Source organism: Companilactobacillus hulinensis (genome assembly GCF_003946555.1).
Classification (GTDB): Bacteria; Bacillota; Bacilli; order Lactobacillales; family Lactobacillaceae; genus Companilactobacillus; species Companilactobacillus hulinensis.
This window is the reverse complement of sequence record NZ_RHOO01000002.1, coordinates 173,015-230,685: the sequence shown is the minus strand read 5'-3', so window position 1 is coordinate 230,685 and position 57,671 is coordinate 173,015. Positions and strand designations below refer to the sequence as shown.

The 57,671-nt window shown below is 37.5% G+C and carries 62 protein-coding genes, 1 tRNA gene and 1 other annotated feature (2 of these 64 running past the window's edge); of the genes, 23 read left to right on the top strand and 40 right to left on the bottom strand.

What is annotated here, in order from left to right:
- On the top strand, positions 1-658 hold the 3' portion of the coding sequence (locus EKM66_RS02340) for an MATE family efflux transporter (protein WP_125761291.1). The gene continues 677 nt to the left of window position 1, outside the view; the window shows 658 of its 1,335 coding nt (coding positions 678-1,335); its start codon lies off the left edge, out of view; the stop codon is at positions 656-658.
- An 81-nt stretch (positions 659-739) separates the two neighbouring features.
- On the top strand, positions 740-910 hold the full coding sequence (locus tag EKM66_RS12490; protein WP_164505015.1) for a hypothetical protein: 171 nt from the start codon (positions 740-742) through the stop codon (positions 908-910).
- Positions 911-1,013: 103 nt separating this feature from the next.
- Here EKM66_RS12490 and map read toward each other — a convergent pair whose 3' ends face one another.
- From map to EKM66_RS02310, 6 genes are all read right to left on the bottom strand, one after another.
- On the bottom strand, positions 1,014-1,808 hold the full coding sequence (gene map / locus EKM66_RS02335) for a type I methionyl aminopeptidase (protein WP_125761289.1): 795 nt from the start codon (positions 1,806-1,808) through the stop codon (positions 1,014-1,016).
- Positions 1,809-1,872: 64 nt separating this feature from the next.
- Entirely contained in the window at positions 1,873-2,373 is a 501-nt protein-coding gene (locus tag EKM66_RS02330) for an NUDIX hydrolase (RefSeq protein WP_125761287.1), read from the bottom strand.
- A 261-nt stretch (positions 2,374-2,634) separates the two neighbouring features.
- A tRNA-Ser gene (locus EKM66_RS02325) sits at positions 2,635-2,722 on the bottom strand.
- Between the two features lie 34 nt (positions 2,723-2,756).
- The gene (locus EKM66_RS02320) at positions 2,757-3,275 is read right to left on the bottom strand and encodes an adenine phosphoribosyltransferase (protein ID WP_125761285.1); all 519 of its coding nucleotides are present in this window, start codon (positions 3,273-3,275) and stop codon (positions 2,757-2,759) included.
- Between the two features lie 21 nt (positions 3,276-3,296).
- A complete protein-coding gene (gene recJ, locus EKM66_RS02315; protein WP_125761283.1) occupies positions 3,297-5,606 on the bottom strand; it encodes a single-stranded-DNA-specific exonuclease RecJ in 2,310 nt (769 codons plus the stop codon).
- A 70-nt stretch (positions 5,607-5,676) separates the two neighbouring features.
- Complete coding sequence (locus tag EKM66_RS02310) at positions 5,677-6,339, bottom strand: class A sortase (protein ID WP_125761281.1); 663 nt, start codon at positions 6,337-6,339, stop codon at positions 5,677-5,679.
- Between the two features lie 153 nt (positions 6,340-6,492).
- Between EKM66_RS02310 and galE the strand changes: the two genes are divergently transcribed.
- The 4 genes from galE (at position 6,493) to EKM66_RS02290 (ending at position 9,543) form a co-directional block, all read left to right on the top strand.
- On the top strand, positions 6,493-7,485 hold the full coding sequence (gene galE / locus EKM66_RS02305; RefSeq protein ID WP_125761279.1) for a UDP-glucose 4-epimerase GalE: 993 nt from the start codon (positions 6,493-6,495) through the stop codon (positions 7,483-7,485).
- A 192-nt stretch (positions 7,486-7,677) separates the two neighbouring features.
- Positions 7,678-8,820 (top strand): AI-2E family transporter, encoded by a 1,143-nt coding sequence (locus tag EKM66_RS02300; protein ID WP_125761277.1) that lies wholly within the window; start codon positions 7,678-7,680, stop codon positions 8,818-8,820.
- Positions 8,821-8,932: 112 nt separating this feature from the next.
- Positions 8,933-9,196 carry an AbrB/MazE/SpoVT family DNA-binding domain-containing protein gene (locus tag EKM66_RS02295; RefSeq protein WP_318530594.1) on the top strand — a complete coding sequence of 88 codons (264 nt, stop codon included), beginning with the start codon at positions 8,933-8,935 and terminating at the stop codon, positions 9,194-9,196.
- The gene (locus tag EKM66_RS02290; protein ID WP_125761275.1) at positions 9,196-9,543 is read left to right on the top strand and encodes a type II toxin-antitoxin system PemK/MazF family toxin; all 348 of its coding nucleotides are present in this window, start codon (positions 9,196-9,198) and stop codon (positions 9,541-9,543) included. Before EKM66_RS02295 ends, EKM66_RS02290 begins: the two co-directional genes overlap by 1 nt.
- 48 nt (positions 9,544-9,591) lie before the next feature.
- On the opposite strand, the gene EKM66_RS02285 is transcribed toward EKM66_RS02290, so the two are convergent.
- From EKM66_RS02285 to EKM66_RS02225, 13 genes are all read right to left on the bottom strand, one after another.
- The gene (locus EKM66_RS02285) at positions 9,592-10,452 is read right to left on the bottom strand and encodes an aldo/keto reductase (RefSeq protein WP_125761273.1); all 861 of its coding nucleotides are present in this window, start codon (positions 10,450-10,452) and stop codon (positions 9,592-9,594) included.
- Positions 10,453-10,553: 101 nt separating this feature from the next.
- On the bottom strand, positions 10,554-11,900 hold the full coding sequence (gene gdhA, locus EKM66_RS02280) for an NADP-specific glutamate dehydrogenase (RefSeq protein WP_125761271.1): 1,347 nt from the start codon (positions 11,898-11,900) through the stop codon (positions 10,554-10,556).
- 415 nt (positions 11,901-12,315) lie between these two features.
- Positions 12,316-12,633, bottom strand: a complete 318-nt coding sequence (locus EKM66_RS02275; RefSeq protein ID WP_125761269.1) for a metal-sulfur cluster assembly factor — start codon at positions 12,631-12,633, stop codon at positions 12,316-12,318.
- 18 nt (positions 12,634-12,651) lie between these two features.
- Positions 12,652-13,827, bottom strand: a complete 1,176-nt coding sequence (locus EKM66_RS02270) for a nitrate/nitrite transporter (protein ID WP_125761267.1) — start codon at positions 13,825-13,827, stop codon at positions 12,652-12,654.
- A 20-nt stretch (positions 13,828-13,847) separates the two neighbouring features.
- Positions 13,848-14,087, bottom strand: a complete 240-nt coding sequence (locus tag EKM66_RS02265) for a MoaD/ThiS family protein (RefSeq protein ID WP_164505014.1) — start codon at positions 14,085-14,087, stop codon at positions 13,848-13,850.
- On the bottom strand, positions 14,084-14,485 hold the full coding sequence (locus EKM66_RS02260; protein WP_404811449.1) for a molybdenum cofactor biosynthesis protein MoaE: 402 nt from the start codon (positions 14,483-14,485) through the stop codon (positions 14,084-14,086). Before EKM66_RS02260 ends, EKM66_RS02265 begins: the two co-directional genes overlap by 4 nt.
- Positions 14,486-14,487: 2 nt before the next feature.
- On the bottom strand, positions 14,488-15,522 hold the full coding sequence (locus EKM66_RS02255) for an ABC transporter substrate-binding protein (RefSeq protein WP_125761261.1): 1,035 nt from the start codon (positions 15,520-15,522) through the stop codon (positions 14,488-14,490).
- A 2-nt stretch (positions 15,523-15,524) separates the two neighbouring features.
- A complete protein-coding gene (locus tag EKM66_RS02250; protein ID WP_164505013.1) occupies positions 15,525-16,304 on the bottom strand; it encodes an ABC transporter ATP-binding protein in 780 nt (259 codons plus the stop codon).
- Complete coding sequence (locus tag EKM66_RS02245; protein ID WP_225426544.1) at positions 16,294-17,256, bottom strand: FecCD family ABC transporter permease; 963 nt, start codon at positions 17,254-17,256, stop codon at positions 16,294-16,296. The genes EKM66_RS02250 and EKM66_RS02245 overlap by 11 nt, the downstream gene beginning before the upstream one ends.
- A gap of 50 nt (positions 17,257-17,306) precedes the next feature.
- Positions 17,307-17,999 carry a respiratory nitrate reductase subunit gamma gene (gene narI, locus EKM66_RS02240; protein WP_125761255.1) on the bottom strand — a complete coding sequence of 231 codons (693 nt, stop codon included), beginning with the start codon at positions 17,997-17,999 and terminating at the stop codon, positions 17,307-17,309.
- Entirely contained in the window at positions 17,996-18,580 is a 585-nt protein-coding gene (gene narJ, locus EKM66_RS02235) for a nitrate reductase molybdenum cofactor assembly chaperone (protein WP_125761253.1), read from the bottom strand. Before narJ ends, narI begins: the two co-directional genes overlap by 4 nt.
- On the bottom strand, positions 18,573-20,132 hold the full coding sequence (gene narH, locus EKM66_RS02230; RefSeq protein WP_125761250.1) for a nitrate reductase subunit beta: 1,560 nt from the start codon (positions 20,130-20,132) through the stop codon (positions 18,573-18,575). Before narH ends, narJ begins: the two co-directional genes overlap by 8 nt.
- Positions 20,122-23,778 (bottom strand): nitrate reductase subunit alpha, encoded by a 3,657-nt coding sequence (locus EKM66_RS02225; protein ID WP_125761248.1) that lies wholly within the window; start codon positions 23,776-23,778, stop codon positions 20,122-20,124. Before EKM66_RS02225 ends, narH begins: the two co-directional genes overlap by 11 nt.
- 110 nt (positions 23,779-23,888) lie before the next feature.
- Here EKM66_RS02225 and EKM66_RS02220 point away from each other — a divergent pair, with 110 nt between their 5' ends.
- From EKM66_RS02220 to EKM66_RS02195, 6 genes are read left to right on the top strand one after another with little or no spacing between them, the layout of a single operon-like run.
- Positions 23,889-24,596, top strand: coding sequence for a HesA/MoeB/ThiF family protein (locus EKM66_RS02220; protein WP_125761246.1), 708 nt, complete (start codon positions 23,889-23,891; stop codon positions 24,594-24,596).
- Between the two features lie 25 nt (positions 24,597-24,621).
- Positions 24,622-25,089 carry a MogA/MoaB family molybdenum cofactor biosynthesis protein gene (locus EKM66_RS02215; protein ID WP_125761244.1) on the top strand — a complete coding sequence of 156 codons (468 nt, stop codon included), beginning with the start codon at positions 24,622-24,624 and terminating at the stop codon, positions 25,087-25,089.
- Positions 25,089-26,318 carry a molybdopterin molybdotransferase MoeA gene (locus tag EKM66_RS02210; RefSeq protein WP_125761242.1) on the top strand — a complete coding sequence of 410 codons (1,230 nt, stop codon included), beginning with the start codon at positions 25,089-25,091 and terminating at the stop codon, positions 26,316-26,318. The genes EKM66_RS02215 and EKM66_RS02210 overlap by 1 nt, the downstream gene beginning before the upstream one ends.
- Positions 26,297-26,785, top strand: a complete 489-nt coding sequence (locus EKM66_RS02205; protein WP_125761240.1) for a molybdopterin-guanine dinucleotide biosynthesis protein MobB — start codon at positions 26,297-26,299, stop codon at positions 26,783-26,785. Before EKM66_RS02210 ends, EKM66_RS02205 begins: the two co-directional genes overlap by 22 nt.
- The gene (locus tag EKM66_RS02200; protein ID WP_125761238.1) at positions 26,778-27,323 is read left to right on the top strand and encodes an NTP transferase domain-containing protein; all 546 of its coding nucleotides are present in this window, start codon (positions 26,778-26,780) and stop codon (positions 27,321-27,323) included. The genes EKM66_RS02205 and EKM66_RS02200 overlap by 8 nt, the downstream gene beginning before the upstream one ends.
- Entirely contained in the window at positions 27,320-27,568 is a 249-nt protein-coding gene (locus EKM66_RS02195) for a hypothetical protein (RefSeq protein WP_125761236.1), read from the top strand. The genes EKM66_RS02200 and EKM66_RS02195 overlap by 4 nt, the downstream gene beginning before the upstream one ends.
- 193 nt (positions 27,569-27,761) lie before the next feature.
- Here EKM66_RS02195 and EKM66_RS02190 read toward each other — a convergent pair whose 3' ends face one another.
- From EKM66_RS02190 to EKM66_RS02180, 3 genes are all read right to left on the bottom strand, one after another.
- Positions 27,762-28,757 (bottom strand): tRNA dihydrouridine synthase, encoded by a 996-nt coding sequence (locus tag EKM66_RS02190; RefSeq protein WP_125761234.1) that lies wholly within the window; start codon positions 28,755-28,757, stop codon positions 27,762-27,764.
- 79 nt (positions 28,758-28,836) lie between these two features.
- Positions 28,837-29,517: a GTP pyrophosphokinase gene (locus tag EKM66_RS02185; protein ID WP_125761231.1), complete on the bottom strand. Its 681-nt coding sequence runs from the start codon at positions 29,515-29,517 to the stop codon at positions 28,837-28,839.
- A 70-nt stretch (positions 29,518-29,587) separates the two neighbouring features.
- Complete coding sequence (locus EKM66_RS02180; protein ID WP_125761229.1) at positions 29,588-30,499, bottom strand: SufD family Fe-S cluster assembly protein; 912 nt, start codon at positions 30,497-30,499, stop codon at positions 29,588-29,590.
- 256 nt (positions 30,500-30,755) lie between these two features.
- Here EKM66_RS02180 and EKM66_RS02175 point away from each other — a divergent pair, with 256 nt between their 5' ends.
- The 8 genes from EKM66_RS02175 to EKM66_RS02140 all read left to right on the top strand — a co-directional run bounded on the left by EKM66_RS02175 (position 30,756) and on the right by EKM66_RS02140 (position 36,620).
- Positions 30,756-30,986, top strand: a complete 231-nt coding sequence (locus EKM66_RS02175) for a FeoA family protein (protein ID WP_164505012.1) — start codon at positions 30,756-30,758, stop codon at positions 30,984-30,986.
- Positions 30,986-32,983: a ferrous iron transport protein B gene (gene feoB / locus EKM66_RS02170; protein WP_125761227.1), complete on the top strand. Its 1,998-nt coding sequence runs from the start codon at positions 30,986-30,988 to the stop codon at positions 32,981-32,983. The genes EKM66_RS02175 and feoB overlap by 1 nt, the downstream gene beginning before the upstream one ends.
- Before the next feature lie 18 nt (positions 32,984-33,001).
- Complete coding sequence (locus EKM66_RS02165; RefSeq protein WP_125761224.1) at positions 33,002-33,166, top strand: FeoB-associated Cys-rich membrane protein; 165 nt, start codon at positions 33,002-33,004, stop codon at positions 33,164-33,166.
- 201 nt (positions 33,167-33,367) lie between these two features.
- Entirely contained in the window at positions 33,368-33,841 is a 474-nt protein-coding gene (moaC, locus tag EKM66_RS02160; protein ID WP_125761222.1) for a cyclic pyranopterin monophosphate synthase MoaC, read from the top strand.
- A gap of 23 nt (positions 33,842-33,864) precedes the next feature.
- Complete coding sequence (locus EKM66_RS02155; RefSeq protein ID WP_125761220.1) at positions 33,865-34,368, top strand: hypothetical protein; 504 nt, start codon at positions 33,865-33,867, stop codon at positions 34,366-34,368.
- Between the two features lie 105 nt (positions 34,369-34,473).
- A complete protein-coding gene (locus EKM66_RS02150) occupies positions 34,474-34,899 on the top strand; it encodes a GAF domain-containing protein (RefSeq protein ID WP_125761218.1) in 426 nt (141 codons plus the stop codon).
- Positions 34,900-34,931: 32 nt separating this feature from the next.
- On the top strand, positions 34,932-35,954 hold the full coding sequence (locus EKM66_RS02145) for a sensor histidine kinase (protein ID WP_125761216.1): 1,023 nt from the start codon (positions 34,932-34,934) through the stop codon (positions 35,952-35,954).
- 12 nt (positions 35,955-35,966) lie between these two features.
- Entirely contained in the window at positions 35,967-36,620 is a 654-nt protein-coding gene (locus EKM66_RS02140; RefSeq protein WP_125761214.1) for a response regulator, read from the top strand.
- A gap of 85 nt (positions 36,621-36,705) precedes the next feature.
- On the opposite strand, the gene EKM66_RS02135 is transcribed toward EKM66_RS02140, so the two are convergent.
- The 6 genes from EKM66_RS02135 to EKM66_RS02110 all read right to left on the bottom strand — a co-directional run bounded on the left by EKM66_RS02135 (position 36,706) and on the right by EKM66_RS02110 (position 40,548).
- Positions 36,706-36,924, bottom strand: coding sequence for a hypothetical protein (locus tag EKM66_RS02135; protein WP_125761212.1), 219 nt, complete (start codon positions 36,922-36,924; stop codon positions 36,706-36,708).
- Between the two features lie 42 nt (positions 36,925-36,966).
- A complete protein-coding gene (locus tag EKM66_RS02130) occupies positions 36,967-37,869 on the bottom strand; it encodes a helix-turn-helix domain-containing protein (protein WP_125761310.1) in 903 nt (300 codons plus the stop codon).
- Positions 37,870-37,896: 27 nt separating this feature from the next.
- Positions 37,897-38,211 carry a metal-sulfur cluster assembly factor gene (locus tag EKM66_RS02125; RefSeq protein WP_125761210.1) on the bottom strand — a complete coding sequence of 105 codons (315 nt, stop codon included), beginning with the start codon at positions 38,209-38,211 and terminating at the stop codon, positions 37,897-37,899.
- Between the two features lie 28 nt (positions 38,212-38,239).
- Positions 38,240-39,238: a GTP 3',8-cyclase MoaA gene (moaA, locus tag EKM66_RS02120; RefSeq protein WP_125761208.1), complete on the bottom strand. Its 999-nt coding sequence runs from the start codon at positions 39,236-39,238 to the stop codon at positions 38,240-38,242.
- A 219-nt stretch (positions 39,239-39,457) separates the two neighbouring features.
- Complete coding sequence (locus EKM66_RS02115; RefSeq protein WP_125761206.1) at positions 39,458-40,339, bottom strand: DMT family transporter; 882 nt, start codon at positions 40,337-40,339, stop codon at positions 39,458-39,460.
- Positions 40,339-40,548, bottom strand: a complete 210-nt coding sequence (locus EKM66_RS02110) for a heavy-metal-associated domain-containing protein (RefSeq protein WP_164505011.1) — start codon at positions 40,546-40,548, stop codon at positions 40,339-40,341. Before EKM66_RS02110 ends, EKM66_RS02115 begins: the two co-directional genes overlap by 1 nt.
- Before the next feature lie 150 nt (positions 40,549-40,698).
- Here EKM66_RS02110 and EKM66_RS02105 point away from each other — a divergent pair, with 150 nt between their 5' ends.
- From EKM66_RS02105 to EKM66_RS02095, 3 genes are read left to right on the top strand one after another with little or no spacing between them, the layout of a single operon-like run.
- On the top strand, positions 40,699-40,998 hold the full coding sequence (locus EKM66_RS02105; protein WP_125761202.1) for a hypothetical protein: 300 nt from the start codon (positions 40,699-40,701) through the stop codon (positions 40,996-40,998).
- Position 40,999: 1 nt separating this feature from the next.
- Complete coding sequence (locus tag EKM66_RS02100) at positions 41,000-41,995, top strand: hypothetical protein (RefSeq protein ID WP_125761200.1); 996 nt, start codon at positions 41,000-41,002, stop codon at positions 41,993-41,995.
- A gap of 15 nt (positions 41,996-42,010) precedes the next feature.
- Positions 42,011-42,937: a polyprenyl synthetase family protein gene (locus EKM66_RS02095; RefSeq protein WP_125761198.1), complete on the top strand. Its 927-nt coding sequence runs from the start codon at positions 42,011-42,013 to the stop codon at positions 42,935-42,937.
- Between the two features lie 45 nt (positions 42,938-42,982).
- On the opposite strand, the gene EKM66_RS12485 is transcribed toward EKM66_RS02095, so the two are convergent.
- The 12 genes from EKM66_RS12485 to infB form a co-directional block, all read right to left on the bottom strand.
- Positions 42,983-43,156 (bottom strand): hypothetical protein, encoded by a 174-nt coding sequence (locus EKM66_RS12485; protein WP_164505010.1) that lies wholly within the window; start codon positions 43,154-43,156, stop codon positions 42,983-42,985.
- 83 nt (positions 43,157-43,239) lie between these two features.
- Positions 43,240-44,574, bottom strand: a complete 1,335-nt coding sequence (locus EKM66_RS02090; protein WP_125761195.1) for a dihydrolipoyl dehydrogenase family protein — start codon at positions 44,572-44,574, stop codon at positions 43,240-43,242.
- 111 nt (positions 44,575-44,685) lie between these two features.
- Positions 44,686-46,077 (bottom strand): asparagine--tRNA ligase, encoded by a 1,392-nt coding sequence (gene asnS, locus EKM66_RS02085; RefSeq protein WP_125761193.1) that lies wholly within the window; start codon positions 46,075-46,077, stop codon positions 44,686-44,688.
- 59 nt (positions 46,078-46,136) lie between these two features.
- Positions 46,137-46,366: a binding site (T-box leader), on the bottom strand.
- 55 nt (positions 46,367-46,421) lie between these two features.
- Positions 46,422-48,272 (bottom strand): translation elongation factor 4, encoded by a 1,851-nt coding sequence (gene lepA / locus EKM66_RS02080; RefSeq protein WP_404811445.1) that lies wholly within the window; start codon positions 48,270-48,272, stop codon positions 46,422-46,424.
- 149 nt (positions 48,273-48,421) lie between these two features.
- Positions 48,422-49,555 carry a molecular chaperone DnaJ gene (gene dnaJ, locus EKM66_RS02075; protein WP_125761191.1) on the bottom strand — a complete coding sequence of 378 codons (1,134 nt, stop codon included), beginning with the start codon at positions 49,553-49,555 and terminating at the stop codon, positions 48,422-48,424.
- 147 nt (positions 49,556-49,702) lie between these two features.
- The gene (dnaK, locus tag EKM66_RS02070; RefSeq protein ID WP_164505009.1) at positions 49,703-51,577 is read right to left on the bottom strand and encodes a molecular chaperone DnaK; all 1,875 of its coding nucleotides are present in this window, start codon (positions 51,575-51,577) and stop codon (positions 49,703-49,705) included.
- Positions 51,578-51,638: 61 nt separating this feature from the next.
- Positions 51,639-52,214 (bottom strand): nucleotide exchange factor GrpE, encoded by a 576-nt coding sequence (grpE, locus tag EKM66_RS02065; RefSeq protein ID WP_125761187.1) that lies wholly within the window; start codon positions 52,212-52,214, stop codon positions 51,639-51,641.
- A gap of 16 nt (positions 52,215-52,230) precedes the next feature.
- The gene (hrcA, locus tag EKM66_RS02060) at positions 52,231-53,277 is read right to left on the bottom strand and encodes a heat-inducible transcriptional repressor HrcA (protein ID WP_125761185.1); all 1,047 of its coding nucleotides are present in this window, start codon (positions 53,275-53,277) and stop codon (positions 52,231-52,233) included.
- Between the two features lie 163 nt (positions 53,278-53,440).
- Positions 53,441-54,385, bottom strand: a complete 945-nt coding sequence (gene ribF / locus EKM66_RS02055; protein ID WP_125761183.1) for a riboflavin biosynthesis protein RibF — start codon at positions 54,383-54,385, stop codon at positions 53,441-53,443.
- Between the two features lie 12 nt (positions 54,386-54,397).
- A complete protein-coding gene (gene truB, locus EKM66_RS02050; protein WP_125761181.1) occupies positions 54,398-55,306 on the bottom strand; it encodes a tRNA pseudouridine(55) synthase TruB in 909 nt (302 codons plus the stop codon).
- Positions 55,307-55,549: 243 nt separating this feature from the next.
- Complete coding sequence (gene rbfA / locus EKM66_RS02045) at positions 55,550-55,909, bottom strand: 30S ribosome-binding factor RbfA (RefSeq protein WP_125761179.1); 360 nt, start codon at positions 55,907-55,909, stop codon at positions 55,550-55,552.
- Between the two features lie 11 nt (positions 55,910-55,920).
- Positions 55,921-57,671 carry the 3' portion of a translation initiation factor IF-2 gene (infB, locus tag EKM66_RS02040; protein ID WP_125761177.1) on the bottom strand. 1,219 nt of this gene lie beyond the right edge of the window, so the window shows 1,751 of its 2,970 coding nt (coding positions 1,220-2,970); its start codon lies off the right edge, out of view — the gene reads right to left on this strand; its stop codon occupies positions 55,921-55,923.

Genomic DNA, 57,671 nt, shown 5'->3' with positions numbered 1-57,671 from the left:
GTCAATCAACTCTAAGTTAATTACACAGGTCATTGTCATTGGTATACCCGCATCAATAACCAATCTAATGCAAGCATTCGGTACAGCTATTCTTAACCGCTATCTTGAGAATTATGGTGCAGTTCAAATTGCGGCAATGGGAATTGTTCTCAAAGTCTATATGATAATTATGCTAATAATGGTCGGATTCGCTTTTGGTGCTCAACCACTTATCGGATACAACTTTGGTGCTAAGAACATGGATCGATTCAAAAAAATCATCAGATTTGATTTGACGGTTGAAATTGTCTACGCCCTAGTTTTGGCAGCAATCCTAATGATATTTGCTCCTCAAATTGTTGGATTATTCCTTAAGGATACGGCTGTAATAACTGCTGGTACACATATTCTACGTGCCTTCCTATGTACAACTCCATTCATCGGAGCAATTCTAGTATTTACGACTGTCTTCCAATCAACCGGTAAAGCCTTGGATGCCTTCATCATGTCAATTGCTAGACAAGGTGTCATCTTCTATCTCGTAATCGTAATTGCTTCACGTACCTTCGGATACTACGGAGTCGTTTGGTCTCAACCATTAGCTGACTTTTTAACCTTCATTATCGGAATGATCTTGTACAAAGAAACATTCAAAATGACCAACCAAATCAAGTCATAATATTCTGATATTCTCAATGATTACGATAAAATGTAGTTGTACCATTGAAATAATAAAAATGAATAAGCGAGGAGCTTCAATTTGAAAATAATCTACCCTGTAGTTATTGCCCAAAATGAACCTAGCAGCAAAATTTCATGCATTGTTTCAATTCCAAATATTCGTAATCACTTTAATTTAATTGATAAATTTAACGAATCAAACGTTACTAATCTTGAAAACTTTGAACGAAGCATCCCTCCGTCTAGTTGATCAACATTGTAATCATTTAAATATTACACAGGTAAAATATTAATATTTTGCCTGTGCTTTTTTGTACAAAAAAAGCTCTGAACAAATCGTCCAGAGCCCAAATTTACTTATTCCACAAATACTTAGCATCCAATTCATGATCAAATGAAGTCAAAATTTTAGGGCCATCATCAGTAATTACAATTGTATGTTCGTACTGACAACTTAAACTTCCATCCTCAGTTCTGATAGTCCATCCATCATTTTCATCAGGTTCCGTACATTCAAAGCTTCCAACATTGATCATTGGTTCAATGGTAATAGTCATTCCCGCCTTCAAACGTGTTCCATGGCCAGGCTTACCATAGTGAGGTACATCAGGTGCTTCATGCATTGTAGGTCCAATTCCGTGTCCTACATAATCACGTACGACGCCATAACCCAACTTGTCTTCTGCATATTCTTGAATTGCATTACCAATATCACCAATACGATTGCCGACAACTGCTTGGTCAATTCCCAAGTATAATGACTTCAAAGTAACATCCATCAATTTCTTAACCTCATCAGATGGTTCTCCGACAACGACTGCATGGCAAGCATCACTCAAATAACCATGGTAATCAATAACAGTATCAAGTTTGATCAAGTCACCATCTTTAACGATGATGTCCTTACTTGGACAACCGTGACAAATCATATCATTAACACTGATACAGGTTGAATACTTATAACCTTCGAAGTTCAATTCTCCAGGAGTTGCATCATGTCCAACAATATATTTGTATGCAAAGTTATCAATATCCCAAGTTGATAATCCTGGCTTAACATAATCCTCTAGTTCATGAAACAAGCCTGCTAGAATGTCTCCAGCTTCTTGCATTCCCTCAATTTCTCGATCTGATTTTAATGTTATCATTCGTTTTCTCCAAAAAATAATTTTGTATTACCCTTCTCATATTTCATTACTCTCTAATAATACTCTAAAATACCTGTTTCTTCAGAATCTTCCACTTATCGAAGAATTCGTCAGCACTATTGAATTCTCGACCATTCTCAATATACTCTTTAGCTTTCATAACTAACGGTGAAGAATTCTCATATGTTAGTTCATCTAACCCAATTGACAATCCGCCTAGTGAATCCTGTCCAACGAATTGATCGACCGTATTTGAAATCTTGCCATCATACTTATTAACATCATAAAATACACAAATATGTTGATTATAATTCCACTTCTCATACTTCCAAGGATATCTGAAACTAGTAATACCTAATTGCATCACATCCGTGGCATCGAGCTGTGTCTCCTCTTTGATTTCGCGAATTATTGCATTATTTAGAGGCTCTCCATCGTCCAAGCTTCCACCTGGTAAATCATATCGGTTAATATATGGACCGCCATTTTTCTTGATCACTACCAAATTACTGTTATCTGAAATAATTCCGTAGACTCCAAATGCTCTGTGAAATTTCTTCGACATATTGATATCCCCCATATCTTTTATAAAAGTGTTTATAATTATAGCACTTTACCACCCTCACTAATTAAACAAGATGAGCATTTGTAAAGCTTCCATGCGAGATTTTTTGATAGTTTTAAAATGTAGTCGAAAACATGGTCTGAAACATTATTTTTTCCGCTTAAATCAAAAAGAGGCTGTAATCGAAAAACTCGATTACAACCTCTTTTTGTCTTAATGCTCGAAAGTTGAACATGTTCTGTCCTACTCTATATCATCATAAGGAGAGTACAGGATTTGAACCTGCGCGCCGGTATGAACCGGTTCGCCGGATTTCGAGTCCGGTGCATTGCCACTCTGCCAACTCTCCATAACAAAAGGCTTTCGCCTTTATTATTATATTATTAATACTGCATCAATGTAAACATATCATAGCCTTTAATTTTGTCGCGACCATGAAGATCTTTCAACTCAATCAAGAAGGCAGTTCCAACAACGATACCACCAAGCTTTTCAACTAGGTCGATTGTTGCGGCCAATGTACCACCAGTTGCCATCAAATCATCAACAACAAGTACTTTTTGGCCAGGCTTTACAGCATCTTTTTGCATGTAAAGTGAACTTTGTCCATATTCCAAATCATAAGTAACTGATTCAGTTTCACGAGGCAACTTGCCTTTTTTGCGTGCTGGAGCAAATCCAACACCTAATTTGTAGGCAACTGGACAGCCAACGATAAATCCACGTGCTTCGGGTCCGGCAATCATTTCTGCGCCACGACTCTTAGCATATTTCACTATTTCATCTGTTGCAGCGGCATATGCTTTGCCGTCTAACATCAATGGTGAAATGTCACGAAATAGTACACCTGGTTCTGGAAAGTCCGGAACATTAGCAACGTATTTCTTAAAATCAATATCCATCTTTTAATTTCTCCATTCAATCTAACAATGGCAATCGAAGTCACTCATCCAAGACAAGAGACTGTCAAAGTCGGATTCAATTAATATTTTTTCAACATCATTGCGTTGTAATCTCTTAAGATATGTTGGAGACTCAATCAATTCGCGTTGTTGTGAAGCATTAGCTTTTTCAACAAAGCCATTTACTATTTTAACAAAATCTAGCTCTAAAAACACTTTTAAATAGAAATCTATATCAGTTTTTTTGCACTGCAAATACTCAGCCACTAATTCCATACCGTCTGCTTTGACGTTTTGATGAGTATATAGATACTTCAAAAACGATTTCATTGCCATCATATCAGGCTTCAAATAGCGACTGGTCAAATCTGTGTGGAAATATAGTGCTACGTGCTTAGTCTTATTCTTTTTGACGAACTCTTTGAATAAATCCACGTTATGTGGTCGATCATAGATCAATATATTCTGTCCGCTACAATCTTCATTATACATGATTAACTTAACTTGTGGATGTGTTCTATTGGCAGCTTCATAATAAGTTTCGTTAAAGAAGACTACTGCATCAAACTTATTCAGGATTGCTCCTGAAATTTGCTTATTACGATAATCGAAGTAGACATCATGTAATTGACTGATCTTCATCCCTTCAGCAGAAACTTCAAAGTCATCCAGCATCAATTGTAGATTCTTCCGCCCACGCCATTCATTGATACCAAGCTCACCATACACATCAAAGATATCTGACTTAGCTTGTTCAAACTTAGGATACATTCCAAATCCGATAGCACCAATTTGGTGACTTGAATCCGCAACACTAGTCTTTAGATGGGTTCCATCCTTGCCAATTGCCTTGCCATCAGGTAAGGACACATTTGCCAATCTGATCACTGGCTTAGGATTACCCATTCCAAATGGAGCTAATTGACCTATCTCTTTGATCAAATCAAAACTCATATCACTAATATTCATATCCAAGTCATACAACTTGGTAACTGGACCAGTCGGATCAAAATCCTGCTTAGCTGGTTCTTCCTGTAACAATGGCGTTAACTTTTCGAGTTCATCTTTTCCAATCGAGAAGCCACACGCCTGAGCATGTCCACCGAATCCAGCAAACAATTCATTATGAGCATTCAAAGCATCAAATAAATTGAATCCTTCTGGACTTCTTCCAGAACCTTTGTACAACCCTGCATCAGCATCATATTGCAGTACCAATGCTGGCTTGTGTTCCTGTTCAACTGCACGACTGGCAACAATACCTAATATACCTTGATGCCACTTGTCACTCTTTAGAATCAGAACTCCATTATCTTTTTGCTCTTGAATCTGTGATTGGGAATCTGCGAACGCTGAAGCAACCAATCCTTGTCTTTGCGTATTGATATCTTCTGTCTCATCAACGATTTCCTTGGCAAAGGATTCATCACCAGTCGTCAATAATTCAACTCCAGATGAAGCATTAGCTAATCTACCCAAGGCATTTATTCTAGGCGCAACCTTGAATCCGATATCCTCTTCCGTCATTTGATTGATCTTCAAATCACACTTTTTGATCAAAGCAGTTAGTCCAACGTGCTTATTATCAGCCATTCGTTTGAGACCTTCAGTAACAATCACCCGATTCTCACCTAATAATGGTACAGAGTCCGCAATCGTTCCAATTGCTGCAATATCAATCAAGTCCAGCGCTTCATCACCCAACAATGCATCCGCAATCTTAAAGGCAACTCCGGCACCAGATAAATAAGGACATACATATTCAGAACCTGGAATGGTTGGATGAACAATTGCATCAGCTTCTGGCAATTCATCAGGCAGATCATGGTGATCAGTAATAACTACTTTGATACCACGATCCTTCAGATACTTGATCTGTTCTTTACCACTAACACCATTATCAACCGTGATAAGCAGATCAATATTCTGGTCAGCCAAGAACTTGTAGACATCCAAATTAGGACCATATCCATCCTTGAAACGGTCAGGAATATAGAATATTGGTTTAACACCCAATCGCTGAAGTGTTAATTTCATAATTGATGTACTAGTAACTCCGTCAGCATCATAATCACCATAAATGGCGATTTTACTTTCATTTTGAACAGCTTCGTCAATGACATCAAGTGCCTTATCCATATCATGCAAGCCAAACGGATCTTGCAATCCTGAGACATCCGCGTGAATGAACTCATCTATTTCAGCCTTATCAGTCAATCCCCTCGAGATCAATAGTTCACCAAGAACTGGCCTAACATTATTTTCAGATGAAAAATCCTTAATTTCTTGTTTAGTGGGATTTTTTCGTTTTTCCCAATTGATTAATACCACTACATCACCTACTAACTAAATCATTATAACAGTGTTTCAAACAAAAAAATAAGCCCTTGTTTGAAAAGGCTTATTTAGAAAATACTGCAAGTGTTGCTTTGTTTGCCGGCATACTGCTTATCAAAGAAGCTTGAATTGCCCAGCGATTAGTACCACCATCAGCACAAGTTATCAGCGTGAGAAGTTTTTGTCCTTTCTCGTCATCTAATAAATATACAGCGGTTGGCGGAACTATTTTTTTGTAAAATATCTTATAAGTATACACACGTTTCATATTGGTGATATACGCTTTGTCTCCAATTTGAGCATTTTCAAGTGGAGAAAACAAGGCACCTTTATTAGTCATATAATGACCAGCCAGTGCATAATTATTCTGACCCATTTTCTCATGTTCCTTCATCGTACCGCCACCAGTTGACAGTGAATTGTCACTCAATCCCTTAACGATAGGTAGATACAAGCTAACTGAAGGCACAGCCATTTTCCCGATCACCGCCGCATCATTACTAACTGAAGCCTTAGCAACCTGAGAAGCTGTCAGTGGTTTGACCTTCTTAAAATCAAACTCTCCTTGAGTCTTCTCATTTTTCTTAGCTTTTTCAGCTGTCAACGAAGACAAATGATAATCAGAAATACGGCTGACTGCATATTCTTTGATCGGTTCATTAAAAATCAGAGCTAATGCTACTATTAATAGTAAGATCGTTCCAAATATTGAAAAGAATTTCTTCATAATTCTTCATCCGTTCAGACATATTTTAATTCATAATGATATATTAAAGCATAACATAGAAAATGTTAAATTTTTAATTTGAGCATAAGCTAACAACGCCATCTTGCGATAATACTGTATAATAGTAAGTAAATCAAAATCGGAGGTAATTATATGAGTATCCTTGTACTTGGTGGTGCCGGCTATGTCGGTTCTCACACTGTAGATCATTTATGCGAAATGGGCTATGACGTTGTTGTAGCTGATAATTTGGTAACTGGCCATCGTTCAGCCGTTAATGACAAAGCAAAATTTTACGAAGGTGATATTCGTGATAAGGAATTCCTTATTAAGTTATTCCAAAACGAAGATATCACCGATGTAATCCACTTTGCTGCCTTTTCAGTTGTTCCTGAATCTATGAAAGATCCTCTTAAATACTTTGATAACAACACTTACGGCATGATTTCATTGCTTGAAGTAATGAAGGACTTTGACGTCAAACACATCATCTTCTCTTCAACTGCCGCAACTTATGGTGAACCAAAGCATATTCCAATTAAAGAAACTGACCCAACTGTTCCAACTAACCCATATGGTGAAAGTAAACTTGCCATGGAAAAGATCATGCACTGGTCTGATGTAGCATACGGTATCAAGTTCGTTGCTCTACGTTACTTCAATGTTGCTGGAGCTAAGTCTGACGGTACTATTGGCGAAGACCACAATCCTGAAACTCACTTGATTCCAGTTGTTCTACAAGCAGCTGCTGGTCAACGTGACAAATTGACAATCTTTGGTGATGACTACGATACTGAAGATGGTACAAACGTCCGTGACTACGTTCACGTTGAGGATTTGGCAGAAGCTCACCGTCTAGCTATGGAATACTTACGTGCTGGTAACAATAGCAACATCTTCAACCTTGGTTCTTCAAACGGATTCTCAAATAAAGAGATTCTTGAAGCTGCACGTGAAGTTACTGGTAAAGAAATTCCTGCTGAAATAGGCCCTCGTCGTCCTGGTGATCCAAGTACATTGATTGCCGACTCAAGTAAGGCCCGTGAAGTCTTAGGTTGGAAGCCACAATTTGATGATGTTCAAACTGTCATCAAAGATGCTTGGAACTTTAAGACAAAACATATGAATGGTTATGAAGATAAATAATCAATTTTATAGTGTAAACACGTTAAATCAAAGGGACTGTAATCCAAAATCGGATTGCAGTCCCTTTTGATTTAATGCTTGAGAATTGAACTTTCTTTATCGCACCTTAATTCCTACGGTAGTTGTCCTACTTTTAAAATGGTAAAATAATATTACCATTATTGATTCATTTATCGAATTGGGGGAAAACAAATGAAACTAACAAAGAGTGAAATAATTCGCTACAGTTCATTAATTGCAGTGTTCCTTATCCTACTCGTATACCCAGGACAAATATTAAACTTGTTCAAGGGGTTATATTCTGTATCTCTACCACTAATTATTGGTGGTGCACTGGCATACTGCATCAATATACTAAGCCGAATGCTAGAAAAACACTTCTGGCCTAAGGCTAAGAATAAATTGGCTGCTGGATCACGTCGTCCTCTAGCAATATTATTGGCACTGGTAATCATTGTGGCAATAATTGCTTGGGTATTGCGTTTAGTTCTACCGCAATTCATTTCAGCCATCAGTAGTTTCTTTTCCAGTCTTCCTAACCTACTCGATGACATCAACAAATGGCTGAACAATTCTAACCAAGCAAACGTGATAACCTCACAACTGGAGACGAGTCAGATTGATTGGGCAACTATTCAATCCAAATTAATGAAGTTTGTTTCATCAGGGGTCTCTGGAATATTTTCATCGTCAATCACCATTTTTGGTAGCTTATCAAAAGGTTTATTCAACTTCATCCTTGCCTTTACCTTTGCCATTTATCTTGTTAGTGGCAAAGAAAGAATCGCTAATCGTTTGAACCGTGTTCTTGACGCTTTCATCCCTGAAAAAATCATGGATAAAACACGTTACGTGATCAAAATTACTGACAACGCATTTTCAAGCTTTATCAGTGGTCAAACTATCGAAGCCATCATTCTGGGTACATTATGTGCCCTAGGAATGTGGATCTTTCGCTTCCCCAATGCCTTATCAGTTGGAGCATTGGTTGGTGTCACTGCTCTAGTTCCGATGATTGGTGCATGGATCGGTGGTGTGGTTGGATTCGTTCTTATCGCAGTTACATCTCCACTTGAAGGGGTATTATTTGTCGTCTATATCATCATCTTGCAACAAATCGAAAGTAATCTTATCTACCCTCGTGTCGTTGGCGGTTCGATTGGATTACCCGGTATTCTAGTACTAGCGGCAATTACCGTTGGTGGTGGACTTGCTGGCATTATTGGTATGTTGCTAAGTGTTCCGATTGCGGCTACTATTTATCAGTTAATTAAAAACGCAACTTTGAAAAAAGAACAAAATGCTCAACCTGTTGTTGAGAAAAAAACAGAATAAAAAATTTTGTATAACAAAAGCCTCGATTCTCAAAAGAATCGGGGCTTTTGCTTTGCATTTACCGGCATTCCTTTATATACTTACATGTAAGGAAAAGTAAGGAGTGGTCAAATTGAATATAGAAAAAAATAAAGAAGTTATTCCTGCAAAGATTACTTCAAAAAATCAAATTACTATTCCAAAACAAGTTAGAAATAGACTTCACTTGGATAAACACGATTCATTAAACTTTGTCATAAAAAGTAATGGTGAAATTACAGTGGAAAATGATAAGAATTTCTGGAGAATCGTTGCTGAACAAGAAAAGAAATACGGAAGTGTTTCTACTCCTGAAATTGACTGGGGACAAGATGTTGGCTCAGAGGTCATTGACTAATGATATACAATCAAGGAGATATTTTTTTCTTCGATTTGGAACCAGCAAAGGGTACTGAACCTAAGAAAACCAGACCATGTGTTATTGTAAGCAATAATGAATATAACAAGTTTATGAATACCGTTTTGATTGTTCCGATAAGCTCTTCTTCAAAATATCGTGACGAAAAAAAATATCAAAAATCTCCTTTTTTTGTTGATATAGACAACAATAATGTACATGGAACTGCTCTTTTACAGCACATTAGATCTGTTGATCCAAACAAACGAATTAAAGGAAAGATTTTAGACACTATTTCAAAGGACAATCAAAGTTTAATCTCAAAAATAATAAAAAATTTTGTATAACAAAAGCCTCGATTCTCAAAAGAATCGGGGCTTAAATTTTGCAACCTATTAGAAATTAGCAGTATCAGGATCTGTAGCAACACCGGCAAGTCCATGTAGACCATCAATAGTCTTCATATCATCACTTGAAATTTCAAAGTCAAAGATTTGACCATTTTCCTTAATTCTATCAGCGTGAACTGACTTAGGAAGTGGTAAGAATTCATGTTGCAATGACCACCGCAATACTAATTGTGCAACTGACTTGTTGTAACGTGTTGCCATTTCTTTCAATTCTGGAACTTGGAAGATCTTACCTGTACCAAGTGGGCTATATGCTTCACTAAGAATGTTGTGTGCCTTGTTATATGCAACAACTTCTGGTTGAAGGTCACTTGGGTTAAGGAAGATTTGGTTAACCATTGGTGTAACTGTGGCAGTCTTCAAAAGCTCATCCATGTGTTGTGGACGGAAGTTTGAGATACCAATTGCACGAGTCTTACCAGCTTTTAGCAAGTCTTCCATTGCACGCCATGTTTCAGCATTAACTTCTTTCCAGTTTTCACGGAACTTAACTGGATTTGGCCAGTGAATCAAGTATAGATCAACATAATCAACATTTAATTCTGATAATGAGTGATCCATAGCCTTGATAGTTGTGTCATAACCATGATCATCATTCCATAGCTTAGTAGTCAAGAATAAGTCATCACGTTTGATTCCTGAAGCCTTGATTCCTTCCCCTACACTGTCTTCGTTACCATAAGCAGCTGCAGTATCAATATGATGATATCCTGCCTCAATAGCAGCTTTGACACTCTCTTTAGCAACGTCACCATCAGGTGTTTGCCATGTACCGAAACCGACGATAGGAATCTTCACACCGTTACTGAGTGTATATGTATCAGTTAAACCATTTAAATTTGCCATTTGAAACTCCTTCACAAATAAGTTTATATGTATATCATAACAAAACATTTCATATCACAAAAAAATAAGCACTCGACACAAATACTGAATGCTCGTCTTGATTAAACTAATCCTTGAATAATCATTGTATCCGCCACTTTAGTAAATCCAGCAATATTGGCTCCACTCAAGTAATCACCACTGACACCATATTCATCGGCTGCCTTGACTGATTGGGCAAAAATATCTTTCATAATATCTTTTAGACGATCATCTACTTCTTCAAATGACCAGCTTAAACGCATACTATTTTGACTCATTTCAAGTGCAGATACTGCAACACCGCCAGCGTTCGCAGCCTTGGCAGGTCCATAAAGCAATTCTGCATTCTGGTATTCTTTGATGGCTTCAGTATCACTAGGCATATTGGCACCTTCAGCGACAGCCTTAACACCATTCTCGACTAACAATTTGGCTTGTTCACCACTGATTTCATTTTGAGTTGCACATGGTAGTGCAATATCATAACTCAATTTAGCATCCCAAACTGAACCTTCGTGATATTCACCACTACTTACACGATCAGCGTATTCACTGATACGTCCACGTTCGACTTCTTTAATTTGTTTGACAATATCCAAGTCAATACCGTTCTCATCAACAATATAGCCATTTGAATCTGAACAAGTAATGACTTTGCCACCTAATTCAGTAACTTTTTGGATGGCATAAATTGCGACATTTCCGGCACCAGAAACAACGACTTTTTTACCAGCAAAATCTGAATTATTAGCTTTTAACATTTCCTCAGTATAGTAAGCTAATCCGAATCCGGTAGCTTCAGTTCTAGCAAGTGAACCACCATAAGTCAATCCTTTACCAGTCAATACACCACGATCAGATCCACGTAGACGCTTGTATTGTCCATAAAGATAACCAATCTCACGACCACCAACACCAATATCTCCGGCGGGAACATCTGTATCCAAACCAATATATTTACTTAGCTCAGTCATGAAGCTCTGACAAAAGCGCATGATTTCATTATCAGACTTACCTTTTGGATCGAAGTCAGATCCACCTTTACCACCACCAATTGGTAAACCAGTCAAAGCATTCTTAAAAATTTGCTCGAATCCCAAGAATTTGACGATACTTAAGTTAACTGAGGGGTGGAATCTCAAACCACCTTTGTATGGTCCGATAGCCGAATTGAATTGAACTCTGAATCCACGGTTGACCTGTGAATTACCCAAGTCATCTAACCATGGAACACGGAATTGAATAACACGTTCTGGTTCAGTTAGTCTTTCTAGAATATTTTCATCAATATACTCTGGATGCTTCTCAAAGACAGGTGTCATTGTCTGGAAAAAGTCATGAATTGCTTCCAAGAACTCTGGTTGATTTGGATCTCTCTTCTCGATAACCGAATACACATGTTGCAAATAATCAGTTGCTTTGCTCATAAAATCATCCTCCAATATTAGATATCTAGTTACAATTATTTTACAGGTTTAAGTTATTAATTGCACGATGATTATTAGAGTTTCTTTAATAATTTGATTTCTTTCTAATTTAGACATCGTAATAAAAAAAGGAGTCATACTTAACTTGATACTGTTACATCAAGTTAAGTATGACTCTTATTTTTAAATAAATCACTTTTAATAACAAAAACCAAACTAGTCGTAAGGGTTGAGAATATTTGTTTGCAATGAAAGTTGTGTTAGAGCTTGTCTCTTACACAACCGGGCGCGTTTTTAGACTTGTCGAATTTAACAAGGCTAAAAACCGAGAACTGAGACCGCACTTCTGGCTCAGTTTGGTCCGCATAGCGAACAAATATTCTCAGCCCTGGAGACGAAATATCAAACACTAAATCTAAATACCCAATGCAATTTGAGCAAAACGACTCATCTTACTCATATCCCAAATTGGATACCAAACCAAATTAATGTCACACGAATCAATGCCATCAACTGATTCAGCAGCGTTATGAATATCATTTGAAATCATATCGCTCAATGGACAGCCCATAGTTGTTAACGTCATAGTAACAGTACAAAGACTTCCCTCAATCTCAATACCATAGATCAATCCAAGATTAACAATATCGATTCCTAGTTCTGGATCAATAACATCTTCCAGAGCATCCATAACTGCTTCTTTTTGTTTATCCATTTGTTCGTTTTCACTCATAAGGACACCTCAATTCGATTACTTAACAATTTTGTGACTTCCAGAAATATATACCTTCTGTAGTAATGCTAAGCATATTATAGCAAATACAGCAATTAAATATATCCCTAGTTCATAGCCGCCTGTAGCTTGTTTGATTATACCAAGTATAATTGGTGGGAAGTATCCACCAAGTCCACCCATGGCCCCAACAAAGCCAGTAACAGCACCAGTATTGCTATCGGAAACGAATGGAACCATTTTAAAAATAATTCCATTGCCCAATCCGACTAGAACACCTATTACTACCATTATAGTAAGAAATACCCCTTGTGTCTGTAGGAAAAACCCTAAAATTATTGCGGCAGCAGTAATTGCTATAAAATCATACTTCAAAAGTGTCATAGGACGAATCTTATCTGAAAGATAACCACCGATTGGACGTGTTAGAGTTCCAAGAACTGCAAAGACAGCAGCCCATAATCCGGCATCCACTAGGCTACTATGGAACAGATTGACCATAAACATCGACAGTAGATTCGTCATAGCCATAAATAGACCGAATGTTAGAAAATAAAACAAAGCCAAATACCAGGTATCCTTTTCTTTAGCAACAGCTAAGGACTTACCCATACTAGCATTTTCATTCTTTTGAGACTCTGGTGCTATAAACATCATTAATAATGCAAAAATAACAAGTAAAACAATTAATAAATAAAAAACACTATTCAATCCCCATGCTTTTTCAATTCTTGGAAAGAAGAATGATGAAAAAGCTGTACCAATGTTACCTACACCTGCAATACCAAGAACTAATCCCTGCTTCTCAGGCGGGAAGAATCCAGTAACGTATGAAATACCAACAGCAAATGATGTACCGCTCATCCCTAACAACAACGCTGAAATAATCATTGTACTAAAGGAACCAACTCTAGGAATCAACAATACAGGGATAATCAGGAAGAGCATCAAAACAATATAAACTTTCTTCCCACCATACTTATCACTCCAAATTCCCATTGGGATACGCATAATTGATCCCAAAAGAATTGGTGTAGCTAGTAAGAACGTACGTTGAAATTCACTTAACTCAATTCCATTATGTGTCAGAATAACTCCAACTAATGGTGACAAACTGAGCCAAACCATAAAACAAACCATCATGGACAAAGTACCCATGATCAAAGCAATTATTGATTTAGACTTACTTTCCATTATAATAGCCCCCTAAAATATTAGCCGCCGCTGACCGGTGGGATTATTGCTATTTCATCAACACTATCTAGTGAAAATTGCTTGTCATCAGCGTATTCTTCATCGATAGCAATCACAGATTGATCCAAGATATTTTTTAAATCAGGATATCTAACAACAATCGACTTCAAAACATCAGTTGGATAGAATTCTGGATTCAAATCAACTTCAATTGTTGGACCTATTTCTTCAGCTAAGATAGAAAACAATTTTACTTTCAATCTTCCAAACCTCCCCAACGAATTTTGTCACGATCATATTCCTTTTTCCAAATTGGAACAGTACGTTTCAACTCATCAATTAAAAATTGACAATTTTCAAATGCTTCGGCTCGATGTGGTGCGGCTACACCGATGAACACAGCTATATCTCCAAGTTGTAATTCACCGACACGATGAACCATGACTACATCCATTCCTTTGGCTAGCACTTTATCGGCTAACTTTTGCATTTCCTTCTCTGCCATTTTTTTATAAGTGGTGTACTCAATCTTTTCAGTTTCTATTTCACCAGTGAATTGGCGAATATTCCCAATAAATATATCAACTCCGCCATATTCATTGTGAATCAAACTCTTGGTGAGTTCCTCAGTATTGATGGGCTCATGTGTTATTTCTATTTTCACTTGATAACCTCACCATTAATAATTTGTTTAATTTCTTTATTACTGAACTTGTAATCAAAGAATTCCTTATAAAACGATTTGAACTTTTTATTTAAATTAACCTTTTTAGTTAATTCTGGATGTATGGTTTTAGCTGCCCACCAGATTTGTAGGTCCTCTTCAGCACTGTATCGGTCTAGCATGAAGATTCCAGTTGGATTACCATAAACCTTCTTATTCTTAACAGCTTTTAGGTCCTTAAAACGATCATCCTTTTTCAGTAGCTTCAGTGCTTTCTTATCAGTGGTACCGCCGATAATTATGATATTAGGGTTCGACTTAATGATCTCTTCAGCCGAAACATTGATCATGTTCCCTTTGGCCTTGATTGCATTCTTACCGCCAGCAGTCTTGATCCACTGATTAACTATCGTATCGGTACCATCAACCTTGCTCAAATCACTCGTATTCACAATATGCATAACACTTGGCTTGGATTTTGCCTTACTGGTTAACTTCTTAACCTTTTTAATATCTGAAGTCAATTGTTTATTGTATTTTTTGGCCTTTTTCTTCGCTGAATGTGTATCAATAACATTACTTGTCAACGTTACGGTCTTCTTTAATCCATCAAAGTCCTGGAACATTGAGTTAACTGCTGGAATATTATTCTTTTTTAACTCACTGATCTGTGATACATCTGAACTAATTACCACATCCGGCTTTTGTTTCACCAACTCTTCAATTTGAAAATCTTCTCCATTAAAAGGAACCGCTTGTTTCTTGATCTTTGGATACATCTGTTTCAACAAAGCATTGTCATGAGTCAACTTAGTAGTAGCAACTAGTTTATCTTCCCCACCTAGCATCAGTAATATTGGATTGTTGGCATGCCATAGATCAGCAATCTTCTTGATTTTTTTTGGTACTTTAACTGGCGCACCAGTATTATCTTCAATCGTTCTAGTCGATGCCGCCTGTGTAGTTATTCCACCACCAAGAAAAATAAATAATCCCAGAAGCAAAATAACAATATTTCGTTTCCTTCTCATAACTAATCCATCCCTATTCCAAATATTTTCCTATCCAATGATTCATTATAAGTCGATGAAATTGAAGTTCCATACAATTCTGACAAATTATCATCATTTAATATCTGCTTTGTCACTCCCTGCAGATAGGTTTGGTTATCTATCAATAGTCCAACCAAATCACCGATTATCTGAGCTTGATTAGGATCATGCGTACTCATAATAATTGAGATCCCCTTACTAGACAATCTGCGGATCAACTTCAAGACTACTGTTTGATTACGATAATCCAATGCCGAAGTTGGTTCATCCATTATGAGAACTTGTGGCTCTTGTGCTAATGCTCGTCCAATAATAGCCAATTGTCTTTGGCCACCACTCATACTCTGTAAACTGGTTTGAGCATAATCATTCAAGCCGATCTCTTCAATGATGTCTTCAACGATTCGCTTATCAGTATCATCTGGCTGTTCAAAAATTGTGTGAAATGAAGTGCGACCTAACAACAAATAATCAAACAAAGTCAGATTCGACTTGATATTAACACCTTGACTAACGAGAGCTAGTTGATGTGACAGATCTTTTATTGTCATCGTCTTAAGATCATCGCCATTCACACATATTTGACCATTATATTGGGTCAAGACGCCACTCAGACAATTCAGTAAAGTACTTTTACCAATTCCATTTGGTCCTAGAATAACTAAGACTTGTCCAGGTTCAATTCTCAAATTCACATTGTTGATGATCTGCTTGGTCTTATAAGCAAATGACAAGTTCTTTGTAATAATTCTAGATTCCAATATTTCGTCTCCTTACAAGAATCACAATAAAAATTGGAACACCGATGAATCCGGTAATGATACTCAACGGAATATCATTTACCGAGATACTTCTAGCCAATGTATCCGCAATCAGCAAAAGAATAGCTCCAGTAATTGCTGTCATTGGTAATGCATAGCGATTATCCTCACCAACGATACTGCGACTAATATGTGGAACAACCAATCCTATCCAGCCGACGACCCCACATAAGCAAACAGAAGCTGCCGTGAGCAAAGTCGCAAATAAAATCATTAAGTTCCGATTAATTGTTGGATTAATTCCAATAGTTTTTATTGTATATGTATCTAATGATAATGCATTTAGACGCCATCGTGTTACTAACAAAAAAATTATTCCAATTATTAAGATCGGTCCAACAGATATCAACGATTGAGAGTCAACTTTCATGAAGCTCCCCAGTTCCCAGTAAACAATACTTTGTAATTGGTTCTCTGGGTCAGCGATATACTTCACTGAGCCCAAAACTGACTGCATCAATCCTGACATAATAATTCCTGACAAGATCAATGTGATATTGGATTCGTTATGCAGTAACTTGTTGATCATCAAGGTCAAAAACACTGTTACTATCCCAGCAATGAACGCACTGATTTCGATCCAATAAATCGACTTATTATTCAAAATGGCAATTGCTGCACCAACACTGGCGCCAGTCGACACACCTAACAGATTCGGTGAAGCAAGTCCGTTACTGAAGACAGATTGAAAAGTGGCGCCAGCCATAGACAGACCAGCGCCAACTAATACAACTGCTATAATTCGAATAAATCGAAGTTTCAGAATCAGCGATGAAGAACTGTTGGCTTGTCCCGTAAAATATTTGAATACTTCTGAAAGTGACAAGTCATATCGTCCCATCATCATTGACACGATCACTAAAGCAATCAATGTCAATAAAGCTATACTCATCACAAGTTTATTTTGTCGCTTCTTGATAATAACTATCTCCTATTATCTAATTAAACCCTTGGTTTCTTACGATAGACGATTGGACGTCTAAAGATATATTGCCAAGGTAACGTAAGGGCGTGAACTAATCTTGTGTATGGGAAGAATGCGAAAATAATGAATCCGCATATTACGTGAATCTTAAATAAAAGTGGAATATTCAACATCAAATGATAATCAGGATGGAAGGCAAAAATCTGTCTTGCCCAAATTGATAAGTTCAAACGATAGTTGAATTCTGGATGTAAGATGGCTCCGCCAATAAACGAAGCGCTTAGACCGAGCACGATAATGATCAAGAATGATACGTTGACCATTAGATCACTGAATGAACTCGTTTTGAAAACCCGCTTATTACTGAAGCGACGATAAGACAAAATCATCATTCCAGCTAGTGCCATGAATCCAGCCAGACCACCCATTACAAGTGCTCCGATATGGTACATTTCATTTGGAATACCCAACCAATCAGTGAATGACTTAGGTATCAGTATTCCGACAACGTGACCTGCAAACACCATGATAATACCAATGTGGAAGAGAATACTTCCAATCATCAGCTGCTTTTTCTCCAGTAATTCACTAGACTCGGCAGTTACATTCGCACCATAAATTGCAAATCGACCGATTGTTCCGAAGATGAACGAACCGAGACAAAGGTATGGAAAAATTACCCACAAAAATATATCTAATGCATTTTTCATACCAGCTTCTCCCCCTCTTTTGCAGATTGCTCAAGGCAAGACTTGAACTCAGCTCGAACAATCCGAATAAGTTTGAAGTACATATCATCTTCTTGAACTTCGGCATTTTTCAACAGACTATACGTCCCGTCCTCAATCACTGAGAACATCAACTGCATATCTTGTTGGCGATCATCATCCTTCCAATCGCTGTATGCCAAAAATTCTAGCATTAGCGGTAAGTAGTCTGATAACTCTGTTCCATTAATACGTACGCCAAACATCTCATACAACATTTTTAGTTTTGCCAACAACTGTCCTCTTTCCCGAGAATCAGTCATTTTGTAATACGTCATATACAAAGTATAACGGTTATTTAATTCAAATAGTGAAACATAATGCGTTCTAAGTTCCTCAAGTGAATATGTCTGCATTTCAGCAATTACATCAATGATTTCTGACTTAGATGGTGTCTCACTATAGTCCCTTTGAAAATTTTCAAGAAATTCAGATTCTAAAACATCTTGTTCAGGATAATCCAATAAGCGTGAAAGATAAGTGAATCCTTGTTTTAGAGTATTTAGCTTCTCAATATTAATCACGCCAAATTCCTCCATAAAAGCTCTCAGCATAAGCATCTTTACCAGATTCCCCTGCCTTAGCCTTACGTAAAATACTGCCATGAACTGGTGCTAGTGAACAACCATTACATGCTTCGTAACCCAATCCACCTTGTTCTGCTTCAACGTGTTCAACTTTTTCTTTCTTTGCTTTTGGAATTACAAATCTATCATCATATTTGGCAATTGCTAACAAGCGATATAGTGAAGTTGCTGACTTCTCAGTCAATCCGACTCTGTCCAATTTCTCTGGATCAAAGTCCTTTCCACTAGTTCTAGCACGCATATACAATCTCATCATTGCTAATTTATACAATGCATTCTTAATTACTTCAGTGTTACCACCAGTTAGAAGATTTGCCAGATATTCAACGGGAATACGCATTTCATTGATAGCAGGGAAAATCATTTCTGGATACTTAATTGAATTCTTACCCTCAAAGTAATTCATAATTGGTGACAATGGTGGCACATACCAAACCATTGGCATTGTGCGATATTCTGGGTGCAATGGGAATGCAATCTTTTGTTCAACAGCCATCTTATAGATAGGTGATTTTTGAGCGCATCTAATTGTTTCCATATCGACACCATCAGCTTGTGCTTGAGCAATAACTTCTGGATCATTTGGATCTAAGAATAGGTCTAATTGTCTCTCGTATAACTTAGTATCATCTGGTTCTTCACATGCTTCAGCTACTCTATCAGCATCATACAAAATGACACCGATATAACGAATACGTCCTACACATGTCTCTGAACATACTGTTGGCAATCCTTCTTCAATTCTTGGATAACAAAAAGTACATTTTTCAGCCTTATTAGTCTTCCAGTTGAAGTAAACCTTCTTATAAGGACATCCTGTCATACAGAATCTCCAGCCACGACATCTCTCTTGATCAACAAGTACAATACCGTCTTCATCACGCTTGTACATGGCACCACTAGGACATGATGCTACACAGGCTGCATTAAGACAGTGCTCACATAATCTAGGTAGATACATCATAAAGGTCTTCTCAAAATTACCTTTGATATCTGATTCAATATTTTGCATATTAGGATCTTCACCAAAACTACGGTCTGATCCTGCCAAGTCATCATCCCAGTTAGGACCATTGTTAAGCTTCATGTATTCACCAGTGATCTGTGATTTAGCACGAGCAACTGGTTGATGTTTTTTCTCTCTACCAAATAATGTTTGGTAGTCATATGTCCATGGTTCGTAATAATCATCAAGGTTAGGCATGTCTGGATTATAAAAAATCTTGGCAAGCGCAACTTTGTTCAATTTATTACCGGCACGTAATTCTAGTTTTCCTTTGCGGTTAAGCTTCCAACCACCTTTATAGTGGCTCTCATCTTCCCACTTCTTTGGATATCCAACACCAGGTCTAGTTTCGACGTTGTTAAACCACATGTACTCTGCACCTGGGCGATTAGTCCATGTCTGTTTACATGTTACTGAACAAGTATGACAACCAATACATTTATCCAAGTTCAGTACCATGGAAATTTGTGCTTTAACTTTCATTCCACTTGACCTCCTTTAATTTTCTAACATTTACATATAAGTCTCTTTGATTACCGATAGGACCATAATAGTTAAATCCATAACTTAATTGTGCATATCCACCAACCATCTGAGTTGGTTTAACGTGAATCTGAGTTGGAGCATTGTGACTACCACCACGATTACCGGTAATAGTTGATAATGGTTCTTCGATCTCCATATCCTGTGCATGATACATGTACATTGTTCCATTAGGCATACGTTGACTAACAACAGCTCTCGCAGTAACAACACCATTCTTGTTGTATAGTTCGACCCAGTCATTATCCAAAACATCGATCTTCTTAGCATCGTCCAAACTTAGCCATACTGTTGGACCACCTCTGAACAATGTCAGCATGTAAAGATTGTCTTGGTATGTTGTATGGATATTCCACTTACCGTGCGGTGTTAGGTAGCGAAGAGTTACCTCTTTATCAGCTGGTTCAACCTTAACATCAGCTGGTCCCAAGACATGTGGTGGAAGTGTTGGCTTGTAAGTCGCTAATTCTTCACCATATTCTTGGAAGATCTCATGATCAAGATAGAACTGCTGTCTACCAGTCAAAGTTCGAAACGGCACATTACGTTCAATATTGACTGAGAATGGTGAATATCTATCACCATTATGCTTGGCACTTGAAAAAATCGGTGTCGGGATCGATTCACTAGGTTGAGCAGTTATCTTAGCAAAAGTCATTTGCTTCTCAGTTAAACCGGCTGAAATATCTGCCAATTTCTTGCCCGTGATCTCTTCGGCATTTTCCCAAGCTTTCTTAGCAACATGCCCATTTGACGCACTAGATAGATGAAGAATTGCTTCTGCAACATTAACATCTTCATCCAATCTTGGTAATCCTTCATCTGGTCCATCATCGTATGTACCAATGATATCCTTCAATTCATCATATTCATCGGCAACACTATAGCTCAGGCCATTAGCTCCAACCTTACCGCTACGTGTGTTTGGTCCTAAAGCAATATATTTATCATAGATCTTTGTATAATCACGTTTGACGATTGAAAGGCTAGGCATCGTCTTACCAGGGATAGGTTCGATTTCGCCACGTTTCCAATCCTTGATCTTACCCATTGGCTGAGAGATCTCACCTTTGGAATCATGACCAAGCGGTTGCGTCTTCAAATCATATTGTGGTTCAGTTAAGTATTTCTTAGCCATTTCTTGGAAGCTCTTTGCAATGTGTTGGAAGGCTTGCCAATCACTTTGTGACTCCCATAATGGATCGACCGCTTTATTGAATGGGTGAATAAATGGATGCATATCTGTACTTGATAGGTCAGTTTTCTCATACCAAGTTGCGGCAGGTAAAACAATGTCTGAATAAAGTGGAGTTGTTACCATTCTGAAATCAAAATCGACAGCAAGATCCAACTTACCAGTAACACTCTTTTCATCCCACTCCATATCTTGTGGTTTAAAGTTCTCGCTTTGTTTAGCCAACAGACCATTTTCTGCACCAAGGATGTGTTTCATAAAGTACTCTTGGCCCTTACCTGATGATGCAAACAAGTTTGAACGCCAGATAAACATTGCTTTTGGTTCATTGATATCTTCATCTGGAGCTTCAGCAGCGAAGTGCAATGTGCCATCCTTTAACTCTTGAACGACCTTCTTAGATACTTCTTTAATATCAGTCGTTTTGTACTGTTTAGTGAAGTCCAAACTATTACGATTGAACTGTGGATATGATGGCATCCATCCCAATCTAATCGCCATTTGTTGGTAATCGGCAGGATGTTTGAAAGTATCCTTAATTGTCTTGATTGGGGACTTCATACCTTCATTATCGATCTCGTCGTACTTCCATTGATCACTTGCGAAGTAGAAGAATGATGTACCTTGTTGCTGACGAGCTCCACCAGGTTGCCAGTCATTTGCGAAGGAAATATTGGCCCATCCTTCTGCCGGACGAAGCTTTTCTTGTCCAACATAGTGAGCCCAGCCACCACCTTGAACTCCGATACAACCAGTTAGCATCAACATATTGATAACTGCACGATATGTCATATCAGAATTGAACCAGTGATTAACTCCCGCACCAATGATGACCATTGATTTACCATGAGTTTCTGCAGCGTTTTGTGCAAACTCGTTGGCAATCTGAATTACTAATTCTGGCTTTACACCAGTAACCTTTTGTTGCCAAGCTGGTGTAAATGGACTTTCAGCATCATCGTATCCTTTAGCTGCATACTCATCGAACTTCTTACGGCGAATTCCATATTGCGCCATCAATAGGTCGAATACGGTTGTAACTAGCTTCTTACTTCCATCTTTCAAAGTAATCTCGCGACATGGAATTGTACGTTGATAAATTCCGTTGCCAGATGCATCAAAGATAGGCATATCTATCGTACGTTCTGACTCGCCAAGAAACGATAACTTAGGACTGATTCCATCAAGGTCAAGATTCCACTTCTTGCCGTCTTCCCATCTTTGTCCGATAGTTCCATTTGGCACAACTAATTCATTAGTTGGTTCATCAACCAATACTGGTTTCCATTCGGCATTAGGTGTATCAGTATTCTCAATATCTGAGATTCTCAAGAATCTACCTGAGACAACGTGATCAGTATGGGTTTCACTAGTATCTAACGTTATTACGAATGGAAGATCTGTGAATCTCTTGGCGTAATCAGTGAAGTAAGGAACTTCCATCTTGTTATAAAATTCATTCAAGATAACATGTGTCATTCCTTGTGCTAATGCGGCATCAGAACCAGGATGTGGAGCCAGCCAGTTATCTGCGAACTTAACATTTTCAGCGTAATCTGGACTAACCGAAACAACTTTGGTTCCTTTATAACGTGCCTCAACCATGAAGTGAGCATCAGGTGTTCTTGTTAATGGAACATTTGAACCCCACATAATCAGGTATTGACTGTTATACCAATCAGCTGATTCAGGAACATCAGTCTGTTCACCCCAAACTTGTGGGGATGCTGGTGGCAGATCAGCGTACCAGTCATAGAAGCTCAACATTTCACCACCAAGTAATGAAATAAATCTAGCTCCTGATGAGTAACTCATCATTGACATGGCAGGAATTGGAGAGAATCCAGCAATACGATCTGGTCCATATTTCTTGATCGTATAAATCAACATAGCTGAAATCATTTGTGTGGCATCTTCCCACTTAACACGGATCAAACCACCGTGACCACGAACGGACTTATATGACTTAGTTTTTTCTGGATCAGTGACAATACTCTCCCATGCATCAACTGGGCTATCATATTCTTTGTTGGCATCTTCCCAGAATTTCCACAAACGTTCACGAATATATGGATACTTGATGCGTAGTGGACTGTACTCATACCAACTAAAACTAGCACCACGAGGACATCCACGTGGTTCATATTCCGGCATATTTGGTCCACAAGAAGGATAATCAGTCGATTGATGTTCCCAAGTCACGACTCCTTGTTTAACGTAAACATTCCAACTACAAGATCCCGTACAATTGACGCCATGAGTTGTTCGAACAACTTTATCATGAGCCCAACGTTCCTTGTATAGCTTCTCCCAACGGCGAGAATGTTCCTCTAGTTGAGTGAAATTACCATTGAACTTATCAACTTTTTTAAAAAATCTAGATTTTAGCATATGCAACTCCCACCTAGTTCACTTTAATATTCCTTATAACAAATCTAGCACTTATCCTAATTGACTTCGATTAGGATTTTCCCTAACCTTTGCCATGTGAGGTGAAGAAAATGACAAACAGATATGACAGACAAATAAAAATCAAACAAATAGGTACTGAGGGACAAAATAAATTAGAAAATTCACACGTATTAGTGATAGGTGTCGGTGGTCTTGGGAGCTTTGTTTCCTCTGAGTTGGTCAAAGCTGGCATTGGTGAAATAACTCTAGTCGACTATGATGTTGTGGAACTTACTAACCTGCATCGACAGAATCTCTATACCGAAGCTGATGTTGGAGTTGAAAAACTAGTTGCGATGAAAGAACACCTACAAGCTGCTAACAATAATGTCGTCATCAATACCATTGCTGAAAAATATTCAGCTAACTTGTTAGATGACAAGTATGATTTGGTAATTGATTGTACTGACAACTTCCCCGTTAAATATCAGATCAATCAGGATTGCCAAGAACGTGGCATCAGACATATCTTTGGAACTTGTGCTGCCAATCAAGGTCAGGTGATGTTCATTGACCAAGATTCTGCTTGCCTTGAATGCTTATATCCAAAGAATAAAATTGCTCAACTCGGACTAAGTGCAAATATTGGAACTAATCCAATGATCGTGGCACTAACTGGTAGCTTGCAGGCATCCCTTGCCATGAAGTTTTTAACTAGCGATAAATACGACGCTGGTCAATTATTAGTCATCGACAATTGGACATTTGATTTTAGAAAAATTAAAGTTAATAAGAAGAATACCTGTCCGATTAAATAATTAGTACGTTGAGGAGGAAATATTAATGATCGACTTTGGAATTATCACTGTCAGTGATACCAGAACTGAAGCAACTGACAAATCTGGTCTATATATCCAAACAGCCATGACAGAGGCTGGCAATAATTTCGTAAAAAAATACATCGTCAAAGACGATGCGCAACAGATAACAGATGCATATAACAAATTGCTTACTACTTCCTGCAAATTGATTTTGGTAAATGGCGGTACCGGCATTGCTCGACGTGATGTTACGATCGACACCCTTGAACCAAAATTTATCAAAGTTATTCCAGGATTTGGAGAATACTTCAGACGTATCAGTGTTGATGATATTGGATTGAAGGCACTCGTTTCAGGAGCTGCTGCCGGCATAACAGACAGTGATCAAATTTGTTATCTACTGCCTGGTTCAACAAATGCCTGCAAAACGGCCTTGGAAAAGATAATCTTGCCTGACCTAGAACACTTAATTAAGGAGATAACCAAATAATGTATAAACCAGTTGATAATAGAAATGCCATAAGTATTGACGAGGCTAGAAAAGTAATCGTCGACAATATTGACAGTGTTAAACTTACTACCGAAAAAATTGCCGCAATCACTGCTAATCATCGCATCATTGCAGAAGATGTCACTGCACCCCACGATTTTCCAACTTTCAGACGTTCAGGCTACGACGGGTTCGCAATGTTACAGTCTGACTTAACCAACTTGCCAGCTGACTTAAAGGTTGTCGGTGACATCCCTGCTGGAGCGGACTTCGACCGTCCGCTTGTATCCGGTGAAGCAGTTAGAATCATGACTGGTGGCTACGTTCCTGATGGAGCTGACATCGTGGTCATGCTTGAAACAACTCGTATGATCGACAAAGACACCGTTCAAATAACTGAAATCCAGAAAAAAGATAACATCACTCAAATCGGTGATTACTTCAAAAAAGGTGATACATTACTTGCCAAGGATACTGAAATCAATCCCGGTGGTATCAGTCTACTGAGTGCTTTCGATGTTCAAGAAATATCTGTCTACAAGAAACCTACAATTGGAATCATCACCACTGGATCAGAATTATTGAACCCTGGTGAAAAAATAGTTAACGGAAAGATATTTAACAGTAATGGACCAATGATCCGTGATCTGTGCAAAGAAAATGGTGCTGATGTCATCAGCTATACGCAAATTAAAGACGACCCTGCTGCTTTGAAATCAGCTGTAAATGACCTTCTGGGTAAATGTGACGTTATCATCACTGACGGTGGTGTTTCCGTTGGGGACTTCGACATTATTGCCGACTTGGCTAAATCATCTGAAAAACTACTATTCAATAAGCTCGAAATGCGCCCCGGTAGCGTCACAACTACCTTCATCTATGACGGCACTCTTTTCTTCGGATTATCAGGTAATCCTGGTGCTTGCTTCACTGGATTCTATCTCTATGTCGAATACGCCTTGAGATTGATGCAACATCAAGTAAGTCGTTGCATTGAATGTACTGGTACTCTTAACGCTGAATATACCAAGACTAATATGTACGATCGTATCTTACGTGGACAATACAAATTTGTTGGTGATCATATCGAAATCGGACGCGTTGGCGGTGATGCATCTGGTAATCTGAATAATTTGCAACGTGCTACCTGCATGTTTGAGATTCCACGTGGTAAATCAATCACTCCTAAAGAAAGCGAGTTACGTACATGGCTACTACCTTTCAAATAGTCGGACACAAAAAAAGCGGCAAAACGACCTTGCTACAAGAATTTTTAATGGATAATTCACTTGATAGTTTCAGCGTCATTAAACACACCCACACGCCTATAGAAGTCTCGACAAATACTGACACTGGTAAGTTCTTCCACTATTCCAATGACGTATTATTACTGAATGATGAACAAACGATTCACTATCAACGACATCTTCCAACTAGTGATCTGGAAAAAATCGAACAACTCCAGAAAACTACGTCTGCTGACTTCATTGTCATTGAAGGGATGAAAGAACTAGACTTTCCAAAAATTGTGTTGCTTAAACCTGACGAGACACCAGCAGATTTTGACAATATCACCAATATCAAATACTTTGCGACTATCCAAGGAAACAAGTCTGACAACGTGATCGACATCGAAGATGAGGACAGCAGACTAAACTTTATTTTGAATTTTGTGAGAGAAATTAAAAATGACTGATAGCATAATACTTGCAGGTGGAAAGTCGACTAGATACCAAAGTGACAAAGCACTTAAACATTTCAACGATATCGTTATCCCAAATGTATTATATACTGCAAATCTCACGCTTCCATATGTTGACAATTGCTTTGTTTCAACGAATCAAAACAATACTGCAAAAATCACTAAAGTGCTGGATGATAATTCAATAGTAATTCCTGACGTAGCTCCAATGATAGACTGTGGTCCAATGTCAGCTCTTTGGTCATATTTTCAAACCACTCAACTTGTCGAAGCAGATCTGCTCATTATTGCAACGGATTATATTATTGATCAAAATGCAATTCGATTTTTAAAGTCAGACTTTGGGTACATCAAAATTAAGCAAGTTCCCTACTACACTTGTTGTCACTTAAGGCTTAACATTAAAATGTTAGAAAAATATGTTAATTTACGAAGCTATCGCTGGTACAGCTTGCTAAATGATGCTGGCTGCCAAGCACGAAGTTACGATGGCTATTTGAAAAACATCAATTATCCGGAGGATTTAAAATGAAGGCACAAACCGAAATGAGTCGTGGTGATTTCCAAAAAATGATCAAAATATGTTTGAATGACTTGAGCATTCAACGTACATTGTTGGAGAATGAAGAACAAACCCAACGTGATGATCTAAGAACATTGGAACAAGATCAGGCAATTGAAGAACTAGAGCGTCGAATCATGTTGATCAAAAAAGATTATGATTTTTATAAACAATTTGCTGATCCTGATTTCAATACTGAAGAAGCTGAATATTAGAACTGACAACAAAAGTCAACCCACGTAGCCCGTAGAAAGATGTTACAAGGTACACTGTCTGACAAGCATAAATGTGCAATAAAATACAATTTTTTCCGCATAAATCAAATAGAGCTGTAATCCAAAATCGGATTACAGCTCTATTTGTCTTAATGCTCGAAAGTTAAGCATGTTTTATTTTGCTCTCAGATATCTACTTATCAATATCAATTCGATCAATTACGGCACGTGCATCATCGGTAGTCTTCGTCTGCATCAAATCATTTCTAACAGCTGAAGCACCTTTCATCCCACGCACATAGATCTTAAAGAACCTTTGCAATGGAGCAAAGTGACCAGGAATTCCTTTGGCAACAAACTCGTCATACAAATCCAACTGGTAACGAAGCAAGTTAAGTAGTTCATGAGTTGAATGTTCTTTAGGGACTGGTTCAAAAGCGTACGGATTAGTAAAAATACCGCGCCCAATCATTATTCCATCTATTCCGGGATGTTCATGATACAGTTGCATCCCTGCCCGATAATCGGCAATATCACCATTAATCTGCAGTAATGTATCCGGTGCTATCTCATCACGCATTTTCACAATATCATCAATTAATTCATAGTGAGCCGGTACATTACTCATCTCTTCACGAGTACGCATGTGAACTGTTAAAACTGGCACATCCTGCTCTAGCAAGAATGGAATCCATGTCTTATATTCATCGATTTCACTATAGCCAATTCTTGTCTTAACGGTCACTGGCAAATCGGACTTACGTGCCCCTTCAATTACTTCCTTGGCTGTATCAAAATGACGAATCAAATCACTTCCACTATGATTCTTGATCACTGCAATATCAGGACAACCAGTATTAATGTCAATTGCCTCATAACCTTGCTTCTCGACTTCTTTAACAGCTCTGGCAAAATCATCGCCATTATTACCCCACAGTTGAACAACTGGCTTAGGGTCTTCTTTTGGATCTATATACAAACGTCCTTTAGTAGCCTCTTTAGCTAACGGATGGGTGATACTTAGCGCATTAGTAAATTCTGTATAAAAAACATCTGGTGCAGCTGCTCTTTGAACTACACGACGAAAAACAGAACCGGTAACAGCTTCCATTGGTGCCAAGCTGAAGAATGGCCGATTCTCTTTCTTTGCTTTTTCTGCGATGCGATTCCAGTAAGGTGACTGGGTCACAATCTCATCTCCAATCAAAATAATTAATTACAACTAAACAACTATACCGAGATACATTATATGAAGGCAAGTTTTAAGTTTATAGATTATGGAATATTTCTTGCAAATTATGCTCAATTCCATTAATTTCATCAGCATATCCTTGCAGTGACTCCGAATACTCAGCAACCTTAACCTCAGGTTCTGCCGTCTTATAACGAAGCTTGTGTTCCAAACTAGCCCACATATCCATTCCAACGGTACGAATCTGAATCTCAACGGGTGTGACTTGTACACCATCAGATTGAAATACTGGAACCGTCAATACCAAATGCAAGCTTCGATATCCACTTTTCTTGGGACTCTTAATATAGTCTTTACGACGCAACAACTTAACGTCACTTTGTGCCAACAGATTTTCTTCAACCGTATATACATCATCGATATAATTTGTGACTACTCTAATGCCACCGACATCATAGATATTATCCTTAATACTCTGAAACTTTATTGGAAGATTCTTTCGGCTTAGTTTTTCAATTAAGCTGCCAACGTCTTTCATTCGCACTTCAATATGATGGATAGGATTATGATTGTGCCGAACTCGATAATCATCATCAAGATTCTCTAATTTGGTTCCAAATTCTCCTACAGCAGAATGACAAAGTTGATAATAAGCTACAAGTTTACTTATATCGTGGATCTCTTCTTGATCAGAATATAATCCCAGTTCCCTCTCAACTTGCTTAATATTAATCATATTTTCTCGTTCTAATATCATACAATAATTTCTCCTCACCGGTCCGATTTGAATATATTATCATTGTGAGCCAGATATACATTTTACTCAACTAATTATTTAGATTCTGACTAAATTCACTCACAGTATTTTTGCCATGCTTCACTATATTAGTCAAAATTTCTTTATCGTCATTATTGAGATTCAAAGTAGTTATTAGTTTTGAATCACTGCCAAACAAATTACCTTCTATACTGGCGTATGTTGGACCATCATTTTTTAAGTTTTCCTGCCAATTAATTATTGAATCTCTTCCTAAATATGATTTGTCTTTTAAAAACAAAATTGACTTATCAGACAAGTTATTAGTAACCTTCAATTCAACATTTGCATTAGCTCTCGTAAGTACTTCCGTGAACCCGTTGAAAATATTAATATTTTCACCTGTGTGAGTTATATCCTCAGCAATATTCACGCTGGAATCATTCTCAGCAACTATTAACAAATGAGTGATCAAAGGTATCTTTAGAGTATTATCCTGAATTACATGCAAATTAATCTGCTTATTTAACCTCAACTCTTTAGGAACATAAACAAATACCCCGCTATTGATCATTGCTGCATGAAACGCAGTTAACTTGTCTTCATCTGGTTTAATTACCTTGTCCATAAAGGCCTTTTGGATAAGTCTTGGATGCTGACGAAATGCCGTGAAGACATCAGTTATTATGACACCTTGTTCTTCCAATTCATCTGGTAACGTATTGACCACGATTCTTTGTCCAACTTGCACTATCTCAATATTTTCTGTGTCATTAATTGAAGGAATCAATGCCTTATCCGATCTCTTCCATTTTAACTCTTGGATTTTTAATAGATTCAAGTCAATTTTATCGGAGTCAGGATAGGATAGCTCCTCAAATTTCTTTAGTGCTTCGATTCGTTTGTCAACAAACCAATGCGGTTCCCCATGATCATTAGCATCCATTTCAAAATCTTCCAAAAATTCACTATCAAGTACCATTATTTGATCCGCCTTTTTCAATATTCCTTTTTTATATAGCAATATAAATATTATTATCTAAATTACAATAAATAGCTTCAAAATAACCTTTTATACCAATTATTCTACCTGTAAATATTCCAAAATAAAATTAGGTAAATTACCCATACACAAACAAAATGAAACGTGTCATAATATGTATTATCAAAAGTTCACGTTTTCACTAGTAAATAAATATTTTATTTACTTTTGGAATATTATTTCAGGAGGATGTATCATGCAACTGATTTCTGAGTCTATAATCAATCAACATTTTTCAGTTTGTAACATTGAACAATTAGATACTCCAACTAAGCAACGTCTACATAGCCTCGGTATTCACGATGGAAGCAACTTAACCGTGATTAGATTCTTTCCGATGCATGGTCCAGTTATTATTGAGGTCGATCACCAACAAATAGGAGTTCGCTACAAGGTATTCAGGATTTTAGTCGGAGGTCAATTGTAATGACTACTGTCGCCCTAATGGGGAATCCTAACACTGGCAAAACCACTATTTTCAACCAAATCACTGATTCATATGCCTACGTGGGTAACTGGACTGGTGTCACGGTCGAGAAAAAAATGGGAAATATTAAGCACTCCAAAGTGGTTGTCACAGACTTACCAGGAATCTACTCTTTAAATCCTATCACCAAAGATGAGTCAGTTGCCATCAATTACTTATTAACAAACGACGCTGACGTGATTCTGAACGTCACAAATGCAGGACAGTTGAAACGTAATCTATTATTGTCCATCGAGTTATTAGAATATGGTACTCCTGTAATTATCGCTCTGAATATGATCGATGACCTCAAACGTTCTGGAATTTACTATGACATCCCTACTTTATCCAAGAGACTAGGTTGTCATATTGAAACTACCAACGCTAGAAATAAAGATGGTATCAGTCAATTGCGTGACAAGCTCTTGTCCATGCCTACTGATCAGTTGCGAGAAAAACCAGCGTTAAAATTGGAATACCCCTTTATGGTACAACAAGCGATTCGACAGGCAAGTGAACAATTAGTGAATCACTTTGATATGTCACCTTCGTACGCTCGATGGCTGACTATTCAGTACATCAACAAGAACAAAGTCATTCGTAAATATGCGGTTCATAATAAATTAACTCCTTTACTAGAACAAAAAGAATATTATGACGCACAGAATTTTGAGGACAAAATATTCAAAACTCGCCTTGCCTTTATTGATTCAACCTTAAGTGCGGCACAGGAAAATCTAACTGATACAAAAAACGTGGAAATGACTTCGAAAATTGACAGTATCATCACTAATCCAATCCTCGGATTGCCGGTGTTCATTGCCATTTTCTACTTGATGTTCAAGATATCATTCGATTGGATCGGAACACCGTTATCTGATCAGTTGAATTCCTTGTTATCTGGTCCAATCTCAACTTATGCCGACCATTTTCTTGCTAGTATCGGTGCTATGCCATTCTTGCGTTCATTGATTGTTGACGGTGTGATTGCTGGAGTTGGCGGTGTACTCACCTTCATCCCTCAGATATTCGCATTATTTGCTTGTATATCACTTCTAGAAGATTCAGGATATATGGCACGAGCCGCACTCGTTACCGATAGGATCATGCAAACAATCGGTTTGAATGGAAAATCATTCATCCCACTTATCATTGGGTTTGGATGTAACGTCACAGGAATTATGGCCGCTAGAACTATCGAACAACCCAAGGAAAGATTGATTACAACTTTGATTTCTCCATTTATGAGCTGTTCCGCCAGATTACCGATCTACAGTCTTTTTGTAGCAGCCTTCTTCCCACGTAATCAAGCACTAATAGTCTTATCCATTTACTTCTTGGGAATTGCCGTTGCATTATGTATGGCGAAGTTTTATCAAATAATTTTCCACGTCGAAGACAGTACAGTCTTCATAGTAGAATTACCCAAATATCATATTCCTAGATTAGACATCATCTGGCGTGGGACTTGGGATAAGAGTAAGGGATTTGTCAAAAAAGCTGGTACTGTCATATTCGCAGGTACTGTTTTAATTTGGTTATTATCTAACTTCGGACCTAGTGGATTCGTAACGAATATCGATCAGAGTTTTTCTGCACTATTAGGTAAGATGATGCTGCCAATATTTTCACCCATAGGTATTCAATCATGGGAAACAATCAGCGCACTCTTTACTGGAATACTCGCAAAAGAAGTAATCAGTTCAAGCATGATGGTGCTATTTCACACCACAAGTCAAACTGCACTGATTGCCACCTTTGGATCGATGTTTACTCCTGTCTCTGCCTATGCACTACTAGTATTCATTCTGTTATACGTACCTTGCTTCGCAACTATTGGCACTATCAAGTCAGAGACTGGTTCAACAAAATGGGTTGTCTATTCAGTTCTTTCAAGCCTGTTGATTGCATATACTTTATCATTTATTATTTTTCAAATTGGAAGTCTATTATTCTAAAACACTTGAGGTAAAAAAATGACACTATTTATTAATCTATTGATTGCTGCAATCATTGTTGGATTAGCAGGATATGAAATTTTTAAAATCACTCAAAAATCAAAACAAGGTAAGTGTGCTGGTTGCGATTACAAATGTGAAGCCAAATTGATGGTTGATAAAGCACGTAAACAGCGCAACTAACGTATTGAACCTGCCATAATACATACACAAAGAGAGCCATACCTAACTTGGTATTGTTACATCAAGTTAGGTATGACTCTTTTTACATGTATATCATCTTATTCACCGTTTTGAGCACTTCCCCTAATACTTATATATCAACACACTTGATATACTCTGAATAAAGAAATATTTATATTCTAGCTTAAAGGAGTTATTAAAATGGACGAATTAACCCACTTCAATGACCAAAATAGAGCCAAAATGGTTGATGTTACTGACAAGCAAATCACATCAAGATTTGCCATTGCCACTGGGAAAATACAAATGCATAACGAAACACTTCTTCGCATTCACGAAGGAAAAATAAAAAAAGGTGATGTACTAGCTGTTGCACAAATTGCCGGTATTATGGCCGCAAAACAGACAAGTTCACTAATTCCAATGTGCCATCTCATTCCCCTTACTGGTGTCGATATCCACTTTGAAGATGATAACGATACGACTATTACTGTCACTACAAAAGTTAAAACTAAGCACGTTACTGGCGTTGAAATTGAAGCCCTACTCGCAGCGCAAACATCACTATTAACAATCTATGACATGTGCAAAGCAATTGATCGTGGAATGATTATTACCGATGTTCATCTAGTTGAAAAGGATGGCGGCAAAAGTGGTCATTTCACATTTGACTAAATAATAACTAATGGAGGAAAAACATGATTGGATTAATTTTGAACGAAGAATCGACTACTAATTCATTTGATGACCTCAACTCTGTAGTTAACAAGTTGAGATTATTGACTTCTGACATAATTATTCCAACTTCAGCAAATAATTACAAAGTAACCAAAAATGAATTCGCAGATCAGCCGAATATCCAAGTGATTCAGCATCAAGCACCTACTACAAACAATCGTCTACTTACAGATATATACTGCGCCAGTCAACTTTTTGAAAACGATGTTGAATTTTTGACGATCTCAACATCTGACCATGCGGTCAATCAAGAAGTATTATCGATCATTGCCGAAAATCAAAATAGTTTTGCTTCAACGACAGATCAAAATTTTTTCACCATTAGTCACTTCACAATTAACCAAAATGACTTAATTTCATACATAAACTTGGATAGCTTCGATTTAGAAGCATTCTTTACACAAAAACTACAGTGTATTTCAATAACATTCGCCAAAAGTGATATTTTTGATATTGCACTTTAATACTCTATATAAAATTATATTTGTATAATATTCCAATATTGCGTAAAAACCGTTGAAAACAATGTTTATCAATTCTAAAAATGTTATTATAAGGAGGAATAAGACGTGAATCTAGAACAAACGAATGACCAATTTGACTATCAAACATTGGTAAATCAAATTTATCATGATGAAGACTTTGATTTTGTAGGTGTTGCCATCCAATCAAAGAATCCACCACATTCAATCAAATGGTCATTTGTTGCAGGAAACACTAACGAAAAATTTAGAAAAATCGTCTTACGAAGTGGTATTGGGATTGCTGGTTTGGTGATAAGAACCGGTAAGCCATTTTGGGACAATGATCTAACAGAATACGAATACTCTAGTAAAATGTATACCCCTATTGCAAATACCGAACACTTACACAGCGCCGTGGCAGTTCCAATTGTTGAAACTCCCAGTATAGTAAGCGGTGTTTTGATTGCTGGGTACCATTCAAATATAGAGGTTTCTAATGAAACAGCCCAAAAACTCTCCCAATATCTTTGATTCGTCATATATGGAGAAGGGGCTGATTTTTTTTGCTTGAAACTGCGCAGTGGATCAACAATTATTTCAATGAATCAACTGATGCTATTATGATTTTTAAAGACAATGAACTACTCGTCAGCAATCATATGGCAAAAGAATTGCAAAAAGAACTCAATATGAATCCAAAATACTTACTTGAAATTGCTGATTCATCAGTTAAACAAAAGTTCTCACCAACTGAAAATTGTTTTAATTGCATAATTCAAAACAAAATGAAACAGATTTCCATCCCTATTACTCTAGCAAAGAATATGCCGCATCCACTCTCCTACTTCATGATCTATAATGTCATCGACCAAGAAGAACACGTCTTCTCATTGACGCTCAAGAATCGTGGAACCATTAATCGTATGGATCAATTGGCTCAGCAACGCAAATTGACACAATACGTCAATCGTGCAAACGAAAATGAGCGCAAACGTATCTCAGAAGACCTTCACGATAGCATCGCCCAAGGCGTTTATTCTGCGATCATGGGAGTGCGTCGGCTTAGTGATACGACGATGTCACCTGAAAAACTTAGTCAATTAACTGACGTCATCCAATCGCAACTTAACGATACCCTTACTGAGGTCAAACGAATGGCACTTGATATTCGTCCCTCAGTTCTTGACAGCTTTGGATTGTTATCCGCATTACGAGTTCTATCCAAAAGATTGCAAGAGAACTCCGGTGTAACGATCGATGTCATTGGTAATGCCGACACAAGTGGATTATCTAATGACATCCAAAGTGTGTTATATCGAATCGCACAAGAAGCAATCAATAACGCTCTAAAACACGCAAATGCCAACGAGATTTCAATTTTGTTAGTCTCACACGATCACTTTATCACGCTGGAAATAATTGATGACGGAGACGGATTCAATGTTCCGAAGCATCAAACATTCAATGGACGTTCACTTGGTCTCATGAATATGAATGAGCGTGTTAAAGCATTAAATGGCGCATTTAGTATTAAGTCAAAGCTTAATGAGGGTACTACTGTAACTGTTAAGTTTCCAGTAGCATAAGGGAGGAAAATCATGTATAAAGTTCTAATTGCTGATGATCATGCTGTTGTTAGATCAGGATTATCTTTTTTGGTTAATCAGCAAAATAATTTTGAAGTAGTCGGTGAAGAAGCCAATGGGACTGACACTTATATGCGTGTTGAACAAGGCGGTATCGATATTCTCATCATGGATTTGAGCATGCCACCTGGGGAAAGTGGCTTGATCACCACTCAAAGAATTCATGACAAATATCCTGATGTGCGAATTCTAATTCTTTCGATGCATGAAGAACAAGAATACATTAATAAAGCCATTCACAATGGTGCTATGTCTTATATCCTAAAAAGTTCTCCTGATGATGAACTGATCAAAGCACTAAAATCGTTGTCTAATGGTGAAAACTATATCGATAAAAACATCATGATAACTAAATCTGATATTCAACAAATCAATTCTGATGGCGTTGATGTGAATCTCAAAGGTTACAACGGCTTATCAAAACGTGAAAAAGAAATTTTCCCACTGATAGCTCTAGGCTATTCAAACAAGGAAATAGCCTCGCAAATGTTCATTTCAACTAAGACTGTGGAAGCTCACAAAGCTAATATCATTCGTAAATTGCAGCTTGACACTCGTGCAGACTTAGTACGTTATGCTATTCATCACCACTTAATTGAATTCTAAAAAATACTTATTTACATAAAAAGGGAGTCATATCTAACTTGGTATTATTACATCAAGTTAGGTATGACTCCCTTTCATCACGCTTTTATTTTTTCTTCTCATCAGGAAATTCTTTCAAATGATATAGCTTTATGAACTGTGGTATCAGAATCAAAATGACTGATAATATCCACATAATCACTAACTCCATGGATAACGCCTTGATACGTTCCCACTCAAGAAACATCAAAAGAATTGTCAATCCCGCTAAGGTCCCACAATAAACATCGAGTGTTGCCCATTCTTTAGAAAATTTTTTCAGCATAAGTATCACTCCGTAATAGAAAACGTCTAGCTACAAAAGTAGTTAGACATTTTCTTTATTTGTATTTTTTTCGTATTGTGTTCTAAGTGCCGCAACTCTAATTTCAACCACTTGATTATTATTAATACGAGCAAATGCCAACGCATCATTCATCAAAGCTGTAATTTCTTTTTCTGATTTATTATCATTGATAGCATTCTGTGCTGCCTGCAATTTTAAACGTGGCAAATAATAAGTAACATGATAATCAGCACAGAGATTGATCCCCATCTTAACCAACTTATCACTACACTTGATATTGCCTTTAGAAGCATCGTATTCAGCTGTGAAGAAGATAAGGGTCAAAATTCTCAAGTAATGATTATCCTTGTCATCTATCACGTCTTCTGTATTCTTCTTATTCTCTACAATGTAATGGTAGATCTTGCCAAAATAAAAGTCGGCTTTATCATTCTGCTGCTCTCGAGCATACATTACACCTGATCCTAAATATGCAAGCTGGGTAAAAATTGTCTGATGCTTATCATCTAAGTCATCTAATATTTGCGAAAAATCAAACATTATATCAACTGGCTTCTGATTAGTGAGTGCATTCAGCAAGCCACGTAAATAATAAAACTGTGTCTTCAACGGAATGAACTCAATTTTGTCAGGTTTGATACCGCTCAAGATATCAATTACTCCCTGATAGTCCTCCATCATCAATTCTTTCTCAGCTTTGTTCAATAGATCTCTTATTTTGGCAGTTGACGCCATTGAATCCTGATATAGATCATCGACCGTCAGTCCTAATCTAGCACACAACTTATTAAGAATAGTCAGCGAAGGTACGCGACCGTTATTTTCAAACTTGCTGAGAGTTGCTTGAGTACAGATCCCCTCGCAAAGTTTTACCTGGGATAATTTTAATTCCTTACGCTTACTTATAAATACACCTATATTAATTTCTCTCAATATTCACACTCCAAAGTTTTAGCCATAAATTCCTAAAGCTGTTCGAGCAAAACGACTGACCATACCCACATTCCAAACTGGCTCCCAGACTAAATTAATTTCGACATCATCCACTCCATCTACTGACTTAGCAGCCCGTTCAATTTGATCAGCTAACAAGTTCCCCAAAGGACATCCCATAGTTGTCAGCGTCATAGTTATTTTGCAATCGCTTTCTATTATACCAATTTCGTAGATCAATCCAAGGTTTACGATATCAATTCCTAACTCCGGATCAATTACATCGGTTAATGCACTCATTACTTGGTCTTCAATCTTTTCATTATTCATCATAAAGTTACCTTTCAATTTGTGTGATCGATCACCCGCCAATTTGACTCATGTGACGCCAAGTTGGTGCCTTATCAATTATCCTATCTTCTTCATCCATCGCCATTTCATGGTTCAATGGCTTTCTATCTAATGATTTTTGAATCAACCTGCGAAATTCTTTTTTATCTGGAATTGCCTTACGTATATCGATTTCTTCATTCCAATACAAACATGCTTTAACGTATCCGTCAGCCGTGATCCTCAATCTATTACAATTCTCACAGAACTTGGAACTGATAGGATGGATAAGCCCAAAGCTGCCTTGATAACCTTCGATTTGATAATTGTCAGAAGGACCATTACCACTTAGGTCAATTGCATGGTAATCAAAATTGTTCTCATCACAAGTCGTAAAGACATTCTTTAATCCGACATATTCCTTTTGCCAAGATTTCAATGCGTTACCTATCGGCATAAACTCGATAAAACGAACATTAACATCATGATCCTTGGTATAATTCAAAAAATCTAATACTTCGTCATCATTTTGACCTTTTATCAAAACAATATTCAACTTAATTTTTTTGAAATGAAGTTTACTAGCAACTTCTATACCATTTAGAACTTGCTCGATATTTCCACCACGAGTTATTTTTTGATAACGATCTGGTTTGAAGGTATCCAGACTAATATTAAGACGATCTAGTCCAGCCTCTTTTAATGCTTCAGCTTTTTTTGCTAGAAATAATCCATTGGTAGTAATCGAAACATCCTCAATACCATCGACCGCTTTGATTCGCCTTACAATATCTACTACATCAGTCCGCAGTAATGGCTCCCCACCTGTGATACGAACCTTCGAAACACCCATTTCAGCGAAGTTCTCGATCAATTGAACAATTTCATCTTGGGATAATACCTTATCAGTTGGGAAAAACGGCAGACCTTCCTTAGGCATGCAATAAACACATCTCAAATTACACCGATCAGTTATCGATAATCGTACGTAATCATGTAACCGATCGTATTTGTCATACAGCTTTTCCATTTTAAAAACCTCCAAAATATTATAAAGGGATTTGTGAATTATATAATTAACTAATTTTATTATGTATTATATTGGGAATAGTTTGAATTAGTAAAAACACCTAAATATTGAGTATTGAACCAAACGAGGGCGGCAATCCTATATTGGATTACCACCCCCGCTTAGTTTAAGCATATAAAATTATGTTCTGTTGCACATTTAAACTGGAAATTTAGCAACTTATTCAGTATCAGCACGAGTAAACGTGACAATTGCGGTAGATGCAATCAATAGCAATGCACCAACGATAATATTAGAACTGATCTGAATTGGGAAGAAAAAGTATGAATAGATTATTACGACAATTGGCCCCAACGCACGCACAATATTGGCCTTACCAGCAGTAATAAATTTCAAACTTGTATAGAATAGCAACAATGATAAGAATCCGTTGAAGAAAGCACCAAAGAAATTAAATGTTACTGCTTTAGCTTCAATTCCACCAAAGGTGCCGGGGATGATCAATGCATAGACGAACAGCAAAACTGCTGAAACTAGATGATTATAAAACAATACATTCCCTGGATTATTGTCTTCAACCAAATACTTCGCAATTATATTATTTATTGCATACATTAGAGGATAAATAAATGCACAGACAATGCCCCAAACACTATCAACCTGAATGCGACCAGTTGAGACAAATACTGACCCAGCAATACACATAACAATTGCTAAGTAATCCCACTTAACCAATTTTTCTTTCAAAAACATGTACGAAAGCGCAAATACATATACCAAATATATTCGAGCAATCAGAGTAACTGTAACCGGACTCAACAATGTCAAAGCAATATATTGAAGAATAACTCCAACGGCATTTGATAATCCCAATGCAATGACCCATTTATTCCTAATGATTGAAAAATCATGATACATTACGAATATCAAAATCAAATTAAAAATTGCGGCAAAAACACTTGTGAATAATGCTCCAATAACTGGATTCAAACTTACTAACGAAAACTTATTTAAAACAGGACTAATACTACTAAATAATAACGATATTAAATTAAGTTCAACTCCTAAAAGTTGAGCTTTTTTGGTAGTCATTTGATTCATTAAGCCAATTCCTCAACAGTGAAAGGCTTGCTGCTTAAGTCTTGTTTGATTTCGTTCACATCTAAATCTTCAGTTCCAGAAATTGTTAGTGTCATTTTATCCATATCTTTGTCCAAATTCTTTACACCCTTAGCATCCTTGATCAATTCCGCAATATGTCTTGGACAGTTCTCACAGTGTAACCCGCTTACTAGTATTTTCTTTTCCATTAAAATATTCCTCCAATATATTAATATTATTACTTTTTTATCATAACGCAGTAGAAACTTCATTTAACTTAGGAATTTTACTAATTTTTTATTGAATAGAACAACGATAGAATATAAGTAATATGAAACAAATAAGGAGAGTTATTAATTATGGCCGAAAATGTAAGTACCGAACAAGCAGTTTATCAATTACTTAATGATGTAAATCGTAATTACTTCACTTCTAACCGTCAATTAAATAAACAATCAAGACTATATCAAACAATTGAATGTGTTCACGATAAGGGCTGGTTCCAAGATTTGGAACTTGAAGAAATCCAAAATTACTCCTTAGCAACAGCAACTCTTAAACCGGCTACATTAACTGCCAAAGGAGAAAAAAAGCTCAACGAATTAAAGAAAATATATGGCAATGACCCAGACGTAAACCACAAAGAGGAGAACAACTAATATGGATATCGACGACTTAAAAAAACAAATTAGTGGCCGTTTTGAAAATGCCCCTATTCAATCCTCTGCCTTCTATGCTGACCCTGAGGATCATCTAGATAATCAAAAAAAATTGCGAGTTACCTTGAAATCATTCACAGAAACACAAAAAATGATCACCCCTTTTGCATTGCAAATTCTCTGCACTCATTCAGAAATAACCCTAATGCCGCTTGGATTACTTGACTTAAATGAACTTAAACAATGGGAAAATGAACAACGTAAGGATACTGGTATCTTGGTCGGTAATCCTGACAAGCGAAATGGATTTCCATTAGTAATACAATTTGAATCTCACGTAAAAGAATTTCCATCTGAAAAAAAAGTTTTGGATGTTTACACTGATGATTTATTCAATCATTTCCACGATACTTTCAATGATCACATCTGGCCTATCGTAATGAAATATCTGAACGAAAATCAATCAATCTTGAAAGAAATTGAAAAAAAGCTGGTTGATGAGAGCTCCGATGTCAAAAATATGACTTTAAAACAACTAGAACCATTGAATGAATCAGAAATTAAAGAAAAAATTGGTATTTCATTGAAAAAAGATCAATTGGAACACTACTCAAGCTATATTGCCGACATGAGCCAAGTGAATTCAATTCTTACATCATCAGGAACCTTTACTAAAGAACAAATTCTTAAGGATATGCCCTTTGCACAGATGATGAATCTGGCAGAAATGCGTAATACCTTCTTCTATGTACTAGATAATACCTTTAACGAAATATTATATTTCTACATTCAAGCATATGGCACAAAAAATCCTGCATTAAAAAAACATCTTCAAACACTACGTAAGAACTTAGCAGCAATCATGCGTCAAGATGCCTGGAAAAAATCAAACGATTTAATTGAAGATGAAAAAAAATTCGATGCACAAAAGTTCTTCAGTTCGGTATTCTTGCCAATCGCTGAAAACTTAGAAGTAGAAATTGACAAATTCAAGTAAGGAGAATCACTTATAATGGCATCCCCATTCGAACAATTCGAACATCTCAATCCAAAGCTAATAAACTTGGAAGACTACATACTTCACCTAATTGAATTAAATAAAGATGACATTATCACTGAGGCTAGTGGCTTCTTAAAGTCTAGTAGGTTCTTGCACAGTGCATTCTTCTACTTATTCTCTGGATTCGGAAAAGAAGAAGCACTCAAAGAGAACACATTGCAATCAGCCGCTGCCGCTAACCAGATGTTCTATATCAGAAACGAAATGATGCGTCGGCATCAAGCTGGACCAGATTCGATCAAACTAAATTTCATGGTCGAATATTTCTCAGACTTAATCGATGTTGAATTACGCAAATGCTCAGCAGATGATGACGCATTGCAGGGAAAAATTGATGCTATCCAAGAAATTACAACGCAGCAATTAATGGCAGATGAACAGATGATCAAACCAGTTGAGGATATCGGCGACTATATTAAGCGTGTCGAAGGTCGTTCAGCGGTCATGTTTGAATTTGCCTGCCGATTCGGAGCACAAGCTGCTCATGCATCAGATATTATCGTTGATTCAGCCGGCGAAATTGGCAGGACCATCGGTATAGCCTATCAAATCAAAAGTGAAATACTAGACTTGGTGGGTATTAACACGACAACTGATGAATTCGGTCCACTATATATGTTGCAAAGTGGTGAGTTCACCCTTCCCGTCATATTTGCGATTGGGAAAAAGGGTACAGACTTTATGAACGATATTGCTGAGGCTGGAAAAACTGGTGAAAAGAAACTAGCCGAAACAGCTGAAGAAGTTATCGATAATGGTGTTGATGCCTCACAAGTTATGGTTAAAGAATATAAAGACCAAGCTTTATTCGATATTAATATGCTACCTGAAATACCAGAAAAACATGATCTACAAAAACTAGTTGAAATGTTGCTGTAAAAAAAGTCTACAGACGAGAATTAATTTTCTCATCTATAGACTTTTTTAATTATGCTTATTCTTCCTGAAATACATTTGTGCAAAAACACCGACTGCCAGACCAATCAATGAGACAGACATAGTAACTGGTTTCCATCCATCAAACAAAACCAACGATAATAATACAACAAAGAGTGCTGCCGCCGAAACACGAATAAATGTATTTACGCTTAACATCATTACGCTCCGTAATTTATTATTTATTGCAGTTTGAGAATAGTTGATATTATGGTAAATTACAAATTTAAATTTTTATATTCAAACTAAAGCAAATATTGTAAATCACTTGCAGGTGTTGGATAAGCGAACACTGTATTAACAATTTCATCATGTTTGATTTTCTTATTGATAGCTAGAGTGAGATAGTTAATTACCTCATCTGCTTCATTGCTCAACAGCGTAGCACCAACTATTTCATCCTCTTTATTAAAGACTATCTTTGCTCTAGAGATTGATTCGTTGGTTCTATAGTATGTAAACCACTTAGTTAGATCTTGATCAACTACACGGTAGTTATCAGGATCTTTTTCTGCGTCAGCGGTACTTACACCAACCTTCGCCATTTCCGGACTACCGTATACCAATGTTGGAATGGCTGGATACTCAATATCAGTATCAGTCTTCCCAGTAATTACATTAGCAACATATCTAGCGTCAAATCCAGCAACCGGTGTCAACTTAGGTTGTTCTTTGTCAACAACATCACCAATTGCATAGATTTTAGGATTAGATGTCTGAAGCTTACCATTGGTACTTACGCCATGACGAGTATATTCAACACCAGCCTTTTCCAAGTCCAAATCATCAACATTAGGAATACGACCAGTTGCACCTACAACCAAATCACTGACTAATGAGAAATCTCCACTGTCTAGAACATACTGCTCACCGAATTTGACAACGGACTTTGTATCAATATTGAAGTGGAATTGAATTCCACGTTTTTCTAATTGCTTAACTAGTGAATCAACGTATGACTTGTCGAATGCCTTGAGCGGACGATCATTATGATGCACAATATGAACTTCAGCACCGGTTGAACTAGCAATTGTAGCAAGTTCAAAAGCAATATATCCAGCACCGATAAAGGTTATCTTCTTAGGCATTGATTTCAGACTCATAAAATCCGTGCTTGTAAGTAAGTTTTCTTTACCTTCTATATCTAATCTGCTTGGTCTTTGACCGGTTGCAATGATGAAGTTATCAGCTTGATAAGTTTCACCATTAACCACAATTTGATCTTTAGAAATGAACTTGGGACCACCATCAATTGCCGTTATTCCAGCACTAACAATACCATTACGACTGCCATCAGGAATTTGATCGGTATAAGATTCCTTGAAGGCTTCAATTTCAGGCCATTGAACAAACGGTACTTCGGCATCTCCAAAGCCCTTTCCCTTCAACTGAACCATACGATCACGTGCCTGGACACCACTTAATAATATCTTTTTAGGATCACATCCTCGGTTGGGGCAAGTACCACCCCATTGATAATCCTCGACTACAGCAACAGACTTGCCAGCAGATTTTAAAGCATACGCTTCTGCCAATCCAGCTGGGCCACCACCGATTACAATTGCATCAAACTTATTCATCAATCTCAACCTCCGATAATTTGGATAAAAAAATAGACTCACATAACATTTCCATTATAAGAGTCTATCTATATTTTTATTACTTATTTGCCTGAATAAACTAGTTTGTGACTAGAATTCAGCATTACCAGGAGTTCTTGGATAAGCAATGACATCTCTGATATTTTCCATACCTGTAATGTACATAACTAATCTTTCGAATCCAATACCAAAGCCTGAGTGAACTGTACCACCGTACTTACGTAACTCTAAGTACCACTTGTAGTCATCTTCGTTCATCTCAAGTTCTGACATTCTCTTCTCGAGTTTATCAAGACGTTCCTCACGTTGTGAACCACCGATCAACTCACCAATTTCAGGAACTAACAAGTCAGCTGCAGCAACAGTCTTACCGTCATCATTGGCACGCATGTAGAATGCCTTGAAGTCCTTAGGATAATCAGTAATGAAGACAGGCTTCTTGTAAACTTGTTCTGACAAGTAACGTTCGTGCTCTGAATCAAGGTCAAGTCCCCAGTAAGGTTTAACCTCGAATTCAACATCTGTTGCCTTTTCCAAGATATCAATCGCATCTGTATATGTTACGTGTGCAAATTGTTCGCCAGCAGTAGCCTTTAAGCGATCGATCAATGTATTATCAACATTTTCGTTCAAGAAGTCGAGTTCTTCTTTGGCGTTGTCCATCACGTAGTTGATAACATACTTAAGTAACTCTTCTGAACAATCCATTTCATCTTTCAAGTCAGCGAAGGCAAGTTCTGGTTCAATCATCCAGAATTCAGATGCGTGACGACCTGTATGTGAGTTTTCAGCTCTAAATGTAGGACCAAATGTGTAGACATTTCTGAATGCCAAAGCAAATGGTTCAACTTCAAGTTGACCACTAACTGTTAAGTTAGTTTCTTTTCTGAAGAAGTCTTCGTTGTAATCAACTTTGCCATCATCAGTTTTTGGAACATTATTCATATCAAGAGTTGTAACTTGGAACATTTCACCGGCGCCTTCAGCATCAGAACTAGTGATGATTGGTGTGTGAACATAAACAAAATCATGTTTTTGTAGGTATTCATGGATAGCAAATGCGGCTAGTGAACGAATACGGAAGACTGAGTAGAATGTGTTAGTTCTTGGACGTAAATGAGCAATACTTCTCATAAATTCATATGAGTGAGCCTTCTTTTGCAATGGATAATCAGCATCAGAAGCACCCTCTTCAATAACTTCAGTAGCATGGATTTCGAATGGTTGTTGGGCCTTTGGTGTTAATGCCAATTCACCAACAACTTTGATTGTTGTGCTAATTGGGAACTTAACTACTTCAGCATAGTTTTCCATGTCACTAGTAATAACAACTTGAACATTTTTGAAGAATGAACCATCGTTTAATTCAATGAATCCTACTCGTTTTGAACCTCTGATTGTACGAATCCAACCAGAAACAGTGATTTGATCACCATCAGCAAATTCTTTTTTGTATAAGTCTTTAACTAAAATGTTTTGCATTTGTTTCTCCTTTTAATTTTGAAATATTATAGACGAAAAAAAATCCTTCATCCCCCATAAAAAGGGACGAAAGATTTTCCGCGGTACCACCCAAGTTTTTTTAAAAAACACCTCAACGTACATTAAATACTTGCCAATTATAACGTACTGGTCTACGTCTAAGCCTACTCTCGAAATTTCAGCTAGAAAAACAAAGATGTTTTTCCTATATACCGACACGCCAGGTTCTCAATATCCCCGGCTTCCTGTGGATGAAGTATATAGTACTCCTTCTTTTAATATCTATAATATATTATTTTCTTAAATGTAGCATATTTTCACACGAATTGTAAAGCCTGAATTAGCTACTTACCAGAATCGTCTGTTTGACCCTTGTTCAAGTTAAGAACTGACATGAAGGCTTCTTGAGGAATCGAAACTTTTCCGACTTCCTTCATACGCTTCTTACCAGCCTTTTGCTTGTTCAATAGCTTATCACGACGTGTTCGGTCACCACCATACAACTTAGCTGTAACATCCTTACGATAAGCTTTAACAGTGGCACGGGCAACAACTTTGTTACCGATAGCAGCCTGAACCGGGATCTCGAACATTTGACGAGGGATTACTTCTTTCAAACGTGAAACAATATCACGTCCACGTTGGTAAGCAAAGTCCTTATGAACAATGAAACTCAAGGCATCAACTGGTTCACCATTAAGCAAGATATCCATTTTGACCAATTCACTTGGTTCATATGCATCAACTTGATAATCAAGTGAAGCATAACCTTTGGTATTTGACTTCAAATCATCGAAGAAATCAAAGATTATTTCTAGCAATGGCAACTTATAAATAACGTTCACACGATACTTATCCAAATAATCCATTGTTACAAATTCACCACGTTTACGTTGGCACAATTCCATAACTGGACCAACGTAATCTTCAGGAACCATGATCTCAGCACGTACGTATGGTTCACGCACTTCTTTGATTTCAGAAGCATCAGGCAATTCAGCTGGATTATCAACCACAATTTCTTCACCAGAAGTTGTCGTAACTTGATAATCAACTGATGGTGATGTGATGATCAAGTCCAAATTGAATTCACGCTCCAAACGTTCTTGAACAACATCCATATGAAGCAATCCTAAAAATCCAACACGGAATCCAAAACCTAAGGCTTGGGAAGTCTCAGGTTCATATTCCAACGCCGCATCATTTAGCTTTAACTTCTCCAATGCTTCATGTAAATCTTCATACTTACCGTTATCAACTGGATACATACCTGCATACACCATTGGTGTACTCTTACGATAACCAGTTAGTGGCTCATCAGTCGGATTGTCAGCGAGTGTGACAGTATCACCAACTTGAGTTTCGACAACTGACTTGATGCTGGCAGTAATATAACCTACATCACCCGCCATCAAGTAATCACGAGAAACGGCCTTAGGAGACATTACGCCGACATCTGTAACTTCAAAGGTCTTCTTATTACTCATCAATTCAATCGTGTCACCGACCTTCACAAGGCCTTCACGGACACGCACATTAAGGACAACACCACGATAACTGTCATAAACAGAATCAAAGATCAAAGCCTTAAGTGGTTTGGTAATATCACCTTCTGGAGCAGGAACATCAGAAACAATTCTTTCGAGTAATTCATCGATTCCCAAACCAGTTTTGGCACTAGTCATAACGGAGTCGGATGCATCGATACCGATCATTTCCTCAATCTCTTCTTGAACCTTTTCTGGTTCCGCAGAAGGAAGATCAACCTTATTGATAACTGGCACAATTTCCAAGTCGTTATCAATAGCCAAATAAGCATTTGCTAGTGTTTGTGCTTCAACACCTTGTGCAGCATCGACTACAAGTAATGCACCTTCACAAGCAGCAAGTGAGCGTGACACCTCATAAGAGAAGTCGACATGTCCTGGTGTATCGATCAGATGAAAAATATAATCTTTGCCATCTTTGGCAGTATATTCCAACTCAACCGCATTTAACTTAATTGTAATTCCACGTTCGCGCTCAAGGTCAAGATCATCAAGGACCTGTGCCTTCATCTCACGTTTTGAAATAGTATGTGTCTTCTCCAAAATTCGATCGGCAATTGTTGATTTACCATGATCGATATGCGCTACGATAGAAAAATTACGAATTCTTTTTTGTCGTTCTTTTAATTTATCAAGATCCAGATCCATAAAATTTTCCCTTCTATCATTCATTTACTTTTAATTATTTAAGAATAGATTCTCATCTAATCTATTTTACACTATTTCAACCTATACCACCATCTGCAGCGTATAGAAAAAGAAGTCGTAATTATACGACTTCTTTTGATTGAAATATTTTAACCGTTGAATGCATCTTTGATCTTATTGAAAAAGTTACTATCTTTTTCTTTAACTTTATCTCCACCAGCTTCAGCGAATTGTTTCAAAGCATCCCTTTGTTCACCAGACATCTTACGAGGTGTAACAATATTAACTGTTACCTTTTGATCACCGATGTTCTTACTATTAAGAACAGGAGCACCCTTACCACGTAATCTGAATGATGTACCAGTTTGTGTACCACTTGGAACAGTTAACTTAACTGGACCATGAACAGTATTAACTTTGATTTCATCACCTAACGCTGCTTGAGGGAAACTGATATTTACTGATGAGAAAATTGTTGATCCATCACGTTTGAATTCCTTACTTGGTGAAACATGGAAGACAATATATAGATCACCGTAAGGTCCACCATTTTCACCGGCTTCACCTTGAGCATCTAGACGCATTTGTTGTCCATCTTCAACACCTGCTGGAACTGTAACTTTAAGAGTATGTTTTTCATTAACTTTACCCTTACCGTGACAAATGTTGCACTTTTCTTTAATTTCTTTACCAGTACCATTGCAGACATCACAAACAACTCTTGTACGCATACGGCCTAGTGGAGTTTGACGATCTACTTCAACATAACCGGAACCATGACACTTCGAACAAGTTTCAGGATGTGTACCAGGTTTGGCACCACTACCATCACAAGTCTTGCAGACTTCTTCACGATCGTATGAAATATCAGTCTTCTTACCAAAGACACCTTCTTCAAAGGTCAAATCCATACGATATTGCAAGTCAGAACCTTGTCTAGGTGCATTAGGACTTTGACGCTGAGTTCCGCCACCACCAAAGAACTGACTAAAGATATCTTCAAATCCACCGAATTGTTCGCCGCCACCGGCGCCACCAAATCCGCCGAAACCTTGTCCTTGATTCATACCAGCTGAACCATATTGGTCATATCTAGCACGCTTTTGAGGATCCTTTAAGGTTTCATATGCATCGTTAATTTCCTTAAACTTTTCTTCAGCATCCGGAGCTTTATTAATATCTGGATGGTATTTTTTTGAAAGGCTACGAAAGGCCTTTTTGATTTCGTCTTCAGAAGCGTTTTTGTCAACGCCTAAAGTTTCATATGGATCTTTATCTGCCATTTAACAATCACCCTTGTATCGACTGGGATTTAAGATTCATCCCATATTGTCCTTTTATGCTCAAAAGAGCAGTTATTAATACTATACCATGGTTGGTCTAGTAATTGAAATGACTGCTCTTTATCACAAATTATTATTTAATATTGATTATTTCTTGTCTTTATCAGGATCTACTTCTTCGAAGTCACCATCAACAGTACCGTCATCTGACTTCTTGCCATCAGCTGAACCAGTTCCTGTTGCGCCTGCACCTGTAGCACCATCAGCGCCACCGGCTTGTTGAGCACCTTGAGCTTGTTGATATAGTTTTACAGAAAGATCTTGGACGATTTTATTCAACTCGTCACGTTTCTTCTTCATGTCTTCAATATCACCAGAGTCTTGAGCCTTCTTCAAAACATCACGAGCATCTTCGGCTTTCTTGATTTCATCGTCAGAAACCTTACCCTTAATATCTTTAAGAGTCTTGTCAGTAGCAAACAATGCTTGTTCAACATCGTTCTTAACGTCTACTTCTTCCTTACGCTTGTTATCTTCGTCTTCGTGTTCCTTAGCTTCTTTCATCATTTGATCGATTTCTTCATCGCTCAAACCTGATGAACTCTTGATAGTAATCTTTTGTTCCTTGTTAGTACCAAGATCTTTAGCAGAAACATTTACAATACCGTTCTTATCGATATCGAATTTAACTTCAATCTGAGGTACACCTCTTGGTGCAGCTGGAATATCTGTTAATTGGAAACGACCTAAGGTCTTATTGTCAGCAGCCATTGGACGTTCACCTTGTAGAACATGAATATCAACAGCGTTTTGATTATCCGCAGCGGTTGAGAATGTTTGTGACTTGCTTGTTGGGATAGTTGTATTTCTATCGATCAACTTAGTAAATACTCCACCCATTGTTTCAATACCTAATGAAAGTGGTGTGACATCAAGTAGAACAACGTCTTTAACATCACCAGAGATAACACCACCTTGGATAGCAGCACCTAAGGCAACGGCTTCGTCAGGGTTGATTGAGTGATCAGGTGTCTTACCTGTCCACTTTTCAACAGCAGCTTGAACAGCTGGTGTACGTGTTGAACCACCATTTAAGATAACCTTGTCAAGGTCACCGATTGATAGTCCGGCATCCTTAAGAGCATTGTCAACAGGGATTCTTGTCTTTTCAACTAGGTCTGATGTTAATTCATCAAACTTAGCACGTGTCAATGTTTCTTCCAAGTGAAGTGGGCCATTAGCACCTGATGAAATAAATGGAAGACTGATTGATGTTTGTGCAACACCTGATAAGTCCTTCTTAGCTTTTTCAGCAGCATCCTTTAATCTTTGTAGGGCCATCTTGTCTTGTGACAAGTCAACGCCATTTTTGTTCTTGAATTGTTCAACTAACCAGTCGATAACCTTTTGATCAAAGTCATCACCACCAAGATGTGTATCACCATTTGTTGAAAGTACTTCGAAGACACCGTCACCTAATTCAAGGATAGAAACATCGAATGTACCACCACCAAGGTCATAAACAAGAATCTTTTCATCACCCTTGTCATTGTCAAGACCATAAGCAAGTGCTGATGCAGTTGGTTCGTTAACGATACGTTGAACGTTCAAACCGGCAATCTTACCAGCATCCTTTGTAGCTTGTCTTTGTGAATCGTTGAAGTATGCAGGAACTGTGATAACTGCATCTGTAACTGGTTCGCCAAGATAGTCCTCTGAGAACTTCTTGATGTGTTGCAAGATCATAGCAGAAATTTCTTGTGGTGTGTATGACTTGCCGGCAACAGTTACCTTGTAACCTGCTTCACCCATGTGTCTCTTAATTGATGAAACCGTATCAGGATTTGTGATTGCTTGTCTCTTAGCAACTTCACCAACTTGAATTTCACCATCTTTGAAAGCTACAACTGAAGGTGTTGTTCTTGCGCCTTCTGGGTTAGCAATAATTTTTGGTGAACCACCTTCAAGTACGGCAACAGCTGAGTTTGTTGTACCTAAATCAATACCAATAACTTTTGACATAAATATAAACCTCTTTTGAATTTTTAATATTTATTAACTTTAATAATAGATTAATCGTTGTCTATTGAGCAACTACGACCATTGCTGGACGAAGAACTCTATCTTCCAACTTATAACCCTTTTGCAAAACTTGAACAACAGTGTCTTTAGCGTGATCCTTGTCAGCGGGAACAGTTTGCACTGCTTGACTGTCATTGGGATCAAACTTCTCACCAGCATTATCAATGATAGTTACATGATTGTCAGTCAAAGCCTTAACCATGTGTTGCTGTACCATTTCAATACCCTTCTTCAATTGCTTGCCAGCGTCATCGCTGACTTCAACATCCAAAGCACGTTCTAAGTTATCAATTACTGGAAGAATTTCAGTAGCCAATTTTTGACCATCATATTTAAGGATTCCAGCAACTTCCTTCTTATGACGATTATTCATATTTTGAATTTCAGCTTGGCTTCTCAAAAACTTATCTTCTAGTTCTGAATTCTTAGCCTCAAGATCCTTGATTTTTGCATCCTTAGGATCGATCTTGGTTACTTTTTCAGCACTCTTTTTGGCATCTTTGGCATCAGCCTTTGGTGCTTCTTTAGTTTGTTTGCTAGAAGCTTTTACATCTTCTTGTTTCTCTTTATCTGCCATTACTTCCTCCTAAATATCAAGAATCATCATACCGTGAATAATAGTCAATCAATCGTTTTGCCAATTCTTGTCTAAATTCACCTAATAAACCAATTAATTGTGAATAATGCATTGTTGTTGGTCCCAGTAATGCAATCACGCCTTTACCATGATGTCCAACATCATAATTTGCCGTGATAATACTGTAATTCTTCAATGCATCAGATCCTAACTCACTACCTAACCGAACCCTAATACCATCATCAGTATCACTTGGATCTAACAGTTTCTTCAAATCTGTACTCTGATTAATAATTGAGAACAAAGATTGTACGTCCGACAAGTCTTCATTGTTGGCGTAATTCAATAGGTTCAATTGGCCATCAACGAAATACTTCTCTGATCCAGCCTTCTTAAACAATTGATCGATCATATCAATCAATCCTTCGTTAGAATACATGTACTGTGACAAGATAGCAGGCACATCATTGTGGAGCAATTGGATAACTCTTGGCAAAGGTTGTCCAACTAACTTATCATTCACAACTCTAACAATTTTCTCAATTAACTCTGTATCAAAATTTTCATCAATTGTATAAATGTTACTCTCAACATTATTATCAGATGTTACAATGATCGCCATAATTTGACGAGAATTCAAAGGAACGATTCTAAATCCAGTTAATAATATCTGACTGCTTTCAGGTCCTAATGTAATAGCAGTGTAACTTGTTAAATGAGATAAGATCTTAGCCGATTGTTCAATAATGTCATCAATTTGATGATACGTTTGACCAAAATCTTCATCAATTCTTTTAGCGATATCTTGCGGTACGGTAGTAGGTTGTACCAAATTATCGAGATAATAACGATATCCCATTGCGGAAGGAATACGTCCAGAAGAAAGATGAGTCTTCTCTAAGTAACCTATTTCTTCCAGTACAGCCATCTCATTTCTGATGGTTGCCGAACTAACATGAAATGGTAATGCGTTCATCAATGTTTTTGAACCAACCGGCTGGCCGGTATCTGTGAAAATGCGCACGACTTCTCTCAAGATTGCATCTTGACGTTCCGATAACATTATACCGTCCTCCTTTTAGCACTATTCATATTGGAGTGCTAACAATGTAAAATATAACAATCTATCCCTATAGTGTCAAGTACAGACGCTCAGAAAATTTAAAAAATTAGCAAAAATAAAAGAGAGTGCTAATTTCACACTCTCAAATCAAAAAGTAAACTATTTATTCAAAATTATGTTCTTTAAAATACTTAATTGAATTCTCTTTATCAGTATGTAATTGTTCAACTAATGCATCTGCACCATCAAACTTGATCTCACCACGAAGGTAATGAAGCCATTCTACACGAACATCTTTCCCGTAGATATCTTCATCGAAGTCAAAGATATTCGTTTCGATAGTCACACCAGTGTCCTCTTTAAAAGTGACATTATAGCCAACCGAGGTCATAGATGGGTACCATTTACCATCTACCTCGATACGAGTCACATATACACCGATAGAAGGCTTTAATTGCTCTTTAGTGGTATGTACATTAGCAGTTGGATAACCCAGCGTACGTCCTCTCTGTAGCCCATGTACAACCTGTCCTTGATTCTGATAGTTGTAGCCCAATAATTCATTAGCATAATCAACTCTATCTGATAGAATCAATTTCTTAATAGTACTCGAACCGATTTTTTCGCCATTGATCATCTGTTCAGGAACAGTCACTACTTCGAACTTGTCTTTTGCAAAGTTGGGCAGTGTCTGCATATTAGCTATATCCTTTTTACCATAAGTATAATCGAAGCCTGCCACCAAATATTTAGCTCTAATTTTGACCATGTAATAGTCCACGAATTCTTGTGGTGGCAAACTAGCAAAGTCTGATGTGAATTCAACAAAGTACAATTCATCAACACCCATTTTGTTCACTAGCTCAGCTTTACGATCCATAGTTGAAATATACTTATAATTATTTTCATGTTGGTATATTTCACGTGGCGACCTGTCAAAGGTCAGTAGAACTGATTTCAATCCTTTTTCATGTGCCAAATCAACTCCACGCTGAATAACTTTTTGGTGTCCACGATGAACACCATCAAAAAAGCCCATAATCAAAACTATATCGGAATCAGGTATTTGGTCATCTTTAAGTGGATGCTTAACATTTAATATTTTCATCAGTTCATCCCCCTAATCATTATTCAGTAACATTGTATCTGGAATCCATAATTGACGTTCATCATTATATTTATAAATTGCCTTAGTTACATTATCCCTAGTGACACGCAAGTTTTGCTTGTGATCATAATTCTTTAAATCCAAGAAACCGCCATGTAGTACACGAACTTCCCACTCTTCATCAGTCAATTCATGTGCTTGCATGTATGACAATACCTCATCGGTACTCTTCAAGAATTCATGATTATCTTCGTCCATCATTTTTCTGATGTCCGCCAACTTATAAGTCTCACTGATATTGAATCCAGCACTCTCAGTCCTAGTTAGTTGTGACATGAATGAAGGAACTCCGAGTAACTCGCCGAATTCAACTGCAAGTGTTCGGACGTAAGTCCCCTTTGAACATTTCACATGGAATCTGAGCTTTTGAGTACCTGATTCTTCATCAAATTCAGGTTCACCCATCATGTAGAAATCATAAATATTAATATGTCGCTCTGGACGTTCAACCTCGATTCCAGCACGTGCATATTCATATAACTTTTTACCATTAACTTTGACCGCAGAATACATTGGTGGAATCTGTGTCAGCTCACCAATCATTTTTTCAAATGTTGTCTTCAACTCTGAATCTTCAAAAGGCTTTGAAAGTTTAACTTCCTTAACTACATCCCCTTCACGGTCCTCAGTGGTCGTAGATTTACCAAGAGTGATCTCGCCTTCATATTCCTTAGGTGAACCAGTCAAGCGGTTGACTAATTTTGTTGATTGACCGACACATATTGGTAGAACTCCATCAACTAATGGGTCCAGTGTGCCGGTGTGACCGATTTTCTTCGTGTGAAGAATCTTGCGCAATTTATATACATAATCAGAACTTGTCATTCCGATTTCTTTATTTAGAGGAATTACTCCGTTCATTTCAATCTCCAAATTCAATTAATTTCTAAAACATATCAAGGACTATTCTACTAGTTATTTAAATAGTTTAACAATCATTTTTTTGAGATTGTATAGAAAAAGGCTCAGCAATTTTACTTGCTGGGCCTAAACGAGTTGCAGAAGCCAGATTTCTGCGCTTAGCTACATTTTCCAAGTCGCCCACTACGTGTGCAACTCGTAAAATGCGACTAATGCTCAAAATCTACCGGCTTCTTCAACCCTCTATCTATTCGCTTCATCCTGGTGCAACTTAGCAATCAAGCGGTCAATCTTCTCTCCGTATTGGATAGATTTATCCTGCTTGAATTCCAATTCTGGAATCTTGTAGAGTGTCAAGCGAGGAGCTAACTCTTTGCGAATTAATCCCTTGGCCTTATCCAATCCTGCTTGGGTCTTTTCAACATCACTAGCTTTTTCAGATAGAATGCTGTAATAAATCGTGGCTGATTGTAGGTCGCCTGTCATTTCAATTCCAGTAACTGTAACGCCTTGTACACGAGGATCACGTACACGTTTTAACAGAATATCATTTACTTCTTTTTGAATCTCTTGTTCTACACGTCCGATTCTATGTTTTACCATATTTTCATCTCCTATTTGACTGGAACTTCTTCCATCACATAGGCTTCAACTTCGTCGCCAATCTTAATGTCATTGTAGTTTTCAATTGTGATACCACATTCGAATCCTGACTTAACTTCTTTGACGTCGTCCTTGAAACGTTTAAGTGAAGCGAGCTTGCCTTCATAGACTACGATACCGTCTCTAATTAGACGAACTCCACTATCACGAGTGATGCTACCATTATTTACAAGACATCCGGCAATTGTACCAATCTTAGAAACATTGTATGTTTCACGAACTGTTAAGTTACCTGTGATCTTTTCTTCGTAAACTGGTTCTAGCATACCCTTCATGGCTGCTTCAATTTCATCAATAGCCTTATAGATAACTCTGTGTAGACGAATATCAACATTTTCATCTTTAGCTTGTACACGTGCTTGAGCAGTTGGGCGTACATTGAATCCGATAATGATGGCACTACTTGCAGCAGCAAGGTTAACATCACTTTCAGTAATTGCACCAACGGCAGAATGAATAATGTTTACACGAACACCCTTAACTTCAATCTTCTTCAAACTTCCGGCAATAGCTTCGGCAGAACCTTGAACATCGGCTTTAATAATAACGTCGACAGTCTTAAGTTCTCCTTCTTTCATTGTCTCGAACAAGTTATCAAGTGTAACAGGGTTAGTGTTTTGACGTTCGATTTGAAGAGCACGACTAGCACGTTCTTCACCAGCTGCACGAGCTGTCTTCTCATCGTCAAAGACAACGAACTTATCAGCTGATTCTGGAACATCATTCAAACCAGTAACTTCAATAGGTTGAGAAGGCAATGCCTTCTTAACTTCTTTACCGTTATAGTTTGTCATAGTTCTAACACGTCCATATGTGTTACCAACAACAATTGGATCTCCAACATGAAGTGTACCTTGTTGTACCAATAGTGATGCAACAGGTCCACGGCCTTTATCAAGCTTAGCTTCGATAACAGTACCGACAGCTTTTTGTTTAGGATTTGCTTTCAATTCCATAACATCAGCTTGAAGAAGAATCATTTCAAGTAATTGATCAATGTTTGTTCCGACTTTAGCAGAAATATTAACAAAGATAGTATCCCCACCATAATCTTCAGGAACAAGCTCATATTCCATCAATTGTTCGATAACATGTTGTGGATTTGCACCTGGTTTATCAATCTTGTTAACCGCAACGATGATTGGATCATTAGCAGCTTTAGCATGGTTGATAGCTTCGATTGTCTGTGGCATAACACCATCATCAGCAGCTACAACTAGGATAACAATATCAGTAATATCAGCACCACGAGCACGCATATTAGTAAAGGCAGCGTGTCCTGGAGTATCAAGGAATGTGATCAAACGATCGTTCAATCTAACTTGATAAGCACCAATATGTTGAGTAATACCACCAGCTTCACCAGCTGTAACGTGAGTATGTCTCAAGTGATCAAGCAATGTTGTCTTACCATGATCAACGTGTCCCATGATAGTAACAACTGGAGGACGAGGTACCAAGTTCTCTTTATTTGTTGTTTCAGCATCGAAGTATTGATCGATATCAGCAATATCTTCTTGAACCTTTTCTTCTGATTCAATACCGTAATCAGTAGCTAATAATTCAATTGCATCTTTATCCAATGATTGGTTTTGGTTGATCATAATACCAAGCATGAACAACTTCTTAACAATTTCAGCTGGCTCACGGTGAATCAATTTACCAATATCCTGAGCATTCATACCGACAGTATATACAAGTG

Bases quoted from the DNA above. Each gene is read 5' to 3' on its own strand.
- map (WP_125761289.1), bottom strand. From the start codon at position 1,808: ATGATAACATTAAAATCAGATCGAGAAATTGAGGGAATGCAAGAAGCT.
- EKM66_RS02330 (WP_125761287.1), bottom strand. From the start codon at position 2,373: ATGTCGAAGAAATTTCACAGAGCATTTGGAGTCTACGGAATTATTTCA.
- EKM66_RS02320 (WP_125761285.1), bottom strand. From the start codon at position 3,275: ATGGATATTGATTTTAAGAAATACGTTGCTAATGTTCCGGACTTTCCA.
- EKM66_RS02310 (WP_125761281.1), bottom strand. From the start codon at position 6,339: ATGAAGAAATTCTTTTCAATATTTGGAACGATCTTACTATTAATAGTA.
- galE (WP_125761279.1), top strand. From the start codon at position 6,493: ATGAGTATCCTTGTACTTGGTGGTGCCGGCTATGTCGGTTCTCACACT.
- EKM66_RS02300 (WP_125761277.1), top strand. From the start codon at position 7,678: ATGAAACTAACAAAGAGTGAAATAATTCGCTACAGTTCATTAATTGCA.
- EKM66_RS02290 (WP_125761275.1), top strand. From the start codon at position 9,196: ATGATATACAATCAAGGAGATATTTTTTTCTTCGATTTGGAACCAGCA.
- EKM66_RS02285 (WP_125761273.1), bottom strand. From the start codon at position 10,452: ATGGCAAATTTAAATGGTTTAACTGATACATATACACTCAGTAACGGT.
- gdhA (WP_125761271.1), bottom strand. From the start codon at position 11,900: ATGAGCAAAGCAACTGATTATTTGCAACATGTGTATTCGGTTATCGAG.
- EKM66_RS02275 (WP_125761269.1), bottom strand. From the start codon at position 12,633: ATGAGTGAAAACGAACAAATGGATAAACAAAAAGAAGCAGTTATGGAT.
- EKM66_RS02270 (WP_125761267.1), bottom strand. From the start codon at position 13,827: ATGGAAAGTAAGTCTAAATCAATAATTGCTTTGATCATGGGTACTTTG.
- EKM66_RS02255 (WP_125761261.1), bottom strand. From the start codon at position 15,522: ATGAGAAGGAAACGAAATATTGTTATTTTGCTTCTGGGATTATTTATT.
- EKM66_RS02245 (WP_225426544.1), bottom strand. From the start codon at position 17,256: ATGAGTATAGCTTTATTGACATTGATTGCTTTAGTGATCGTGTCAATG.
- narI (WP_125761255.1), bottom strand. From the start codon at position 17,999: ATGAAAAATGCATTAGATATATTTTTGTGGGTAATTTTTCCATACCTT.
- narH (WP_125761250.1), bottom strand. From the start codon at position 20,132: ATGAAAGTTAAAGCACAAATTTCCATGGTACTGAACTTGGATAAATGT.
- EKM66_RS02225 (WP_125761248.1), bottom strand. From the start codon at position 23,778: ATGCTAAAATCTAGATTTTTTAAAAAAGTTGATAAGTTCAATGGTAAT.
- EKM66_RS02220 (WP_125761246.1), top strand. From the start codon at position 23,889: ATGACAAACAGATATGACAGACAAATAAAAATCAAACAAATAGGTACT.
- EKM66_RS02215 (WP_125761244.1), top strand. From the start codon at position 24,622: ATGATCGACTTTGGAATTATCACTGTCAGTGATACCAGAACTGAAGCA.
- EKM66_RS02210 (WP_125761242.1), top strand. From the start codon at position 25,089: ATGTATAAACCAGTTGATAATAGAAATGCCATAAGTATTGACGAGGCT.
- EKM66_RS02205 (WP_125761240.1), top strand. From the start codon at position 26,297: ATGGCTACTACCTTTCAAATAGTCGGACACAAAAAAAGCGGCAAAACG.
- EKM66_RS02200 (WP_125761238.1), top strand. From the start codon at position 26,778: ATGACTGATAGCATAATACTTGCAGGTGGAAAGTCGACTAGATACCAA.
- EKM66_RS02195 (WP_125761236.1), top strand. From the start codon at position 27,320: ATGAAGGCACAAACCGAAATGAGTCGTGGTGATTTCCAAAAAATGATC.
- EKM66_RS02185 (WP_125761231.1), bottom strand. From the start codon at position 29,517: ATGATATTAGAACGAGAAAATATGATTAATATTAAGCAAGTTGAGAGG.
- EKM66_RS02180 (WP_125761229.1), bottom strand. From the start codon at position 30,499: ATGGTACTTGATAGTGAATTTTTGGAAGATTTTGAAATGGATGCTAAT.
- EKM66_RS02175 (WP_164505012.1), top strand. From the start codon at position 30,756: ATGCAACTGATTTCTGAGTCTATAATCAATCAACATTTTTCAGTTTGT.
- feoB (WP_125761227.1), top strand. From the start codon at position 30,986: ATGACTACTGTCGCCCTAATGGGGAATCCTAACACTGGCAAAACCACT.
- EKM66_RS02165 (WP_125761224.1), top strand. From the start codon at position 33,002: ATGACACTATTTATTAATCTATTGATTGCTGCAATCATTGTTGGATTA.
- moaC (WP_125761222.1), top strand. From the start codon at position 33,368: ATGGACGAATTAACCCACTTCAATGACCAAAATAGAGCCAAAATGGTT.
- EKM66_RS02155 (WP_125761220.1), top strand. From the start codon at position 33,865: ATGATTGGATTAATTTTGAACGAAGAATCGACTACTAATTCATTTGAT.
- EKM66_RS02140 (WP_125761214.1), top strand. From the start codon at position 35,967: ATGTATAAAGTTCTAATTGCTGATGATCATGCTGTTGTTAGATCAGGA.
- EKM66_RS02135 (WP_125761212.1), bottom strand. From the start codon at position 36,924: ATGCTGAAAAAATTTTCTAAAGAATGGGCAACACTCGATGTTTATTGT.
- EKM66_RS02125 (WP_125761210.1), bottom strand. From the start codon at position 38,211: ATGATGAATAATGAAAAGATTGAAGACCAAGTAATGAGTGCATTAACC.
- moaA (WP_125761208.1), bottom strand. From the start codon at position 39,238: ATGGAAAAGCTGTATGACAAATACGATCGGTTACATGATTACGTACGA.
- EKM66_RS02115 (WP_125761206.1), bottom strand. From the start codon at position 40,339: ATGAATCAAATGACTACCAAAAAAGCTCAACTTTTAGGAGTTGAACTT.
- EKM66_RS02110 (WP_164505011.1), bottom strand. From the start codon at position 40,548: ATGGAAAAGAAAATACTAGTAAGCGGGTTACACTGTGAGAACTGTCCA.
- EKM66_RS02105 (WP_125761202.1), top strand. From the start codon at position 40,699: ATGGCCGAAAATGTAAGTACCGAACAAGCAGTTTATCAATTACTTAAT.
- EKM66_RS02100 (WP_125761200.1), top strand. From the start codon at position 41,000: ATGGATATCGACGACTTAAAAAAACAAATTAGTGGCCGTTTTGAAAAT.
- EKM66_RS02095 (WP_125761198.1), top strand. From the start codon at position 42,011: ATGGCATCCCCATTCGAACAATTCGAACATCTCAATCCAAAGCTAATA.
- EKM66_RS12485 (WP_164505010.1), bottom strand. From the start codon at position 43,156: ATGATGTTAAGCGTAAATACATTTATTCGTGTTTCGGCGGCAGCACTC.
- EKM66_RS02090 (WP_125761195.1), bottom strand. From the start codon at position 44,574: ATGAATAAGTTTGATGCAATTGTAATCGGTGGTGGCCCAGCTGGATTG.
- asnS (WP_125761193.1), bottom strand. From the start codon at position 46,077: ATGCAAAACATTTTAGTTAAAGACTTATACAAAAAAGAATTTGCTGAT.
- lepA (WP_404811445.1), bottom strand. From the start codon at position 48,272: ATGGATCTGGATCTTGATAAATTAAAAGAACGACAAAAAAGAATTCGT.
- dnaJ (WP_125761191.1), bottom strand. From the start codon at position 49,555: ATGGCAGATAAAGATCCATATGAAACTTTAGGCGTTGACAAAAACGCT.
- dnaK (WP_164505009.1), bottom strand. From the start codon at position 51,577: ATGTCAAAAGTTATTGGTATTGATTTAGGTACAACAAACTCAGCTGTT.
- grpE (WP_125761187.1), bottom strand. From the start codon at position 52,214: ATGGCAGATAAAGAGAAACAAGAAGATGTAAAAGCTTCTAGCAAACAA.
- hrcA (WP_125761185.1), bottom strand. From the start codon at position 53,277: ATGTTATCGGAACGTCAAGATGCAATCTTGAGAGAAGTCGTGCGCATT.
- ribF (WP_125761183.1), bottom strand. From the start codon at position 54,385: ATGAAAATATTAAATGTTAAGCATCCACTTAAAGATGACCAAATACCT.
- truB (WP_125761181.1), bottom strand. From the start codon at position 55,306: ATGAACGGAGTAATTCCTCTAAATAAAGAAATCGGAATGACAAGTTCT.
- rbfA (WP_125761179.1), bottom strand. From the start codon at position 55,909: ATGGTAAAACATAGAATCGGACGTGTAGAACAAGAGATTCAAAAAGAA.